Source organism: Stenotrophomonas sp. 115C5, from assembly GCF_056861055.1.
Map to the genome: position 1 here is coordinate 113,537 of NZ_JBSPUQ010000009.1, position 57,391 is coordinate 170,927.

Annotated in this window: 49 protein-coding genes (2 of these 49 cut by a window edge); 22 read left to right on the forward strand and 27 right to left on the reverse strand. The window is 66.7% G+C overall.

Annotation, left to right across the window (positions count from 1 at the left end):
* Positions 1-220, reverse strand: partial view of a chaperonin GroEL gene (gene groL / locus AC13FN_RS12720; RefSeq protein WP_014038666.1) — the start only. It extends 1,430 nt beyond the left edge of the window; 220 of the gene's 1,650 nt are visible here — the first part of the coding sequence; the start codon lies at positions 218-220; its stop codon lies off the left edge, out of view.
* A gap of 83 nt (positions 221-303) precedes the next feature.
* A complete protein-coding gene (locus AC13FN_RS12725) occupies positions 304-591 on the reverse strand; it encodes a co-chaperone GroES (protein ID WP_005411227.1) in 288 nt (95 codons plus the stop codon).
* 351 nt (positions 592-942) lie between these two features.
* On the opposite strand from AC13FN_RS12725, the gene AC13FN_RS12730 reads away from it, so the two are divergent.
* The 5 genes from AC13FN_RS12730 (at position 943) to AC13FN_RS12750 (ending at position 7,772) form a co-directional block, all read left to right on the forward strand.
* On the forward strand, positions 943-2,733 hold the full coding sequence (locus tag AC13FN_RS12730) for an endonuclease (protein ID WP_049436865.1): 1,791 nt from the start codon (positions 943-945) through the stop codon (positions 2,731-2,733).
* A 68-nt stretch (positions 2,734-2,801) separates the two neighbouring features.
* Complete coding sequence (gene cutA, locus AC13FN_RS12735; RefSeq protein WP_010481118.1) at positions 2,802-3,140, forward strand: divalent-cation tolerance protein CutA; 339 nt, start codon at positions 2,802-2,804, stop codon at positions 3,138-3,140.
* Complete coding sequence (locus tag AC13FN_RS12740) at positions 3,137-5,509, forward strand: protein-disulfide reductase DsbD domain-containing protein (protein ID WP_049436864.1); 2,373 nt, start codon at positions 3,137-3,139, stop codon at positions 5,507-5,509. Before cutA ends, AC13FN_RS12740 begins: the two co-directional genes overlap by 4 nt.
* A complete protein-coding gene (locus AC13FN_RS12745) occupies positions 5,506-6,069 on the forward strand; it encodes a TlpA family protein disulfide reductase (protein ID WP_482984897.1) in 564 nt (187 codons plus the stop codon). Before AC13FN_RS12740 ends, AC13FN_RS12745 begins: the two co-directional genes overlap by 4 nt.
* Positions 6,070-6,797: 728 nt before the next feature.
* On the forward strand, positions 6,798-7,772 hold the full coding sequence (locus tag AC13FN_RS12750) for an MBL fold metallo-hydrolase (protein ID WP_482985272.1): 975 nt from the start codon (positions 6,798-6,800) through the stop codon (positions 7,770-7,772).
* Positions 7,773-7,878: 106 nt separating this feature from the next.
* Here the strand turns inward: AC13FN_RS12750 and yihA are convergent, their stop codons facing one another.
* Positions 7,879-8,481 carry a ribosome biogenesis GTP-binding protein YihA/YsxC gene (yihA, locus tag AC13FN_RS12755; RefSeq protein WP_014038472.1) on the reverse strand — a complete coding sequence of 201 codons (603 nt, stop codon included), beginning with the start codon at positions 8,479-8,481 and terminating at the stop codon, positions 7,879-7,881.
* A 156-nt stretch (positions 8,482-8,637) separates the two neighbouring features.
* Here yihA and AC13FN_RS12760 point away from each other — a divergent pair, with 156 nt between their 5' ends.
* The 4 genes from AC13FN_RS12760 (at position 8,638) to AC13FN_RS12775 (ending at position 11,923) form a co-directional block, all read left to right on the forward strand.
* Positions 8,638-9,438 carry a c-type cytochrome gene (locus tag AC13FN_RS12760; protein WP_043401710.1) on the forward strand — a complete coding sequence of 267 codons (801 nt, stop codon included), beginning with the start codon at positions 8,638-8,640 and terminating at the stop codon, positions 9,436-9,438.
* A gap of 106 nt (positions 9,439-9,544) precedes the next feature.
* The gene (locus AC13FN_RS12765) at positions 9,545-10,195 is read left to right on the forward strand and encodes a thiol:disulfide interchange protein DsbA/DsbL (protein ID WP_010480907.1); all 651 of its coding nucleotides are present in this window, start codon (positions 9,545-9,547) and stop codon (positions 10,193-10,195) included.
* Positions 10,196-10,301: 106 nt separating this feature from the next.
* Positions 10,302-11,132, forward strand: a complete 831-nt coding sequence (locus tag AC13FN_RS12770; RefSeq protein WP_054172501.1) for a thiol:disulfide interchange protein DsbA/DsbL — start codon at positions 10,302-10,304, stop codon at positions 11,130-11,132.
* 53 nt (positions 11,133-11,185) lie between these two features.
* Complete coding sequence (locus AC13FN_RS12775; RefSeq protein ID WP_177178893.1) at positions 11,186-11,923, forward strand: endonuclease/exonuclease/phosphatase family protein; 738 nt, start codon at positions 11,186-11,188, stop codon at positions 11,921-11,923.
* Between the two features lie 78 nt (positions 11,924-12,001).
* Here the strand turns inward: AC13FN_RS12775 and AC13FN_RS12780 are convergent, their stop codons facing one another.
* Complete coding sequence (locus tag AC13FN_RS12780; protein ID WP_197580023.1) at positions 12,002-12,877, reverse strand: EamA family transporter; 876 nt, start codon at positions 12,875-12,877, stop codon at positions 12,002-12,004.
* 72 nt (positions 12,878-12,949) lie between these two features.
* Between AC13FN_RS12780 and AC13FN_RS12785 the strand changes: the two genes are divergently transcribed.
* The 3 genes from AC13FN_RS12785 to fhuE all read left to right on the forward strand — a co-directional run bounded on the left by AC13FN_RS12785 (position 12,950) and on the right by fhuE (position 16,378).
* Positions 12,950-13,432 carry an Lrp/AsnC family transcriptional regulator gene (locus AC13FN_RS12785; RefSeq protein ID WP_019336685.1) on the forward strand — a complete coding sequence of 161 codons (483 nt, stop codon included), beginning with the start codon at positions 12,950-12,952 and terminating at the stop codon, positions 13,430-13,432.
* 77 nt (positions 13,433-13,509) lie between these two features.
* Entirely contained in the window at positions 13,510-14,061 is a 552-nt protein-coding gene (locus tag AC13FN_RS12790) for a M23 family metallopeptidase (RefSeq protein ID WP_478412914.1), read from the forward strand.
* Positions 14,062-14,233: 172 nt separating this feature from the next.
* Positions 14,234-16,378 (forward strand): ferric-rhodotorulic acid/ferric-coprogen receptor FhuE, encoded by a 2,145-nt coding sequence (gene fhuE / locus AC13FN_RS12795; protein ID WP_482985273.1) that lies wholly within the window; start codon positions 14,234-14,236, stop codon positions 16,376-16,378.
* A gap of 132 nt (positions 16,379-16,510) precedes the next feature.
* On the opposite strand, the gene AC13FN_RS12800 is transcribed toward fhuE, so the two are convergent.
* Together AC13FN_RS12800 and AC13FN_RS12805 are read right to left on the reverse strand one after the other, a co-directional pair.
* Positions 16,511-19,372, reverse strand: a complete 2,862-nt coding sequence (locus AC13FN_RS12800) for a TonB-dependent receptor (RefSeq protein WP_049434229.1) — start codon at positions 19,370-19,372, stop codon at positions 16,511-16,513.
* A 117-nt stretch (positions 19,373-19,489) separates the two neighbouring features.
* Entirely contained in the window at positions 19,490-19,735 is a 246-nt protein-coding gene (locus tag AC13FN_RS12805; RefSeq protein WP_139042394.1) for a hypothetical protein, read from the reverse strand.
* Positions 19,736-20,002: 267 nt separating this feature from the next.
* Between AC13FN_RS12805 and AC13FN_RS12810 the strand changes: the two genes are divergently transcribed.
* Positions 20,003-20,890 carry a hypothetical protein gene (locus AC13FN_RS12810; protein ID WP_152906195.1) on the forward strand — a complete coding sequence of 296 codons (888 nt, stop codon included), beginning with the start codon at positions 20,003-20,005 and terminating at the stop codon, positions 20,888-20,890.
* A gap of 55 nt (positions 20,891-20,945) precedes the next feature.
* On the opposite strand, the gene AC13FN_RS12815 is transcribed toward AC13FN_RS12810, so the two are convergent.
* On the reverse strand, positions 20,946-21,353 hold the full coding sequence (locus AC13FN_RS12815; protein WP_019338425.1) for an ExbD/TolR family protein: 408 nt from the start codon (positions 21,351-21,353) through the stop codon (positions 20,946-20,948).
* A gap of 151 nt (positions 21,354-21,504) precedes the next feature.
* Here AC13FN_RS12815 and AC13FN_RS12820 point away from each other — a divergent pair, with 151 nt between their 5' ends.
* The 3 genes from AC13FN_RS12820 to AC13FN_RS12830 all read left to right on the forward strand — a co-directional run bounded on the left by AC13FN_RS12820 (position 21,505) and on the right by AC13FN_RS12830 (position 25,122).
* Positions 21,505-23,490: a transglycosylase SLT domain-containing protein gene (locus tag AC13FN_RS12820; RefSeq protein ID WP_482985275.1), complete on the forward strand. Its 1,986-nt coding sequence runs from the start codon at positions 21,505-21,507 to the stop codon at positions 23,488-23,490.
* A 119-nt stretch (positions 23,491-23,609) separates the two neighbouring features.
* Complete coding sequence (locus AC13FN_RS12825; protein WP_482985276.1) at positions 23,610-23,846, forward strand: hypothetical protein; 237 nt, start codon at positions 23,610-23,612, stop codon at positions 23,844-23,846.
* A gap of 55 nt (positions 23,847-23,901) precedes the next feature.
* Positions 23,902-25,122: a multifunctional CCA addition/repair protein gene (locus tag AC13FN_RS12830; protein WP_482985277.1), complete on the forward strand. Its 1,221-nt coding sequence runs from the start codon at positions 23,902-23,904 to the stop codon at positions 25,120-25,122.
* A gap of 48 nt (positions 25,123-25,170) precedes the next feature.
* Here AC13FN_RS12830 and AC13FN_RS12835 read toward each other — a convergent pair whose 3' ends face one another.
* From AC13FN_RS12835 to AC13FN_RS12875, 9 genes are all read right to left on the reverse strand, one after another.
* Positions 25,171-25,605 carry an SseB family protein gene (locus tag AC13FN_RS12835; RefSeq protein ID WP_049434238.1) on the reverse strand — a complete coding sequence of 145 codons (435 nt, stop codon included), beginning with the start codon at positions 25,603-25,605 and terminating at the stop codon, positions 25,171-25,173.
* A gap of 49 nt (positions 25,606-25,654) precedes the next feature.
* Complete coding sequence (locus tag AC13FN_RS12840; protein ID WP_053443515.1) at positions 25,655-25,990, reverse strand: hypothetical protein; 336 nt, start codon at positions 25,988-25,990, stop codon at positions 25,655-25,657.
* Between the two features lie 3 nt (positions 25,991-25,993).
* Positions 25,994-27,031, reverse strand: a complete 1,038-nt coding sequence (locus tag AC13FN_RS12845; protein ID WP_053443516.1) for a S41 family peptidase — start codon at positions 27,029-27,031, stop codon at positions 25,994-25,996.
* 228 nt (positions 27,032-27,259) lie between these two features.
* Positions 27,260-30,286, reverse strand: coding sequence for an autotransporter family protein (locus AC13FN_RS12850; protein ID WP_482985278.1), 3,027 nt, complete (start codon positions 30,284-30,286; stop codon positions 27,260-27,262).
* A gap of 226 nt (positions 30,287-30,512) precedes the next feature.
* Positions 30,513-31,580 carry an acyltransferase family protein gene (locus AC13FN_RS12855; RefSeq protein ID WP_248853974.1) on the reverse strand — a complete coding sequence of 356 codons (1,068 nt, stop codon included), beginning with the start codon at positions 31,578-31,580 and terminating at the stop codon, positions 30,513-30,515.
* Positions 31,580-32,728, reverse strand: coding sequence for an N-acetylglucosamine-6-phosphate deacetylase (gene nagA / locus AC13FN_RS12860; protein ID WP_049434247.1), 1,149 nt, complete (start codon positions 32,726-32,728; stop codon positions 31,580-31,582). Before nagA ends, AC13FN_RS12855 begins: the two co-directional genes overlap by 1 nt.
* Complete coding sequence (locus AC13FN_RS12865; RefSeq protein ID WP_054172515.1) at positions 32,728-33,756, reverse strand: SIS domain-containing protein; 1,029 nt, start codon at positions 33,754-33,756, stop codon at positions 32,728-32,730. The genes nagA and AC13FN_RS12865 overlap by 1 nt, the downstream gene beginning before the upstream one ends.
* A gap of 7 nt (positions 33,757-33,763) precedes the next feature.
* Entirely contained in the window at positions 33,764-34,831 is a 1,068-nt protein-coding gene (locus AC13FN_RS12870) for a LacI family DNA-binding transcriptional regulator (RefSeq protein WP_006391719.1), read from the reverse strand.
* Between the two features lie 39 nt (positions 34,832-34,870).
* Entirely contained in the window at positions 34,871-36,160 is a 1,290-nt protein-coding gene (locus AC13FN_RS12875) for a sugar MFS transporter (protein ID WP_049434251.1), read from the reverse strand.
* A 376-nt stretch (positions 36,161-36,536) separates the two neighbouring features.
* Here AC13FN_RS12875 and AC13FN_RS12880 point away from each other — a divergent pair, with 376 nt between their 5' ends.
* From AC13FN_RS12880 to AC13FN_RS12890, 3 genes are all read left to right on the forward strand, one after another.
* On the forward strand, positions 36,537-37,556 hold the full coding sequence (locus AC13FN_RS12880) for a glucokinase family protein (RefSeq protein ID WP_019338839.1): 1,020 nt from the start codon (positions 36,537-36,539) through the stop codon (positions 37,554-37,556).
* Positions 37,557-37,699: 143 nt separating this feature from the next.
* On the forward strand, positions 37,700-40,408 hold the full coding sequence (locus AC13FN_RS12885) for a TonB-dependent receptor (RefSeq protein WP_482985279.1): 2,709 nt from the start codon (positions 37,700-37,702) through the stop codon (positions 40,406-40,408).
* A gap of 111 nt (positions 40,409-40,519) precedes the next feature.
* Positions 40,520-42,874 (forward strand): beta-N-acetylhexosaminidase, encoded by a 2,355-nt coding sequence (locus tag AC13FN_RS12890; protein WP_482985280.1) that lies wholly within the window; start codon positions 40,520-40,522, stop codon positions 42,872-42,874.
* Positions 42,875-42,999: 125 nt separating this feature from the next.
* Here AC13FN_RS12890 and AC13FN_RS12895 read toward each other — a convergent pair whose 3' ends face one another.
* Together AC13FN_RS12895 and AC13FN_RS12900 are read right to left on the reverse strand one after the other, a co-directional pair.
* Positions 43,000-43,392, reverse strand: coding sequence for a VanZ family protein (locus AC13FN_RS12895; protein WP_049434260.1), 393 nt, complete (start codon positions 43,390-43,392; stop codon positions 43,000-43,002).
* A complete protein-coding gene (locus tag AC13FN_RS12900; RefSeq protein WP_010480950.1) occupies positions 43,389-44,573 on the reverse strand; it encodes a class I SAM-dependent methyltransferase in 1,185 nt (394 codons plus the stop codon). The genes AC13FN_RS12895 and AC13FN_RS12900 overlap by 4 nt, the downstream gene beginning before the upstream one ends.
* 59 nt (positions 44,574-44,632) lie before the next feature.
* Between AC13FN_RS12900 and AC13FN_RS12905 the strand changes: the two genes are divergently transcribed.
* The gene (locus AC13FN_RS12905) at positions 44,633-45,370 is read left to right on the forward strand and encodes a pteridine reductase (protein ID WP_008265570.1); all 738 of its coding nucleotides are present in this window, start codon (positions 44,633-44,635) and stop codon (positions 45,368-45,370) included.
* A 31-nt stretch (positions 45,371-45,401) separates the two neighbouring features.
* On the opposite strand, the gene folK is transcribed toward AC13FN_RS12905, so the two are convergent.
* A complete protein-coding gene (folK, locus tag AC13FN_RS12910) occupies positions 45,402-45,887 on the reverse strand; it encodes a 2-amino-4-hydroxy-6-hydroxymethyldihydropteridine diphosphokinase (RefSeq protein WP_054172517.1) in 486 nt (161 codons plus the stop codon).
* A 93-nt stretch (positions 45,888-45,980) separates the two neighbouring features.
* On the opposite strand from folK, the gene AC13FN_RS12915 reads away from it, so the two are divergent.
* Positions 45,981-46,721, forward strand: coding sequence for a proteasome-type protease (locus tag AC13FN_RS12915; RefSeq protein WP_482985281.1), 741 nt, complete (start codon positions 45,981-45,983; stop codon positions 46,719-46,721).
* Between the two features lie 80 nt (positions 46,722-46,801).
* Here the strand turns inward: AC13FN_RS12915 and AC13FN_RS12920 are convergent, their stop codons facing one another.
* From AC13FN_RS12920 to AC13FN_RS12935, 4 genes are all read right to left on the reverse strand, one after another.
* Positions 46,802-48,313: a hybrid sensor histidine kinase/response regulator gene (locus tag AC13FN_RS12920; RefSeq protein WP_010480961.1), complete on the reverse strand. Its 1,512-nt coding sequence runs from the start codon at positions 48,311-48,313 to the stop codon at positions 46,802-46,804.
* 4 nt (positions 48,314-48,317) lie between these two features.
* Positions 48,318-48,758, reverse strand: a complete 441-nt coding sequence (locus AC13FN_RS12925; RefSeq protein WP_005411057.1) for a response regulator — start codon at positions 48,756-48,758, stop codon at positions 48,318-48,320.
* Positions 48,755-50,572, reverse strand: coding sequence for a sensor histidine kinase (locus AC13FN_RS12930; protein ID WP_109814550.1), 1,818 nt, complete (start codon positions 50,570-50,572; stop codon positions 48,755-48,757). The genes AC13FN_RS12925 and AC13FN_RS12930 overlap by 4 nt, the downstream gene beginning before the upstream one ends.
* A gap of 232 nt (positions 50,573-50,804) precedes the next feature.
* Positions 50,805-51,188, reverse strand: a complete 384-nt coding sequence (locus AC13FN_RS12935) for a BON domain-containing protein (protein WP_049429380.1) — start codon at positions 51,186-51,188, stop codon at positions 50,805-50,807.
* 170 nt (positions 51,189-51,358) lie between these two features.
* On the opposite strand from AC13FN_RS12935, the gene AC13FN_RS12940 reads away from it, so the two are divergent.
* The gene (locus AC13FN_RS12940) at positions 51,359-52,402 is read left to right on the forward strand and encodes an oxidoreductase (protein ID WP_401743639.1); all 1,044 of its coding nucleotides are present in this window, start codon (positions 51,359-51,361) and stop codon (positions 52,400-52,402) included.
* 357 nt (positions 52,403-52,759) lie between these two features.
* Here the strand turns inward: AC13FN_RS12940 and gnd are convergent, their stop codons facing one another.
* The 4 genes from gnd to AC13FN_RS12960 form a co-directional block, all read right to left on the reverse strand.
* On the reverse strand, positions 52,760-53,665 hold the full coding sequence (gene gnd, locus AC13FN_RS12945) for a phosphogluconate dehydrogenase (NAD(+)-dependent, decarboxylating) (RefSeq protein ID WP_019338841.1): 906 nt from the start codon (positions 53,663-53,665) through the stop codon (positions 52,760-52,762).
* 10 nt (positions 53,666-53,675) lie between these two features.
* On the reverse strand, positions 53,676-54,914 hold the full coding sequence (locus AC13FN_RS12950; protein WP_482985283.1) for a hypothetical protein: 1,239 nt from the start codon (positions 54,912-54,914) through the stop codon (positions 53,676-53,678).
* A gap of 17 nt (positions 54,915-54,931) precedes the next feature.
* Positions 54,932-55,522: a DUF2242 domain-containing protein gene (locus tag AC13FN_RS12955; RefSeq protein WP_049434270.1), complete on the reverse strand. Its 591-nt coding sequence runs from the start codon at positions 55,520-55,522 to the stop codon at positions 54,932-54,934.
* Between the two features lie 233 nt (positions 55,523-55,755).
* Positions 55,756-57,391, reverse strand: the 3' portion of a protein-coding gene (locus AC13FN_RS12960) for a carboxy terminal-processing peptidase (RefSeq protein WP_032130309.1). 542 nt of this gene lie beyond the right edge of the window; only the last 1,636 of its 2,178 coding nucleotides appear in the window; its start codon lies beyond the right edge, outside the window; the stop codon is at positions 55,756-55,758.

Here is a 57,391-nt window from a genome sequence, read left to right on the forward strand (position 1 = left end):
CCATCTGCGCGCCCATGTTCTCGAACTTGTCAGCCAGTTCGATTTCCTTGGCGACGGAGACGCCGTCCTTGGTGATGGTCGGCGCGCCGAAGCTCTTTTCCAGCACGACGTTGCGGCCCTTCGGGCCCAGGGTGGCCTTGACGGCATTGGCGAGAACGTTGACGCCGCGCACCATGCGCGAACGGGCGTCTTCACCGAAACGAATATCCTTGGCAGCCATTGCAGTTACCTCATTGGTAGCGCCGGGCCATGCCCGGCGGCTGGGTGTTTGGAATCAGGGGATGAAGCAGGTCGCGCCGAGGCTCAGCCGATGACGGCGAGCACGTCGTCTTCGCGCAGGACCTTGTACTCGACGCCTTCGCTCTTGTACGAGCTGCCGGCGTACTGGCCGTAGATGACCTTGTCGCCAACCTTCAGCGACGGCGCGCGCACGTTGCCGTTGTCCAGCGGCTTGCCCGGGCCGACGGCCACGACTTCACCCTTGGTGGACTTTTCCTTGGCCGAGTCGGGGATGACGATGCCACCGGCGGAGATTTCGTCGGCTTCGATCGGCTTGACCACAACGCGGTCGTGCAGCGGCTTGATGCTCATGAGAGACCTCTTAAGTTATTGATTGGTCTGAAAAAGTCCGGCGATGTTAGCAGTCACACCAGGCGAGTGCCAGCAACGCGCGTGAAAAAGCCCGACAAGTCGGGAGCACGACAGAGATGGAGACCTCCACAGGCCTTTCAAGGGCCGATCCTGAAATTTTTCTCCGGACCCGGAAACCTCATTCCCTGCGTGGACGCCTGTATAGGGATGCAACGCGGCAAGCCAAGGGGGGAACGGGTGACATTTGGTGACCAATGTCCCACTGTCAGATATCTGACGTTCATTTACGACAAAGTGTCACTGGATCGGCCTTAGGCTCGGCCGCGCATTCCCAATCACAAGGAGTTGTCGATGCGATTGCTGTCCCCGCTTGCCGCCGCCTGCCTGCTGGCGCTGGCCGCCGCGCCGGCCCAGGCCGAGGTCTTCATCAACGAACTGCACTACGACGACAGCACCGCCGCCGGCGACGTCGGCGAAGCGATCGAGGTCGTAGCCACCGCCGGTGAGGATCTGTCCGGCTACCGCCTCTACCTCTACAACGGCAGCAACCCTTCTGCCGCCACGGTCTACGCCAACAACCCGGTTCCGGCCGGCACCGCCGCCGGTTGCGGCAGCGCCACCCTGGCCGTGGTCAGCTACCCGACCAACGGCCTCCAGAACGGCCCGAACGACGGCATCGCCCTGGTCGATGCCAGCGGCAAGGTGGTCCAGTTCCTCAGCTACGAGGGCGCCATCACCGCCTCCGGTGGCCCTGCCGCCGGCATGACCAGCCAGAACATTCCGGTGGCCGAGACCAACAGCACAGCGCCGGGCACCTCGCTGCAGCTGACCGGCAGCGGCAGCCAGTACGCCCACTTCACCTGGGCCGAGTCGGCCAGGCAGACCTTCGGCAGCTGCAACAACGGCCAGACCTTCAGCGGCGGCGGCACCCCGGGCCCGAACACACCGCCGTCGGTGTCCACCACCACCCCGGCACAGGGCAGCAGCACCTTCCCAGCCGCGGCCGATCTGGAAGTGGTGTTCAGCGAAACCGTGAACCTGGCCAGTGGCGCCTTCGCGCTGAGCTGCGGCACCTCCGGCAGCGTGCCGCTGACCTTCCCGGCCAGCGGCCGCAGCGTGAAGCTATCCACCAACACCGCGCTGGTGGCCGGTGAGGCCTGCCGCTTCGATATCCGCGCCGCGCGCATCACCGACCTGCAGGGCGCGCATCCGGCGGCCGACAGCCGCATCGCGTTCACCGTGGCCAGCACCGGCGGCAATCCAGACCCGGGCAACCCAGGCGTGCCGGCCGGCTACTACTCCAAGGTGAACACCTCCAGCCCGAGCCAGCTGCGCTGCTCGCTGCACGCCACCATCAAGGGCCACACCGCCTACCCGTACAGCGGCTCGGGCACCAGCACCTGGACCATCCTGGAGATCGCCGACGAGGACCCGAACAACCCGAACCGCATCCTCGACGCGTATCGCAACCGCAGCTACGCCAAGGTGACCGATCGCGCCGGCAGCGGCAGTGGCCTGAAGTACAACCGCGAACACACCTGGCCGAACTCGCTGGGCTTTGCCAGCACCACCGGTGATAAGGGCCTGCCGTACGCGCCGTACACCGACACCCACATGCTGTACCTGACCGATGCACAGTGGAACGCCGACCGTGGCAACAAGCCGTTCGCCAAGTGCGACGCCAACTGCGGCGAGCGCGCCACCGAGGCCAACAACGGCCAGGGCGGCGGCAGCGGCGGTTACCCGGGCAACTCCAACTGGGTACGCACGCCGGACGGCAACACCGGCACCTTCGAGGTGTGGGGCCATCGCAAGGGCGACATGGCACGTGCGGTGATGTACATGGCCATCCGCTATGAAGGGGGCAAGGATGCGGCCACCGGCCAGTCCGAACCGGACCTGGAACTGACCGACGACCGCAGCAAGATCGTCAAGACCAGCAGTTCGCCGGCCTACATGGGGCTGCTGTCCACGCTGATCGACTGGCACCTGTCCGACCCACCGGATGATGCCGAACGTGCACGCAATGACGTGGTCTACAGCTTCCAGGGCAACCGCAACCCGTTCATCGATCACCCCGAGTGGGCGACCCCGGCCCTGTTCACCTCGGCCAAGCCGGCCACCTGCCAGCTGGCCAACTGACCGCGCAACGCAGCGGTCCATCGCCGCCGCCGGGCTCTGACCCGGCGGCGGCCCTATACTCGACGGTCATGTCGACCGTCGATCCCGTCCTGCTGCTGTTGACCACCTGCCCGGACCGGGCCAGTGCCGAGCGCATCGCGCACGCGCTGGTCGGCGAGCGCCTGGCCGCGTGCGTGACCCGCCTCGATGGCGCACAGTCGACCTACCGCTGGCAGGGCGAGGTGACCACCGACGCCGAGCTGCAACTGCTGGTGAAGACCACCGCAAGCCGCGTCGATGACGCGATTGCCCGGATCGTCGAACTGCATCCGTATGAACTCCCGGAGTGCATCGCGGTCGAAACCCGGGCCGGCCTGCCGGCGTATCTGGACTGGATCCGGGCACAGACCCGGGAGGACACTGATTGAAGACTCTGTTTGCGCGTGGCGCCGCCCTGTGCGCCCTGTTGTGGCTCTCGCTGCCAGCGTTCGCGCTGGATGAGAAGGACCTGCTGCCGGTGGACCAGGCGTTCGCGCTGACCGCCACCGCCCCCGAGCGCGGCCAGGTGCAACTGCAGTTCAAGATCGCACCCGGCTACTACCTGTATCGCCACCGCACCAGCGTCAAGGCCGATCCGGCCTTCAATGCCGGCGCGCTGCAGATGCCCAAGGGCGACAAGCACCACGACGATTTCTTCGGCGAAGTCGAAACCTATCGCGAGCGCCTGCAGGCCACCCTGCCTGGCACGCCGACCGACGCCGCCGGCACCATCAGCCTGGAAGTGCGTTACCAGGGCTGCGCCGATGCCGGTGTGTGCTACCCGCCGCAGAAGCGCGTGGTGCAGGTCACCCTGCCCGGTAGCGGCGCACAGGCCGCGGCGCCGGCCACGCGTACCGGCGCCGCCAGCCCGTTCAACAACCCGCTGGCCGGTGCCGGCAACAGCGGCGGCCTGCGCCTGCCGGGTGCCGCCAGCAACAGCCAGGCGCTGCCGCTTCCTTCGGAGCAGGCGTTCGGCTTCGACGCCATCGCCAGTGACGGCAACACCCTGCTGCTGCGCTTCAGCCCGGCGCCGGGCTACTACCTGTATCGCGACCGCACCTCGCTGAAGCTGGAAGGCAGCACCGGCGTGCTGGCCGACAAGCTGCGCTGGCCGGCTGCACAATCGCATCGCGACGAGCATTTCGGCGATGTCTCGGTCTACTTCAACCAGGTGGAAGTGCCGCTGCCGCTGCGCCGCTCCGTCGCCGATGCGGTCGACAGCACACTGGTGGTGACCTTCCAGGGCTGCCAGACCGATGGCATCTGCTACCCGCCGATGACCCGCCGGGTGAAGCTGTCGATCCCGGCCGGCAAGATCAACGCCAGCGCCGAACAGTCGCCGCCGCGCAACGAGGTGATCAGTCCGTTGGTTGCGGCGCCACGCGAAGGCGCCAACGGTGCCCCCCTGCGCCTGCTGCCGACGGTGCCCAATACGGATGCCACCACCCCGGCCGTTGCAGGCGCCGAAAACGGTAATGAGTTCGCTGCCGACGCGCGCGGTGACAACGCGCTGCGCACGCGCCCGCCGGCGACCACGCCGAATCCGGACCGTTCGTTCGTATGGGTGCTGCTGCTGGCCCTGGCCGGTGGCCTGGTACTGAACCTGATGCCGTGCGTGCTGCCGATCCTCTCGCTGAAGGTCCTGAGCCTGGCGCAGAGTGGCGAAAGCCCGCAGCGCGCGCGCAGCCACGCCCTCTGGTACACGTTGGGCGTACTGGTCGCGTTCGCGGTGATCGGTGCGCTGATGGTCGGCCTGCGCGCGATCGGCAACGCCGTCGGCATCGGCTTCCAGCTGCAGCATCCGGGCGTGGTCGCGGTGCTGGCCTACATCATGTTCGCGGTGGGCCTGAGCCTGTCCGGCGTGTTCACCCTGGGCGGCGGCATCGGCAACCTGGGCCAGTCGCTGGCCAGCCGCAGCGGCCCGGCCGGTGACTTCTTCACCGGCGCGCTGGCCTGCGTGGTCGGCAGTGCCTGCGTCGGCCCGTTCATGGGCGGCGCGATCGCCTACGCGTTCATTGCCCCGCCGCTGAAGGCGATGACCGTGTTCCTGTTCCTCGGCCTGGGCCTGGCGCTGCCGTTCCTGCTGATCGGCTTCGTGCCGGCGCTGGCGCGCCGCCTGCCCAAGCCGGGCCCATGGATGGAAACCCTCAAGCACGTGCTGGCCTTCCCGATGTATGCCACCGTGCTGTGGCTGCTGTGGGTGCTCGGCAAGCAGCGTGGCGTGGACGGCATGGCGCTGGTGCTGGGTGGCCTGCTGCTGCTGGCCTTCGGCCTGTGGCTGTTTGAACGCAACCGCTGGACCGGCTCGCGTGCAGTGACCCTGCTCGGCGTGCTGCTGGCGATCGGTGCATTGATACCGGCCTGGGGCGTGACCCAGCTGGCACCGCCGGCACGCGCCGCACAGGCCGCCAGCGACAACGTGGTCGAGTACTCGCCGCAGTTACTCGACCGTCTGCGCGCCGACAACCGCGTGGTGTTCGTCAACATGACCGCCGACTGGTGCGTGAGCTGCAAGGCCAACGAACGCGCCGTGCTGTCGCGGCCAGAGTTCAAGGAACTGCTCAAGCGCACCAACGCGGTGTACATGCGCGGGGACTACACCAACGTCGATCCACAGATCACCACGTTCCTGGAAGAGCACAAGGCCGTGGGCGTGCCGCTGTACGTGGTGTACGGCCCGGGCGCACCGCCGACCGTGCTGCCGACCCTGCTGACCCAGGCGGTGGTCGAGGAAGCGCTGCTGCGCACCGCACGATGAAGTGGCAACGGCCAGCGCTGCTGTGGACAGCGGTGCTGGCCGCCGGCCTTGGACTGTGGGCCGGGCATCGATTGGCACCGGCGCCGGTGACGCCTGAGGCCGTGCCGGCGGAGCCTGCCGTTGCGGCCGCGGCGCCGGTCCTGCAGGTTGGCGACAGCCTGCCCGCATTGTCGCTGCCCGATCTTGAAGGCCGGCCGCTGGACCTGCGCCAGCACGCTGCCGGTCGCCCGCTGTTGATCAATGTCTGGGCCAGCTGGTGCGCCCCGTGCGTGGAAGAAATGCCGGAGCTTGCCCGCTTCGCCCATGCACAGGGCGACAGCGGTGTGCAGGTGCTGGGCTTGGCACTGGATACCCCGGAAGACGTGCGCGGTTTCCTGCAGCGGGTACCGGTGGATTACCCGATCGTGATCGAGACCCCGGGGCCGCGCGATGCCAGCGTGCAGCTGGGCAACACGCAGGGCCTTCTGCCCTACAGCGTGCTGTTCGATGCGCAGGGGCGGATGGTGAAAGCGAAGCTGGGGCCGTTCGAGCACGGCGAGATCGACAGCTGGGTGAAGTGAGGGTGTTTTTTGCAGGGCTTGCAGCCCTGCACCCTGCTCAATGCAACGGCAACAGCCAAAGCCAAAGCGGGCATTCCGTGGGATGGAGGGGCACTGTGGGTGGTCAGGACACGCCGTAAACCCCCCTCCGGGGTCCGGCCCAGCCGCTGGCGGCTGTGCGTTCGGGCGCTTGCGAAGCAGTGCTTCGCAAGCAAAGCGCCCTCACCCATGGGGGCTCGATGGCGCCATCCATGGCGCCAACGGTCCTGACCCCCCACACCGCCCCACCTCAGACAGATCTTCGCGGCTGTTGGTAGGTGTCGACCTTGGTCGACACATCTGTCAGATATCGATATTCAGAACGGAATCAGACCCCGTGCCGACCAACGGTCGGCACCCACCAAAGCAGAACGCCGTTCCGACAGATCGCGGAAAACTGTCGAAGGCGGGGTGGGTCCGGTTGCGGGGGCGTGAGCCGCATGGATGCGGCGACCGAGCTTACATGGACGTACTTGCAGCGTCCCCCGCAACCGGACCCACCCCGCCATCCCACAGATAGCCCGCTGTTGCTGTTGCTTCGGCTGCTGCTATTGCTTCGGCTGTTGCCGTTGCCTCTGCGGGTGCAGGGCGCAGCCCTGCAGACACCCCCCTTCCCTGAGCATTCCGCGCAGTGGTTTGAGCGCCGCGCACACGCCAGCCACGCCACGCTATGCGGCAACGGAACCGTCCGTCGTCCACCGAGAACCGCCATGACCCTGCGTTACCTGCCGCTGCACGGCGCCCTGCTGCTGGCACTGTCGTCCCTGCCGCTGGCCGCGTTGGCCGAAGCCACCTCGCCCGCTCCCACCCAGCAGGTGCCCGGCGTCTACCACCAGCGCGTCGGCGCACTGCAGGTCACCGCCCTGTTCGACGGCGTGGTCGCACTGGGCCGGCAGGAAGTGGTGGACGTGCCGCCCACGCTGGTCAGCCGCCTGCTGGAAGGCCGCTACCTGCCCGAAGACAAGAAAGGCCTGCAGACCGCGATCAACGCCTTCCTGGTGCGCCAGGGCAACCACCTGACCCTGGTCGATACCGGCACCGCGCAGTGCTTTGGCCCCGGCCTGGGCCAGGTGCTGGGCAATCTGCGCGCCTCCGGCGTCGACCCGGCCGAGGTGGACGAGGTGCTGCTGACCCACGCCCATCCGGACCACCTGTGCGGGGTGCTCGACGCGCAGGGCAAGCCCGCCTACCCGAATGCCACGGTGTGGCTGTCCAAGGCTGATGCCGACTACTGGCTCAACCCGGCCAGCGAGGCCACCGCGCCGAAGGGCGTGCGCTTCGCCTTCCCGCTGGCACGCAACGCGGTGGCGCCCTACCAGGCCAGCGGCCACCTGCGCACTTTCAGCCCCGGCGATGCCCTGCCCGGTGGCGCGGTGGCGATGGACACCCATGGCCATACGCCCGGCCATGTCTCCTACCGGTTCGACAGCCAGGGCCAGTCACTGCTGGTGTGGGGCGATGTGCTGCACTTCCATGCGGTGCAGTTCGCGCATCCGGAGGCGGCATTCGAGGCCGATTCGGACCGCAAGGCGGCCATCGCCAGCCGTCGCGGGCTGCTGCAGCAGGCCACCGCCAACGGTTGGTGGGTGGCCGGTGCGCACCTGCCGTTCCCCGGCCTGGGCCATGTGCGTGGCGAGGGCAAGGCCTATGCGTGGATGCCGGCGGAGTATTCGCCGTTGAAATGAGCCGATGAGCCCTTGTAGAGCCGAGCTCATGCTCGGCTACCGGGGCCTGGCCGCGCTGCGCGCGGCAGCCGAGCGTGGGCTCGGCTCTACAGGAAAACCGGAAGCCTTACTCCAGCCCCAGCCAGCCGCCGATCACGCCACGGGCTTCGTCCACACCGGTACGGTCTTCGCCGGAGAACACCTGCACGCTGACGCTGTCACCGTAGGCTGATTGCAGCTCCTTGCGCACCTTCTGCAGGGACTGCATCTGCTGGCTGCGGCTGAGCTTGTCGGCCTTGGTCAGCAGCGCGTGCGCCGGCAGGCCACGCTGCACGGCATAGGACAGCATCTGCCGGTCGTAGTCCTTCAGCGGATGGCGGATATCCATCACCACCACCAGGCCCTTCAGGGCTTCGCGGGTACGGAAATACCGGTCGATGAAGGCCTGCCAGTGCGCCTGCAGGTCCAGCGGCACCTTGGCGTAGCCGTAACCGGGCAGGTCGACCAGGTGCGCTTCAGGCGTGACCTGGAAGAACACCAGCTGCTGGGTGCGGCCGGGGGTCTTGGAGACACGGGCCAGGGCGTTCTGGCGGGTCAGCGCGTTGAGCGCACTGGACTTGCCGGCGTTGGAGCGGCCGGCGAAGGCCACTTCGGCCCCTTCGTCGGGCGGCAGCTGCCGCACGTTGTGGGCCGAAAGGTGGTAACGGGCGCGTTCGATGAGCAATGACATGTGCCTAGGATCGCATGTTGCGGCGCCGCGCGCCCGTGCCGGCGGCCGTTGCGGGCATTTTGCTGCACTGCTGCGTTGACCGTGCGCGGAAACGGCGTTGATAATCCGGGCGATGCCGGCGGCCACCGCCCGGCCCGGTCCATACGGAGCTTTAGCATGCGCCACGCTCGCGTTCTTGCCGTATCCGCCCTTGCCACTGCTGTAGTCGTTGCCGCTGCTGCGTTCGCGCAGACCACGTTGACCCCGCTGCCCGACAACGGGCCGATCCGCACCGCCTCGCTGGAAGTGGATTTCAGCAAGACCACCTGGGGCGACGCCAAGGCCGGCCAGACCAAGGCCTCGGCCTGCGCGGCCTGCCATGGCGCCGACGGCAATTCCACAGTGGAGATGTACCCGTCCATCGCCGGCCAGAGCGAACGCTACGTCGCCCAGCAGATGGCCCTGATCGCCAACGGCCAGCGCAGCTCCGGTGCGGCGGTGGCGATGGTGCCGTTCGTGCAGAACCTCACCCCGCAGGACATGCGCGACATCGGCGCGTTCTTCGCCACCCAGAAGGCCACCGCCGGCATCGCCGATGACACGGCGGTCACCGACGGCCCCTACAAGGGCATGAAGTTCTACGAGATCGGCCAGCAGCTGTACCGCGGCGGCGACGCCAAGCGCGGCCTGCCGGCCTGCATGGCCTGCCACGGCCCCAGCGGCGCCGGTAATCCCGGCCCGGCCTATCCGCACATTGGTGGCCAGCACGCCAGCTATGTCGCGCGCCGCCTGCAGGAATACCAGGCCGGCCAGACCAACGAGACCGACAAGGCGCACTTCCAGATCATGGCTGCGGTTGCGCAGAAGCTGAGCGAACAGGAGGTGCAGGCGCTGTCGAGCTACCTGCAGGGCCTGCACAACAAGGCCGACGACGTGGCCGTTGCCACCACGCCGGCACAACCGGCTGCCGCCCCCTGAGCACCTTTGGTCGGCCGGGGCCGCCACCGCGGCCCTCGCCTGCGGTATGTTTCCTTCACGCCGGCGACCGCGCCGGCGTTGCTTTTTTCAACGGAGATGCGTGTCGATGAGGTTGATTTCCCGCCTGCTGTTGTCTGTGCTGGTGCTGCTGCCGCTGGTAGCCTGCGCCGCAACCCCTGCCAATGCCCCGCTGGTCGAGGGCAAAGACTACGAGCGCATCGCCCAGCCGGGCCCGTTCCAGCCGCTGGCCGGCAAGATCGAGGTGGTCGAAGTCTTCGGCTACACCTGCCCGCACTGCGCCCGTTTCGAACCGCAGCTGGAAGCCTGGGCAGCCAAGCTGCCGGCCGACGTGCGCTTCACCCCGGTTCCGGCGGCCTTCGGCGGCGCCTGGGACGCCTGGGCCCTGGCCTACTACGCCGCCGACGAAGTCGGCGTGGCCAAGCGCAGCCACGGCGCCGTGTTCAAGGCTCTGCACCAGGACGGCTCGCTGCCGATGCAGAACGTTTCGGCCGATGAGCTCGCCACCTTCTACAAGGCCTACGGCGTGACCCCGGACCGTTACCTGCAGGCCCTGCGCGGCGATGCCGTACAGAAGAAGGTCGATGCCGCCCGCGCGTTCGCCCAGCGCACCAGGATCCCGGGGACCCCGGCGCTGATCATCAACGGCCAGTACCTGGTCCGTGGCGACAGCTTCGACGACCAGCTGCGCATCGCCTCGGCGCTGATCGCCCAGGCCCGCGCCGCCCGCGGCCGCTGAACCAACACCCACCACCGACACGGCGCTGTCGCCGCCGCGTGTCATCATTTCCCCCTGGCCGGCGCATGACGCCGGCCCCACCTTTCCAGATGCTGGAGACGTTTCCATGAAGATCCGTTACGCCCTCGCCCTCGCAGCGCTGCTGCCAATCCTGGCTGCCTGCAAGGCCGACGACGGCAGCACCAACACCACCGCGGCCCCGGCCGAACCGGCTGCTGCTCCGGCGACCACCGAACCGGCTGCGCCGGCCGCGGGTACCGAAGGCGTCGCACCGGCCGCTGCCGAAGGCGAGAAGGCCTCAGCTGAAGCCGCACCGGCCACTGCACCGGCCCCGACCACCGCCGCGCTGACCGGCCCGGCCCCGGTGGAAGGCGCCGACTACCAGGTGATCCCGAACGGCCAGCCGTTCCAGCCGGCCGCCGGCAAGATCGAAGTGACCGAGATCTTCGGCTACGTCTGCCCGGCCTGCGCCGCGTTCCAGCCGCTGGTCGGCCCGTGGAAGGCCGGCCTGCCGAGCGATGTGAACTTCGTCTACGTGCCGGCCATGTTCGGCGGCACCTGGGACAACTACGCCCGTGCCTTCTACGCCGCGCAGACCCTGGGCGTGCAGGAGAAGACCCACGAAGCCCTGTACGCTGCCATCCATTCGCAGAAGACCCTGAAGGGCGAGCGCGGCACCGATTCGGTTGACGACATCGCCAAGTTCTACGGTGCCTACGGCGTGGATCCGAAGCAGTTCGCCGCCACCATGGGCAGCTTCGCGGTGAATGCCAAGACCAACTCGGCCAAGCAGTTCGCCCAGCGCAGCCAGATCAGCGGCACCCCGTCGATCATCGTCAACGGCAAGTACCTGGTGAAGGGCAAGAGCTTCCCGGACATGCTGCGCATCGCCGACCACCTGATCGCCCGCGAACGCGGTGCGGCCCAGGCTCACTGATCCAAGAGAAGCGTTTCCCGGCCGTGAATTCCCCCCGTACACGGACCCTGCGCTTGCTGACGGCCAACATCCAGGCCGGCTCAAGTACCCGCCGCTACAGCGACTATGTGACCCGCAGCTGGTCACATGCGCTGCCGGCGGGGCGCAAGCGCAGCAGCCTGGACGCGATCGCCACCCTGGCGCGCGAACATGACATCGTCGGCCTGCAGGAGGCCGACCCGGGCAGCCTGCGCTCGGGCTTCACCAACCAGACCCACTACCTGGCCCAGCGCGCCGGCTTCAACTACTGGAGCCACCAGCCGAACCGGCGCATGGGCGGGGTCGCGTCCAGCGCCAATGGCCTGCTGAGCAAGCTCGAACCGGTGGAAGTGCAGGACCACGCCCTGCCAGGCCGCATCGGTGGGCGTGGCGTGCTGCTGGCCAAGTTCGGCGATGGTGCCGACGGCTTGGCGGTGGCGGTGGCCCATCTGTCATTGGGCGCGGGCTCGCGGATGTCACAGCTGGGCTTCATCGCCGAGCTGTTGTCCGACCACCCGAACGCCGTGTTGATGGGTGACTTCAACTGCCTGGCCGAGCGCCCGGAAATGCAGGTGCTGTACCAGAAGACCCGGCTGCAGCCCCCGGGCTGCATCGTGCCGACCTTCCCCAGCTGGCGGCCTGACCGCGCCATCGACCACATCCTGGTCAGCAGCGGCCTGCAGACCCGCGCCGTGGAGGCCGTTCCGGCCGCCTTCTCCGATCACCTCGCCCTGGCGATGCAGATCGACGTCCCGGCTGACGCCCTGCGCTGAACGCTCCTGGTGGGTGCCAACCTTGGTTGGCACGCCGCTCTGGTGGGTGCGGACCGTTGGTCCGCACGCTCTCCGCCGCTACCCGGCCTGCACCACTGGCAACTTCAACCGCCGCGCGGTCATCGTGCTGCCCACCGAGGCCAGCACCGTGCAGCCGATCGCCAGCCACTGCAGCCCGTGCAGGTGCTCGTGCAGCAGCAACATCGCCCACAGCGCGGCCACCGCCGGTTCCATGCTGATCAGGATGCCGAACGTTTCCTTCGGCAGGCGCTTGAGCGCCATCATCTCAAGCGACATCGGAATCGCGCTGGAGACCAGCGCCACCAGCAGGCCGGCCGCCAGGATCTTCGGGTCGAGCAACGCGGCGCCGGCATGTACCACGCCCACCGGCACCACCACCAGCGACGCGGCCAGCAGCCCCAGCGACACCGAATGCCCAGCGTGCAGGTGGCCGGCACGCTTGCCGAACACGATGTACAGTCCCCAGCACGCCGCTGCGCCCATCGCATACAGCACACCGGCCGGATCCAGCGCCGGGCCGCCGCCCAGCGGCAGCAGCAGCAACAGCCCGACCACAGCACAGCCCACCCAGACGAAATCGATGGGGCGTCGTGACGAGAGCATCGCCACCGTCAGCGGCCCGGTGAACTCGATGGCCACCGCGATGCCGAAGGGAATCGTGCGCAGGGCCATGTAGAACAGCAGGTTCATCAGGCCCAGGGTGAGCCCGTAGCGCAGGATGGTGATCGCATCCACGCGGCTGGTCTTCCAGCGCCATGGCCGCCAGAACAGCAGCAGCAACAGGGCCGAGAAGCCCACGCGCAGCGCGCTGGTGCCCTGGGCGCCGATCAGCGGGAACAGGTGTTTTGCGTAGGAGGTGCCGATGGCCAGCGAGGTGACCGAGCCGAGCACCGCCAGCGCCGGCAACATCGGCGCGAGTCGTGAGGTCTGCATGCGCAAAGTCTATTGCGCCAGCGCCGAGCACTTGGCTCAATTGACAGCCCGTTCGTGCAACTTCTGCTCGCCATGGCCACCGCCCCCGTGCTCGACAGTTTCGACCGCGCCATCCTCGACCTGCTGCAGCGGGACAACACCCTGCCGCAGCGCGAAATCGCCGAGGCCGTGCACCTGTCCACCCCGGCCGTGCAACGCCGGATCAAGCGCCTGCAGGACAGCGGCGTGATCGCGGCCAATGTGGCGGTGGTCGCCGCGGCCAAGGTCGGGCGGCCGCTGACCATCATCGTCGAGGTGCGTGTGGTCAGCGAACAGCGCGAACGCGTGGCGCCGTTCAAGCGCCGCGTGCAGGAGGACCCGGCCGTGCAGCAGTGCTACTCGATCACCGGCGATGGCGATTTCCTGCTGCTGCTTTCGGCGGCGTCGATGGAGGAGTACGAGGCGATCACCGAGCGCTTGTTCGGTGGCGATGACAACATCGAGCGCTTCCGCACCTCGGTGGCACTGGGCACGTTGAAGCGGAGTTTCGAAGTGCCGCTGCTGCCGGTCCTGTAGCGTCGAGCCATGCTCGACGGCCTTTTGACCGCGAAGCTGAAGCAGTCGAGCATGGCTCGACTCTACACTCCGAAACCATGAGAACACCGCCCTCCCCCGCCCACCGCCTGCGTCGCTGGTTGCTGCGCGGCCTGTGGCTGGCCATTGCCGTCGTTGCGATGATGGCGTTGTGGAACAGTCCCTGGGCCGCCGCACCGAAGATGCTGTGGGCACTCTCACGGATGCCGCCAGCCGCCGAGCTGCCGGTACCGGTGGACGGCGTGCGGCCACGCCAGATTGCCGATACCTTCGGTGCGCCGCGAGGCCGTGACCGCTCCCACGCCGGCATCGACATCTTCGCCAGGCGCGGCACGCCAGTGCGCAGCGCCACGGCCGGTGTCGTCGCGGATGTCAGCGAACGTGGGCTCGGCGGGCGCCAGGTGTGGGTGATCGGGCCCGGACGCGAGCGCTACTACTACGCGCACCTGGAAAGCTGGGCCGAGGACCTGGCGCGTGGCCAGGTGGTCCAGGCCGGCGACCTGCTCGGCCATGTGGGCGACAGCGGCAACGCCAAGGGCACGCCGCCGCACCTGCACTGGGGCATCTACGGCGCAGACGGCGCCCGCGACCCGCTGCCACTGCTGCGCTGACCGCCATTGCGCACCCACGCATCGATCTGTTCATGATTTGTAAATAGGAATAGTTCGTATTACCATTTCTTTCGTTTCCGGTGGTGCCAGGACGGCCTGCCCGTCCTCTCCCTACCCGTAGCGCCTCGCCTCCTGGATGCCGGCCGATCGCGCGTGCTCGCCCAGGACCCCCATGAACCGTTCCGCCTTCCGTACCCCGCCGCCGCAGCGGCTGTCCGTTGCCGTGTTTGCCGTTCTCTGCGCCGTGGCCCCGGCCGCCTTCGCCGACACCGCCGCCGACCCGACCACGCTGGACAAGGTCGTCGTCAAGGGTGAACGCGCCGAAGGCTACTCGGTGCGCCGCACCTCGGCCGGTACCCGCTTCGATCTGGCGCCGCGCGAGATCCCGCAGTCGGTCAGCATCATCAGCCACCAGCGCATCGAAGATCAGAAGCTGGACGACATCATCGACGTGCTGGCCAACACCACCGGCGTCACCAGCACCCAGTCCGACAGCGAGCGCACCGAGTTCTACGCGCGCGGCTTCTACATCGATGCCTACCAGTTCGATGGCCTGCCGACGCAGATGGTGCAGAACTGGAGCTACGGCGATTCCGGCCTGGACCTGGCGCTGTATGACCGCGTGGAAGTGGTGCGCGGTGCCACCGGCCTGCTCAGCGGCGCCGGCAATCCGTCGGCGTCGGTGAACCTGATCCGCAAGCATGCCGACAGCGACGAACTGACCGGCAGCGTCTCGGTGAACGTCGGCAGCTGGGGCCGCACCCGCACCACCGTGGACGTGGGCAGCGCGCTCAACGCCAGTGGCACGGTGCGCGGCCGGGTGATCGGCAGCTACCTGGACACCGACGGCCAGATGGACCGCTACAACCAGCGCAAGACGCTGGGCTACGCCGTCATCGACGCCGACCTGACCCCGGACACGCAGCTGAGCGTGGGCTACGACTACCAGCAGAAGCGCGCCAATGGCGCGACCTGGGGCGGCTTCCCGATGTGGTACGCCGATGGCAGCCCGACGAACTATCCGACCTCGTTCAATCCGTCGCCGGACTGGACCTACTGGGATACCACCAGCAAGCGTGCGTTCGCCACCCTGCAGCACGCCTTCAGCAACGGCTGGAAGTTCAAGATCGGCGCCACCCACGACCGCACCAAGGCCGATGACAAGCTGTTCTATCCGGCCTATACCGCATTCAACAAGACCACGGGAGCCGGCATCACGCCGATGGCCGGCTTCTACAACACCGAGCGCAAGGTCGACGGCATCGATGGCTACATCGACGGTCCCTTCCAGCTGTTCGGCCGCGAACACCAGTTCATGGCCGGCCTGAGCTACAACAAGCGCGAATTCGCCAACCATGGTGACTTCCAGCCAGACTTCAGCGATCCGAATGCACAGTACCTGCCGCTGCCCAGCTACTTCGGCTGGACCGGTGATTTCCCGCAGCCGAACTGGCGACCACTGAAGCTTGCCAGCCAGGGCACCATCACCCAGAAGGCCGGCTACGCGGCCGCGCGCCTGTCGCTTGCCGATCCGCTGAAGCTGATCATCGGTGCGCGCTACACCGACTGGAAGAGCGAAGACGAAGGCAACGACCGCTCGCACAAAGTGACCACGCCGTATGCCGGCCTGGTCTACGACATCAACGATACCTACTCCGCCTACGCCAGCTATACCGAGATCTTCCAGCCGCAGACGCTGCGCAACAAGCAGGGCCGCTACCTCGATCCGGTCGATGGCAAGAGCTACGAAGTGGGCGTCAAGGGCGCGTGGTTCGACAACCGACTGAATGCATCCGTGGCCGTGTTCCGCATCGAGCAGGACAACGTCGGCCAGGCGACCATGGACAAGGTCGACGGGCAGTTGAACGAGACCGCCTTCATCGCTGCGCGCGGCACCGTGAGCCGTGGCTTCGAGTTCGAAGTGAACGGCGAACTGGCCCCGGGCTGGAATGCGACCTTCGGTGCTTCGCGCTATGTGGCCAAGGACATCAACGGTGCCGACATCAACACCAACCTGCCGCAGACCGCGCTGAAGCTGTTCACCAGCTACACCCCGCAATCGCTGCAGGAATTGACCGTCGGCGGCGGTGCCAACTGGCAGAACCGCATCTACTACGCCGCACCGGTGGTGGGCCGCTTCGAACAGGAAGGGTATGCGCTGGTCAGTGCCTTCGTGCGCTACCGCATCTCGCCAGAGTTCAGCGTGCAGGCCAACCTCAACAACCTGCTGGACAAGAAGTACTACTCGCAGATCACCGGCTACGGTGCGTACGGCGATGGCCGGAATGGCTCGCTGACGTTCACCTGGGCGTTCTGATCAGGCGCGGGGCACGATCGCCCCGCACCTGTAGAGCCGAGCCCACGCTCGGCTGATTCTCTGAGCCGAGCGTGGGCTCGGCTCTACACCAGCAAGGCAGCGCCGGAACTGACCGGCACTGCCACCGTTACATCAGAAGCGCAGGTCCGCGCGCAGGTACCAGTAGCGGCCACGCGGGATGTCATAGGTCGAAGCGTCGTAACCGTTCAACGAGCACGACAGGCAGATCGGCGGATCCTTGTCGAACACGTTGTTCAGGCCGGCCGTCAGCTGCAGCCCCTTCATCCAGTCGATCTTGTAGCCCACCTGCATGTCATGGAAGGTGGTGGCCGACAGCGTATTGGTGCCCGCAGCCTGGTTGCTGCAGACCGGAAACACGGAAGCGTCACCGCAGTTTTCGGTCAGTTCGGAGATATGACGCACGGTCCAGTTGGCGCTCCAGCGATCCAGCGTCCAGCCGATGCTGGCATTGCTGGTCCATTCCGGAATCGAGCTGTCGGCCACTTCCACGCCCGGCTTCTGCGGCTGCTTCTGGCCCGCCGCACCGGTGGCTTCGTAGCGACCCACGAAGGTGTTCTTCCAGCCCAGCTTGAACTGACCGATCGAGCTCTGCGGCAACGTCCAGAACAGATCCACATCCCAGCCATCGGTCTTGATCGAACCCAGATTGGTCAGGCGGTTGTTGAAGCTGCTGACCGCGCCGGTGCTGGCACGGGTGATGCCGTTGCAGTAGATCGGGTCCAGCGTGTCCACGCACAGGTCCAGCTGGGTCTGCGCGTTGATTGCCTGGATCGCGCCGTCGATGGCATGGCGGTAGAAGGTCACTTCCACATCGAAGCGCTCCGACCACGAACTGTTGCTGCCAAACCATGGGCTCCACACGAAGCCTGCGCTGAAGCTGCGCGAGCGTTCCGGATCCAGCTCGCGGTTGCCGCCAGTGGTCACCGAGATCTGCGAGTTGGCCTGCTGGAACCCGGCCGGTACGCCCAGCGCAGCACAGTTGGCCGCGCTGCCACGCGGCGGCGTACCGCCCAGGCCCACCGAGCACGGATCGAACAGCTGCAGGTCGGCACGCGCGGCCGAGCCGTACAGCTCACCGATCGATGGTGCACGGAAGCCTTCGGCATAGGTCGTGCGCAGCACGAAGTCATCGGTCACCTGCCAGCGCAGGCCGTACTTGGGCGTGAATTCACCACCGAAGGTGGAGTAGTCCGAGTAGCGCCCGGCCAGGCTCAGGTCCAGCTTCTTGCCGAAGGTCGAATCGGCGAAGATCGGCACGCTCAACTCCAGATACGCCTCGTTGACGTCATAGGAGCCCGAGGTCGGCTGCGACGGCACGCCGTTGTAGTGGCCGGCCACCGTCAGCGGATCGGGCTGGTACGAACCCTCGTACTTGCGATACTCGAAGCCGGTAGCGAACGACACCGGGCCGGCCGGCAGCGTGAACAGGTCGCTGGACAGGTTGGCGGTGAACAGGCTCAGTTCGTTCTGGCTGCGGTCACGCACCACCGGCTGGATCCACTTCAGCATGTCCGGGGTGATCGAACCGACACCGCCGAAGATGTTCAGCGGCACGCAGCCCGGCGTCGCCGCACAGACCGACGGATCGCCCAGCGCCATGTTGACGTTGTAGATGTTGTAGCTGCCGTAGTTGGTCTGTTCCGCCTTGTTCTTGCTGTACATGCCGTTGACGTCCCAGTACCAGCTGCGGTCAGCCGCCTGGAAGTTGCCGACGAAACCGGTAGCGAAATACGTGGTGTCCACTTCCTGCTTGAACACGCGCGCGCCGCCTTCCACCGGGCGGCGGCCGATCAGGCTCAGGTTGTCACCCGAGACCAGGTCGAAGCCGAACGGGTTGTACGGATTGCGCGCGGACACGGTGATGTTGTCGGCCAGCGGATTGCCGGTGGCACCATCGGGGCCGAAGAACAGCGGCTCCGGGCCGGCCTGGTTGGTCGACTCACGACGGTTGCCCAGTGCCTTGACGTACCACTGCACGTTGTCGGTGATGTCGAAGCGGAACTGACCGAACAGGCCCTTACGCTCCGAGGGCGTCAGCACCATGTTGTACTCGGCGAAATTGAACCGGTCGGCGCTGGTGAAGCAGTGATAGTCATCGGTGCGCGCGCAGCCGGCGCTGCCGTCGTAGCGCGGGTTGCTCACGCCGGTATTGGGCACGATGTTCTGCACCGCGCCGGTGTTCGGGTCGGTGAACATGAAACGACCCTGCGGAATGCCACCGCTGCCGAACGCCAGCCCGGTGCCGGGAATCGGGAAGCGCGACTGCTCGCGGTCCTTGGCAAACACCGGATCCTGCTTGGTCCAGCTGGCGCCCAGGAACAGGCTGAAGCGGTCGCCGCTCTTGCCCCAGGCCAGGTCCACGCCCTTCTGCGTGCCATCGCCCTTGCTGTACTCGCCGTAGTTCAGGGTCACCTGGCCGCCATCGAAGTCACGGCGGGTGATGATGTTGACCACGCCGGCAATGGCGTCGGAACCGTACAGCGACGACGCGCCATCTTCCAGCACTTCGATGCGCTCGACGATGGCCAGCGGAATGGTATTGAGATCGGTGGCCGAGCCGACGCCGGATGCGGATGACTCATTGACCCAGCGGATGCCGTCGACCAGCACCAGCACGCGCTTGGCGCCCAGGTGGCGCAGGTCCACCTGCGCCGAACCGGCACCTACACCACTGCCATCGGGCGGGAAGCCGAAGTTGCCGGACGAGTTGAACTTGGCGTTGAGCGCCGAACCGGAACCGGTGAGCTGCTGCAGCACTTCGCCGATCGAGGTCAGGCCGGTGCGTTCGATATCGCCGCGCGTCAGCGTCTGGATCGGCACCTGGCCCTCCACCTCAGCGCGCTTGATGCGGGTACCGGTGACTTCCACCGCATCCAGGTTGGTGGTGGATTGTGCAGCGGCACCCAACGGTGCCAGGGTCATCACGCACAGCGCGACGGCAACCGCCAAAGGGCGGTGGTGCAGGTGATTCATTCGCTCTCTCTCCAAAGGAATGTCGGGACATGGGCTGCCGCACTCCCTCCCTGCATGGCGGCGCCGTCCCCTTTGTAAACAAGTGGTAAAAATCGCGGCGTGATGATCGACACTCTTTCACGCGGAATTGACGTAATTGCAGGCCGATTGCGTCAGATAGCTGCAGGTTATGACCGGACGATACTGTTCACCGCAGGCAGCCTTGATGCTGGCTGCGACAGCGGCTTCCCGGCTTTCCCGCAATTGGGCAAGTGCTCTTGCCGATCCGTCCAACGACAATGCGCCGGTGCCATCGGCAGCATGATCATCGCCGTTGCCGTCGGTTGACGGCGTCGAACAGATCGCATTTGAGCTGGAACTCATACCAAGATGGCGAGTAATCCATAGGCAGGAGCCCTTGCAATGACGGACTGCAGATCGCCGGGATCACCGTGCGAACCTGAGGCACTCAATGGCTGCTCTTTTGGCTGCTGCCATCTCGATGACAGAGCCACATGCATCGACCAGCTTGAATCTACGAAGCAAATTCAGACAACGCTTAGGAATAGTTTGAAAACTGCCCGTCAAACGAATTTCCGGGGCCAACCAAGGTGAGACTGAGAGCCCCAGTCATTCTCATGAGGCTCAATTGTGAAAACAATCACCGTCATGATCCATGTCGCGGTTGTCACGGCATTGCTTCTGTTCCCTACAAGCGAATCGAGAGCGGGGGGCCTGATTGAATGCAACAACTGTGCCTCTCCCAAAGATGCAGCCCTGATGTCAGGCTCCGGGTTGGCGGTTGTAATGGACTTCGAAAAAGCCCGACTGAGCGCCTTCGAAGTTGAATATGATCGCGAGATCAGAAAGTGGCGCGCACTTTCGACACCGGTTCCCGCACAGATTCAAATGGCCTTCCTACGGATTCTGGATTCGACGTCAGCCTTTCGAGGGCCACCTGAAGGGGCCCACGCGATGGCAGGAGGCGGATCAGTGGTCGTGCTGCATCCAGACAACCCCGGAAACTCCAATGGAGTGAGGTTCCCCGAGTCTTACAAGTCCTCCAATACCTTTGACATCGTCGCCTCAGCCACACTGCGAACCCGACTTGGCCAGTATCTAGCCACAGAACTGGCAGGAGCCAATACGGGAAGCCCAACCTGGAACAGTATTGCGCTCTCGATTCAACAAGCGGCCCTGAACTGGGCAGGCCTCAAAGGTGGCGGATCCATAACAATAATGATCACATGGCGTGACGGATCGAAGACGCTTTATCGAGTAACACCGGACAACGTTGCCGAAGCGAAGTATCAGAAGGGCGAAAGTCGCGACAGCACAGGCAACAAGGTTCCTGACGAATCCATCGCCGACCCGATCTCCGCCCCTTCGTACGCCGGACAATACTATTTCGGCCAGCATGGCGACCTGGACAACTGGGTCAGATCCGCACAGATGTATGGAGTCCCCGTCCAGCGCGGAAGCAGCAGCCGCATCTCGTGCAGCTGGGATGGTCGCACAGTCTACTGCCAGCAATACTGACACCCTCATCCGCCGCTCATGTCGCAATCTCCCCATGAGCGGCGGTTTAGATACGCTATCGCACGAAAGCAATGCGCTCCATGCCAGTGGCTTCGGCCGCAGCCAATATCCGCGCCATGCCTTCGTACTCGGCCGCCGGATCGGTGGCGATGCGCAGCTCCGGCAGGTTGCCGGCATGTTCACCCGCCTGTGCCTGCAGGCGCGCCTGCAGTTCGCCGATCGCCATCGGCTGGCCATTCCAGCTGAGCTGGTTGGCAGCGTCCAGGCGCAGCTCGATCGGCGGTGGCGGTTCGGGACGGTCGACCACCCGATCGGTGGCCTGCGGCAATTGCACGGCAATCGGCCGGGCCACGATCGGCGCGGTCACGATGAAGATGATCAACAGCACCAGCATCACATCCACCAGTGGCGTGACATTGATGTCCGCCAGCGGGCCGCTTCTTCCTGCGCTACTGAACGCCATGTGCCGCTCCCTGCAGCCGGGCCGTTCGCCCAAGGCCGACGTTACGACGCCTCCCATCCGCTGCGGCAGTGGCCTGCGCGGGGTCATTCAGCTGTCGTTGCCGACGCTCGGCGTGCACGCAATGCGAAACTGAATTCAGCCATCGCCCGCTATGCTGGTCGCCATGACCCGACGCACTTCAACTGCCCTGTCCCTGCTGCCCTTGGCCACCACGCTGCTGATCGGCTGCGCCAACGCCCAGTCCCTCGACGCCCAGAACGCGCAGCTGAAGGCTGCGATCGCTGCCGCCGAACGCGGCCAGTTCGATCCCGGCCAGGCCGCTGCACTCAGCCGCCATCCGGCTTACGGATGGCTGGAGTACGCCAACCTGCGCCGCAACATCGACACCGTCGATACCGCGCAGGCACAGGCCTTCCTCAAGCGCTATGACGGCCAGGCCGTGGCCAACACGTTCCGCAGCGTGTGGCTGCCCTCGGTCGCACGCCGCCAGGACTGGCCGACCCTGCTCGCCAACTGGGTACCCACCGACAACGCCGGCCTGCGCTGTGCGCAGCTGACCGCGCGCCAGGTGACGGGCAAGGTCGATCCGCAGTGGATCAGCGAGGCGCAGGATCTGTGGCGCAAGAACGGCAAGTCGCTGCCGGACGGCTGTGATGCCGTCTTCGCCGTGCTGCAGGCGCAAGGTGGCCTGAGCGACGCCCTGCGCTGGGAACGCATCGATGCCGCCGCCGACGCCCAGCAGCCGGCCGTGATGCGCAGCGCTGCACGTGGCCTGCCTGCCACCGAGTTGGCGCTGGCGAACACCTACGCCGCCTTTGTCGACAGGCCCAATGCCAGCGCCCTGAACTGGCCGCGCAACGAGCGCAGCCGGCGCATCGCCACCGATGGCCTGGCCAAGCTGGCCAAGGCCGACCCGGCCGCCACCGAACAGCAGCTGCCGCAGTATGCCCAGGCGCTGGGCCTGAGTGCCGAGCAGCAGGGCCAGGTGCTGTACCAGATCGCACTGTGGACGGTGGCTTCCTACCTGCCCGATTCGGCGCGCCGCCTCAACGCGGTGCCGGAATCGGCGTATGACGAACGCCTGCACGAATGGCGCGTGCGCGAAGCGATGTCGCGCGGTGACTGGCCGGCGGCGCTGACCGCGATCCGCAAGATGGCCAGCAAGCAGCGCAGTGACCCGCGCTGGCGCTACTTCGAAGGCCGCATGCTGGAGAAGACCGGGCAGGCCCAGCAGGCGCAACCGTTGTTCCGCGATGCGGCGCGTGCCCCCACCTTCCACGGTTTCCTGGCCGCCGACAAGCTGCAGCAGGGCTACACGCTGTGCCCGTGGAAGCCGAATGACAGCGCGCAGGCACAGGCAGTGGTCGCGCGCGATCCGGCCATCCAGCGCGCGATGGCGCTGTACCAGATCGACCGCGCCGGCTGGGCCGTGGCCGAATGGAACAGCGCGCTGTCGCGCTTCGATGACACCCAGCGCCGCCTGGCGGTACGCGTGGCGCAGGACAACGGCTGGTTCGATCGTGCGGTGTTCGCGCTCGGCAAGCAGCCGCAGGAGCAGCGCCTGTACGACCTGCGCTTCCCGCTGCACCACGACGCCACCATCCGCCGCGAGTCGGCACGCAATGCCATCGACCCGGCCTGGGTGGCTGCGGAAATCCGCGCCGAGAGCACCTTCACCCCGCGTGCGCGCTCGCCTGCCAACGCCATGGGCCTGATGCAGGTGCTGCCGGCCACCGGTGCCGGCGTGGCCAAGTCGATCGGCCTGACCGGCTACGGCGGCGCCGACAGCCTGTACGACCCGGACACCAACATTGCCATCGGCACCGCCTACCTGCGCCAGCTGATGAACAAGTACGACGGCCTGCCGTACGTGACCATCGCCGCGTACAACGCCGGCCCGACCCCGACCGCACGTTGGCAGGGCCAGCGCCCGGGCTTTGATCCGGACCTGTGGATCGAGACCATCAGCTACAAGGAAACCCGCGAGTACGTCGCCCGCGTGCTGGCCTTCAGCGTGATCTACGACTGGCGCCTCAATGGCGATGCGCTACCGCTGAGTGACCGCCTGATGGGCCGTCTGGTGGACAAGCGCAAGAGCTTCAGCTGCGCGGCCAACGCCGACCAGGGCGGCGATTGATCGCACTGCATCTGTAGAGCCGAGCCCATGCTCGGCTGCGGTTCGTTCCGGTCGCGTTGCCACATGATGAGCCGAGCATGGGCTCGGCTCTACACGATCGCCCCGGGGAGGGGAACGCAATGAGCCTGCTGGCCTGGATCGGGACATTCGCCGCCTGGAGCCTGTTCGCCACCTGGGTGCTGCGCTGGGGTGGCGCGGCCTGGATGGAAGGCTGGAAGTCGCTGGCCTTCGTCGACAGCTGGGGCAGCCTGTGGGACGAAGCGCAGATCAAGCTGTACGTCCTCTGCCTGTGGATCGTCTACGGCCTGTGGTTCCTGGCCGGCCTGTTCGTGCCGGAGTGGCGCGGCCTGCCGTGAGGCCTCTGCATCGGTCGTGCCGGAACATCTGCGCCGGCCATGCGATCATCCCCCCATGAAGATCTATCTTGTCGGCGGCGCCGTACGCGACCGCCTGCTGCAGCGCCCTGCCGGCGACCGCGACTGGGTGGTGGTCGGCGCCACGCCTGCGCAGATGGAAGCGCAGGGCTACACCGCAGTCGGCCGCGATTTCCCGGTGTTCCTGCATCCGAAGACCGGTGAGGAATACGCGCTGGCGCGCACCGAGCGCAAATCCGGCCGCGGCTATCGCGGCTTCGTGGTCGATGCCGATCCGGCGGTGACGCTGGAAGAAGACCTGCAGCGCCGCGACTTCACCATCAATGCGATTGCCTGCGACGAAGACACCGGCACGCTGGTCGATCCCTATGGCGGTGTCCGCGACCTGGAACAGCGCGTGCTGCGCCATGTCGGGCCGGCCTTCGTCGAGGATCCGCTGCGCGTGCTGCGCGCGGCGCGCTTCATGGCCCGTTTTGCACCGCTGGGCTTCAGCGTCGCCGAAGAGACCATGGCACTGATGCGCGAGGTCGCCGCCAGCGGTGAACTGGACGCGCTGGTGCCGGAACGCGTCTGGCAGGAACTGCGCAAGGCGCTGGTCAGTGAACGGCCCTCCGCCTTCCTGCGCACGCTGCACGATGCGCAGGCACTGGGCCCGATCCTGCCCGAACTGGAAGCGCTGTACGGCGTACCGCAGCGTGCCGAATTCCACCCGGAAGTCGACACCGGCATCCACCAGGAAATGGTCAGCGACATGGCTGCCAGGCTGGCGCCGGGCGATGACCTGGTCGGCTTCGCTGCCCTCACCCACGACCTCGGCAAGGGCCTGACCCCGCCGGAGGAATGGCCGCGCCACATCATGCACGAGCAGCGCGGCATCAAGCCGTTGAAGGCACTGTGTGCGCGGTTGAAGATTCCCACCGAACACCAGCAACTGGCCGAAGCGGTGTGCCGCGAGCACTTGAACGTGCACCGCATCGACGACCTGCGCGATGCCACCGTGCTGGAACTGCTGGGCCGCTGTGATGCGTTGCGTCGGCCGGAGCGCGTGGCGCGTATCGCACTGTGCTGCGAGGCCGACAAGCGCGGCCGGCTCGGCTTCGAGGACGCCGACTACCCGCAGGGCGAAACACTCAAGCGCCTGCACCAGGCGGCGCTGTCTGTGCAGGCACGGGATCTGGATACGACACACCTGAAGGGGCCGGCCATCGGCGAAGCGCTGGCCAAGGCGCGGGTGAAAGCCATCGCCGCCGCCCGCTGAAGACCTGGTAGTGCCGGCCGCTGGCCGGCAACCAGAAAATCCCTGGATTCAGTGCGCCATGCCGCGGGTAATCGCCGCCGCACGCTGCTTCAGCTGGGCCACGGCATCGGGAATCATCTCCATGCCCACGTCCAGGCCCGGGTTCAGCACCAGGCCGACGCCGTCGCCGATACCGGCCAGCAGCGCGTGCACCGCGATCGGCATGGCGTGGGCGAACTGCGGCAGCTGCTCGTGCCACAGGCCGGCGCGCTCGGGCGCGGTGAACACCGCGAACATCGGCTCGCCGCTCTCGCTGGTCAGCACCAGCGGCGAGATGCTCTCGTCCCAGGCGCCATCTTCGCCAATGGCCTTGTCCAGCAGCACGAACGCCGTCGAGGTCAGCAGGCCATCGAGGAACTGCGCTGCGGTCAGCGTGCCATCCTGGGCCTGCAGCAGGCGCTCCTCGAGGTCGTTGAGGGGTTCGAACGGGGTGTCGTGGTCCATGGTCGGTTCCGATACGTGATTGCAGGACAGACTTTAACAGGCCCTGTCCTCAACCGAGGAATCCGTGCCGCCACAGCCAGCCCAACGCCGCCAGACCGGCCACCACCACCAGCATCAGTGGTAGGCCGAAGCGGTGCCGCCACGGGATCGGCACCCCACCCAGCTGCTGGTCCACGGTGTCGGTATCCAGCACCCAGCCGTGCCCGCACCGGGTGCAGGCCAGCTCATAACGGCGCTGATAGGTGAACCCGAACAGCAGGTCGATGCGCGCCATCTTGTAGCGCAGCTGGGGCGCGAACTCGGTTTCCGTCTGGCAGCGCAGACAGTGATGGGCTTCGGTCGGGCCGACGATCAGCACCCGTTCCTGTTGGCCGATCAGGATCATGGATCAGCTGCCCTGGCAGGCGGGCTGGGCCAGCAGCCAGGCTTGGGCGGCGGCAAGGGTGGCCGCATCGCCTGTCGTCAATTCATCCGGAGTAATCCTGGCACCGGCGCCAGCGCCAGTGCGGTCTTTCATCACCGCGGTCGTCACCGCCAACACACTGCCATCCACCAAGGTCCGCGTATCGTTGCTTGTCGAGAAACCCGCTGTCGACTGCCCGAAACTCCGCGTCTGTAGGCGCCCCCTGAATGACAGCATCGTCGCTTCGCCAGAGCTGGCGGTATTCGACCCGACCAGAACGGCGACGGGCGCGCCGGGCTGCTTGAGGGAATACCCCGGTCGACCGAATCCCAGCCTGGGACGACCATCGACCTGCACCATGGTCGGCGTCAGACTCCAGCGCTGCGGCCCGCGGGCAGTAGCAATCGACCCGACCTCTTCCACGCCTGTCGACGACGTGCGCAGCAACGGTGCAACACCCAGCAGCATCGGCCACATGTTGCCCCCACTGTTGCTGCGCAGATCGACAATCCAGCCACAGCGATCGCCGCTGTCCTTGCCACGGATGACATCCTGCCATTGCAGCGCGCGCTGGATGTCCTGATTGAACTCGTCCTGCCGCGTAGCCCCCGGCGTAGCGGCATAGCCTTCGATGACCACCCAGCCGATGCGTGCATCGACGGCACCAGCCACTTTCGCCTTGGCAACGGCCTCAGCGCCGACCTGCTTCGAGCGCTCCGTGGCTTCACGCTTGCGTGCAAGCGTCATCCAGACACCATGCCCCCCGGTGCTCTCCACGATGATCTCACGCAGGGCGGTATGCAACGCACCCGGGTACGCCTGCAACGACGCCAGTCGCTTACGAGCGACAGGCCAGTCCACTTTGTCGCGATACAAGGCTTCATGCTCGAGCAGATCCAGGATCTGTACCTGCGCTTCCGGCGAAGGTATTTCGGTGGCGGACGCAGTGGCCGCCGTTGCGTTGGCTGCCAGAAGGGTCAGCATCAGTGCACCAATCCCACGCACTCCCTTGCACACCTGCATGCGACGTTTCCTTGTCGTTGAGTCAGGTCCACAGCATAACCGTGGCGAATCATGCCCGCCATTGCGCGGATAGCCGTTGTAGAGCCGAGTCCATGCTCGGCTTTGTAAGAACACGACTGAAGCAGCCGAGCATGGCTCGGCTCTACAGAGTCATGACGGCGGCAGGGTTCGTGTCGGCCAAGGTCGACAGCCACCAGAGCGGGTCATGCCGCCGGGCATGGCCCGGCGCTACCAGTCCGCGCGCAGGCCGATGTTGCCTTCGATGATGCGGCGCTTCTCGTCGCGGTCACCGCCCAGTTCGCGCGTGTAGTCGGCCACCGCGTACGCACTGATGGTGCGGTTGAAGCGCCCGACCACACCCACACCGGCTTCGAGCGCGCGTGAGCGCTGCGAATTGATGATCGTGTCGTCGTCGAAGCGGATGCGGTCCTCGCCGGAGCGGCCATGCCAGTAATTGAGCTTGAAATACGGCTGCCAGCCGTTGTCGGCCAGCTGGTAGTCGCCGGCCAGACGCAGGCCGATGCGGCCGGTCCAGGCGTTGTCGTTGTCGAAGCGCACGCTCGATACCTCATCGCGGCGGTCGTCCAGCGACGTGCGTTGCCAGATCACCTGCACCTGCGGCTCCAGCCACCATGCGGACTGACCGAAGTGCAGCAGCGGTTTGCCGGCCTCCACCGACACGCTGGTGCCATCGCCGCTGATTCCGAAGCCGAGCCCACGCGAGGAACGCACGCGGCCGTCGTAGCGGCTCTGCATCGCTACGGCGTCGATATAGCCACCACTGCTGTCGGTGAGCGTCCAGTACAGGCCCACGTGCTTGTCGTCCAGGCGGTTCTGGCCCACCTGTACGTTCTCCCAGCCCAGTGCCAGGCCGGTGGTCTTGCCCTGCGCGCGGGTGCGGCCGACGAACACACCGATCTGGTTGCGATGGTTGTCGGAGGCAGCGGCCCATACGTCGAGACCGGCCTGCAGGCCCATCACATCGCCATCGAAGCCCGGCTGCGCATCACCCTTCCAATGGATCTCGCTGCTCTGACCTACCAAGCGGCCCCAGGCGGTGCGGAATGCGCCCTGGTTGTACAGCAGGCGCTGCTCGCCCTGCCGCTCGTGGAAGGTGCCGAGGCTGGCCAGCGAGGTCTCGCGTAGGAGCGGCGGCACCACGGCATAGGTGGCAGCCTCCACGCGGTACAGCGGCACCACTGCGCCCTCGGCGGGGCGTGCACCCGGCGTCGGCGGCGCACCGGTTCCGGGCAGCGCACCGCCGGCCACTGGCACGTCCGGCACGGCCGGATCGCTGGGTGGCGCCACCGGCGCGGGTTCCGGTGGCGGTGGTGGCGGCGCGGTCTCGCCCGCGGTCAGATCCGGATCGCTGGCGCCTTCGGGCGGCGGCGGCGGTGCCGGGGTGATCGGCGGCGGTGGGGCCACTGGAGGCGTCAGCGGTGGCGGTGTCACGCTGCCGCCACCGTTGGGTGCTGGCGTCGGCCCGGTCACCAGCGTCGAACGCAGGTACCAGTTCTCGCCGGTACCGGCACTGACACCGCCCTTGAACAGGAAATACTCGTAGGCACCGGCCGCGACCGGTGCGAACAGCGAGAACGCGCCCGGCGCGGTGCGGCCACCATTCAAGGCCTGCACCACCAGGATGCCGTCGGCCAGCGTGGCAGCGCCGCTGCCGCCGGCATTGAGCACGCCGATGCCGGTGGTCCCGGTGGCAGTACCGCCGTCGATCACCAGACGGTCGCTGGTGGAGTTGTCCGCGCCCAGCACGGTACGCAGGTACAGGCCACCACCGTCTCCGCGGTAGTTGCCACGCACGGTGAACACGTCGCCAGCGCCGGTACCGGTCAGGTCGATGCGCCCGGCATTGACCATCTCCACCAGTGCACCACTGTTGAATGGGCGGATGGCATGCCCCCCACTGCCCGCGTAGACGGTACTGGTGTCATCCACCGTGAGCGTGCCGGTGCCGCTACCGTTGTCGCCCAGCACCAGATCACCATCGAAGCTCAGCTCGGTGCTGTTGGCCAGGCTGACCGCCTCCCAGTTCTGGAAGCGGCCCACGCCCGTGGTCTTGACGTTGCTCAGGTTGAGCTGGTCGATGCCACCGCCACCGTCGAACAGCGGCACCGCACCGAGGTTGCCCTGGTTGAGGTTGCTGAGGTTGGCCACGTCGTTGTCCGGGCCCATGTCGATCGCGCCGTAGACGATGCCACTACCCTTCCAGTTGAAGGTGTCATTGCCGGTACTGAGCAGTACCTGCCCACGCACGGTGCCGTCGGTGATGGTCACGCTGTCGTTGCCACCGCTGACGCTGATGTTGCCGCCGATGTAGGCCGTACCCGAGATGATGATCGTGTCGGTGTCGAAGCCGGTCACCACGTTGCCATCCACGGTGCCGCCGGACTGGTCCCACAGGTTCTTGTCCAGCTTCATGTTGACGCGGCCGATGCGGCCACCGGTCATCCAGGCCTGGTCGCCATCCTCGAACGCGCCGATGATGCGGCCACCGCTCATGCGGAAGCTATCGATGTTGTCGCCCTGCTGCAGCGCGCCGATCGTGCCGCCACTCATGACGAAATCATCGCGGCCACTGCCCTGCGCTACCAGGCCGGTAACGGTGCCGCCGGTGACGGTCATCTGGTCATCGCCACTGCCCTGGTCGACGCTGTCGATCGTGCCATCGCCCAGCAGCAGCACATCATTGCCATCGCCCTGCTGGACGCCACCGGAGATGCTGCCTGCCTGCATCTCCAGACGGTCGTTGCCCGCACCGAACTGCACACCCGTGCGGCCACTGATCGTTCCGCGGTTGACCAGAGCGCTGTCGCCCGCACCGACGAACTGCAGGGCGGTGTTGTTGCCGGTGCTGATGCTGCCCGCATTTTCGACACGGCTGCCGCCACCGAGCTGGACCGCCACTCCGCCCACCGCACTGATCGTGCCCAGGTTGGACAACAGGTGCCCACCGGCACCAACAAGCGAAATCGCGCTGCTGCCACCGCTCTGCTGCAGTTGTGCCGTGCTGGCGATATTGATGGTGATGCCGGCCGCGCCATTGGCGGTGATGGGAACAGTCTGCGGGTTCGGCGCATTGGCATCGCAGGTGACCGTCTGGCCGGCGATGGGGACGGCGCTGTTACAGCCGGCCCAGGCGACACTGGCACTCAGCAGCATGACGGACGGGACAGCCAGGGCCTGCAGCACGGAAACGGTGAGGCGGCGCGGACGGAAAGCGCGCGGAACGGCACGGGACATACAGCACTCCTGGACAAGGGATCAGGAACTGCGGATATGCGGTACTGCGCAGGCAGTCTGCCGTGTGGTGAACGGTTTCGATAGGTGAAATTGCGTGGCGGCTATCACAGTTCAGTGGCGAACTTGATCGGGCATCACCCCGCCTCTACGTGGCTGAAATTGTTCATCTTTGCGGCGGTCACAGGCCGCGTGGAGAGTATCCACGCATGGCGTGGATGAGGTGCCATCAGATCTTCAGATAGATTTTCCGCCGGTCCAGCCACCAGGCCACGCCCCACCACAGCGCGACAAACACCAGCGCCTGCAGCATCGATGCCAGCTCGAGCGCCTGCGGCATTGCGGTGGCCAGCTGTTGCCAGATCCAGCTCCAGGCACCGCTGGCCATCAGCACCACCGACATCACCGATGCGCCCAGATACGCCGTGATCGCATTGACGCCGAAGCGCCGGCCCAGCGCCGGCCAGCCCTTCTGATCGATCAGCCAGTGTCCCAGCCATAGCGCCAGCGCCGCCAGGCCGCCCGTCCACAGCACGTAACTGGGCGTCCACAACTGCTTGTTCAACGGCAGCACCATCGCCAACAGCAGGCCCAACACCGCAGTCGCCACACCCAGCCCGGCCAGCGCCACGGCACGTCCGCTGCGCAGCAGGCCTCCGGCCAACAGACCGAGCACGGTACTGGCCAGCGCGCCCAGCGTGCTCAGCAACCCTTCCGGGTCATGGCCCAGCCCGGTATCGGCGTGCCATTGGTAGATCCACGGGGCGAACAGCGTGGTATCCAGGCGGCTGGCGGGGTTGGTCCATGGCGCCAGATCACCGATGCCCAGCAGCAGCACGGTGTACCCCACCAGCAGCGCGATCAGAGCGCTCACCTGCACGCGTGGCCGCGCATAGACCGCCAGCACGCCCACCAACGCCGCACACACCGCGATCCGTTGCAGCACGCCCCATATGCGGAAGTGATGGGTATCCAACGCCCACCAGATCAGCAGGTGCAGCAGCGCACCGGCCAGCAGGATGCGCAGCGCGCGTTCCAGCACGCCACGCGCCAGTGCAGGCCGCACCGACGCGTCCAGCGCGCGCGGCGCTACGCTGAACGCCATCGACACGCCCACCAGGAACAGGAAGAACGGGAACACCAGATCGGTGGGCGTGCAGCCATGCCATTCCGAATGGCGCAGTGGTGCGAACACCGCACTCCAGTCGCCCGGATTGTTGACCAGCAGCATCGCCGCCACGGTGATGCCGCGCAGGGCATCGATCGAGCCCAGCCGGCGTGGCGGCGCACTGTTCATCAGGCGGCCTCGTACTGTCCGGCAATCCAGGTACCACGCACCTGCAGGGCATCATCCAGCAGCACCAGGTCGGCCTGGTAGCCCTCGGCGATGTGGCCCAGGCGATCATCGACGTTGAGGAACTGTGCCGGATAGGTCGAGGCCATGCGCGCGGCTTCCGCCAACGGCTGGCCGAGCAGCTGCACGGTGTTGCGCACGGCGGTGGCCATGTCCAGCGCCGAGCCGGCCAGCGAACCGGCAGCATTGCGCACCACGCCGTCGATGGCGGTAATGGTTTCGCCATACAGCACGTAGCTGGGATCGTCGGCGCCGACCGGCGGCATCGCATCGGTCACCAGCAGCAGACGGCCGCGCGGCTTGGCTGCCAGCGCCACGCGCAGGCTGGCCGGATGCACATGCACGCCATCGACAATGATGCCGATCCAGCTGTCGCGGTCTTCCAGCGCAGCGCCCACCGCACCGGGCTCACGGCCCTGCAGCGGCGACATCGCGTTGTACAGATGGGTGAAGCCACGCACGCCAGCATCCAGTCCGGCACGAATCTCTTCGTACGTGCCAGCAGTGTGGCCAGCAGCAACGATCACGCCACGTTCGACCAGCGCACGGATGGTCTCCAGCGGCACGCGTTCCGGTGCCAGTGTCAGCAGCGTCACGCCGTTGTCCAGCGAGGCGGCCAGTGCGATCTCTTCTTCGTCAGGCACGCGGAACTTGCTGGCATCGTGGGTGCCCTTGCGCGCCGGCGCGATGTACGGGCCTTCCAGGTGGATGCCGATCACGCCGGGCACGCCCTGCGCGATCGCCTCGCGCATCGCGGCGATCGCTTCGCGCATCACGCCCACATCGTCGCTGATCAGCGTCGGCAGCATCGCGGTGGTGCCGAAGCGCCGGTGCGCCTGCGCGATGGTTCGCAGCGAGGCGACATCGGGCGTGTTGTTGAACAGCGCACCGCCACCACCATTGACCTGCACATCGATGAAACCGGGCAGCAGCCAGCCGCCGCCCAGATCCACCTGCTCAGCCGCCTGGCCCAGCTGCGGTGCAGCGTCAGGCAGCAGCGCGCTGATGCGACCGTCCTCGATCACCACCGCCAGATCGTCGCGGAAGTCGTCGCCCGCCAGGATGCGGGCATTGCGCAGGACCGTGGCCATCACACCGTCTCCGTAACCTTGTTCAGATGCGGCGGCAGATCCGGGTTGAAGCCACGACGCAGCGCCAGCGCATTGATCGCGCGGTAGAAGCTCTGCACGGTCAGCAGCGGTGCGCACAGCGGATGCGGTGCGGCCGCCACCGGCAGGTTGCCACCGGCACCGGCCATCCACACCTGTGCACCGCGCGCGGTGAATTCTTCGACGACAGCACGGGTACCGGCGCCGGTCTCGTCGGGCTGGGCAAAGGCCAGCACCGGGAAACCACGGTCAACCAGCGCCATCGGGCCATGCTTCACTTCAGCCGAGCTGTAGGCTTCGGCATGCAGGCTGCAGGTTTCCTTGAACTTCAGTGCAGCCTCCTGGGCCGCGCCCAGGCCCAGGCCACGGCCGAGCACGAACAGGTTGGTCGCCTCGACCAGGCCTTCGGTCACCGCACTCCAGTCACACTGCCAGGCCTCGCGCATCGCATCCGGCAGCAGTTCCAGTGCGGCGCGAAGGCTGCTGTCCTGCTTCCAGTACGCAGCCAGCTGCAGCAGTGCGGCCAGCGACGCCAGGTAGCTCTTGGTCGCCGCCACGCTCTTTTCGGCACCGGCATGCAGCGGAATGACCGTATCGGCCAGCTGCGCCAGCGGCGAATCCTCGACGTTGACCAGCGCGATCACCCGGGCGCCGGCCGCCTTGGCGGCCTCGGCGTTGCGCAGCAGGTCGGGGCTCTTGCCCGACTGCGAGATGACGATGAACAGTGCGCCGCGCAGTTGCAGGGGTGCGGCATAGACCGAACCCACCGACGGCGAGGCCGATGCGACCACCAGGCCCAGCTGGGTTTCCAGCAGGTACTTGCCATAGGTGGCAGCGTGGTCGGAGCTGCCGCGTGCGCAGGTGACCACGAACGGGGGTGGCGCAGCACGCAGGCTGGCGGCCAGGGACTCCATGGTGGCGTGGTTGCGCGAGAACTGGCGGGCAACCACGTCAGCCGCTTCAGCGGCCTCGGCGAACATCAGGGTGGAAGTGGGGTCTGACAGCGACATGGCAGGCTCAGGCAGGATCGGAAGGAAGGGGGCGAGCGCCGGCCGGGCGCATCGGCGCGGTCGAACCGCGCACCACCAGCTGCGGCACGAAGCCCTGGTTGTGCAGTGGTGCCGGCGCGTCGTCGTAGGCGTCGCTGCGCAGCTGTGCGATCAGCAGGCGCGCGGCATGGCGGGCAATGTCTTCGGTGGCCTGTTTGGCGGTGGTCAGCGGCGGCCACGACTGGCGCGAGAACGGGCTGTCCTCGAAGCCGGCGATGGACAGATCGTAGGGCACGTTCATGCCGGCCGACTTGGCGGCGGCCAGCACGCCAGCGGCGATTTCGTCGTTGGAACCGAAGATGGCGGTGGGCGGCTCGCGCAGCGCCAGCAGGCGGCGCGCACCGCGGAAACCGTCGTCGAAGGTGTAATCGCCCTGCACCACCAGGTGCTTGTCCACGGTCATGCCGTAGTCCTTCAGCGCGGCTTCGTAACCGGCGTAGCGTTCGCCCGACGAGCGGTGCGAGATGCCACCCCAAAGGAAGCCGATGCGCTGGTGGCCGAGCTGGATAAGGTGCTCGGTGATCTCGTAGGCAGCCTCGCGGTCGTCGACGAACACGCAGGCACCGTCGGCCGGGTCTTCGGTGGCGGCGATGATGCGCACCAGCTTGATGCCGCGCGCAGTCAGCGCCTGGATCAGGTCGCGGCGCTCGGACATCGGCGCGGTCAGCACCAGCCCGGCCAGCCGCGAACGCTGCACCCAGTCGGCCAGCTCATCGGCCAGCAGCGGTGAGCTGGAATCGCAGGGGTGGATCTGGAGGCCGAAACCGGTCTCGCGGCACGCGGCCAGCACGCCGTTCTGCACGCCGATGATGTGGTACGGGTTCGGGTTGTCGTAGACCAGCCCGATCACGAAGGTGGTGCCGCTGCGCAGGTTGCGCGCCGACGGATCGGGCTCGTAGTCCAGCTCGGCGATGGCTCGCAGCACCCGCGCACGGGTGGCCTGCATCACCGAGGGCTCGTTGTTGATCACCCGCGAGACCGTCTTCAGCGAGACCTTGGCCTTCTCCGCAACGTCCTTGATGGTCGCTCTGCGCATGGGTTTTCCCTGGGGTTGGCTGCCGTCCATCATCGCCGATCAGGCCTTGTCCTGCGGCAGGCCGGCACGATGGCCGATCACCGAGTAGAACAGGATGTACAGGTAGCACGGCACCATCAGCAGCACGAACACCAGCTGGAAGTCGATGTGCTGCTTGAGCACGGCGAACAGCTGCGGAATGATCGCGCCGCCGGCAATACCCATCACCAGCAGGGCCGAGCCGGTCTCGGTGAAGCGACCCAGGCCGCGGATCGCCAGCGGGAAGATCGCCGGCCACATCATGGCGTTGGCGAAGCCCAGCAGGGCCACGAAGGCCACCGACACGTAGCCGTGGGTGGCCCAGGCGCCGAGGCAGAACACCACGCCCAGCACCGCCGAAATGGTCAGGTAGCGCGACTGCGAGACCACCTTGGGGATCAGCAGAAGGCCGACCACGTAGCCAACCAGCATCGCGCCAAGGGTGAGCGAGGTGAACATCTTGGTCTGGTCCAGCGGCAGGTCGAAACCATGGCCGTAGGTACCGATCGCATCACCGGCCATCACCTCCACGCCGACGTAGACGAACAGGCACAGCACGCCCAGCCACAGATGCGGGAACTGGAAGATGCTGCGCCGTTCGGCAGCACCGGCCGCAACCGGCGTGGCATTGGCTTCGGACGACTTGATTTCCGGCAGCGGCGAGAACAGCACGGCCACCGCCAGCAGCACCAGCAGGCCCGCCATGGCCAGGTACGGCGCATGGATCTTGGCGGCGAATTCGTTGAGCAGCTGCGCCTTGGTCGCCTCATCGGCAGCGGCCACCGTGGCCGACAGATCACCGATGCCATGCAGCACCACGGTACCGATCAGCACCGGGGCGAGCATGCCGGCGATCTTGTTGCAGATGCCCATCAGCGCGATGCGGCGTGCCGCCGTCTCGATCGGGCCGAGGATGGAGATATAGGGGTTGATCGCGGTCTGCAGCAGGGCCAGGCCGCTGCCGATCACGAACAGGCCGCCGAGCGCGCCCGGGTACCAGCGCTGGGTGGCGAATTCGCCGAACAACGCGGCACCACCGGCCATCACCAGCAGGCTCAGGCTCAGGCCCTTCTTCATGCCGGTGCGGCGCAGGATCCATGACGCCGGCAGGGCCAGGAAGAAGTAGGACAGGTAGAACACCATCAGCACCAGGAAGGCGCCGACCTCGCTGAGTTCGAAGGCCAACTTGACGAAGGTGATCAGCGGGCCATTGAGCCAGGTGAAGAAGCCGATCAGGAAGAACAGCACGCCAACGATGGCGATGGAGGTGGCCACGTTCGGGCGCGCGCTTGCAGCGGGGACGGCGGACATCAGGAGGGCTCCTGCGGCGACGGCCGCAGAACGCGGCGTCGGAGAGTGGCTGGGAACAACGTTGTCACATTCTTTCGATGGACAGCCGCGGTTTGTCAACTTCCACGCGCAGCCCCGTGAACCTCGTGCTGCACTGCGCAACCCGATCGCAACGCATCGTGCTGAATGCGCCGGAGGCCTTGGCCCATGTGCGGCAATGGTTCCAACGTGAAACCCGCACTCACGCCATGTAAACGTTTACTGCATGTCGCATTCGTTGCGATGCAGCAACGAAAGTGTCACGAACTCGTTGACATCGTTGTCAGCGGGGTTACAGACTCCGCCCCAATCGCCGCCCCCGATCCCAGGGCCGGCCCCACTTGCAGCAGGAGCCCGCGTGACCGCCAGCCACCCCGCCCCGGCCCATGTCCTGTCCCGAGTCGCGCCCTCGTTCCTGGCCGCCGACGTCGGTGGCACCCATGTGCGCGTGGCCCGGGTCCAGGCCAGCGGTGATGCCGCCCACCCGGTGCAGGTGCTGGAGTACCGCAAGTACCGCAATGCCGACCATGCCGGCCTCAGCGCGATCCTGTCCGATTTCCTGGGCGAAGGCCCACGGCCCACGCACTGCGTGGTCGCCAGCGCCGGCTACGCCCGCGAGGACGGCACGGTGATCACCGCCAACCTGCCGTGGCCGCTGTCGGCGCGCCAGGTGGAGGCCGACGTCGGCCTGCAGCGGGTCTACATCGTCAACGACTTCGAAGCGGTGGCCTATGCCGCCGCGCAGGTGGACGCCAGCGGCGTGCTGCACCTGTGCGGGCCGGACACCGCCACGCGCGGTCCGACCCTGGTGGTCGGCCCCGGTACCGGCCTCGGTGCAGCACTGTGGATTCCCACTGCGCATGGCCCGGTGGTACTGCCCACCGAAGCCGGCCAGCCGACCCTGGCCGCCAGCACCGAGCTGGAAATGGCCATCGTCCGCCACATGCAGCGCGACCGCGCGCACGTGTCGATCGAACATGCGATCTCCGGCCCGGGCCTGATGAACCTGTACCGTGCGGTGTGCGCACTGCAGGGACAGGCACCGACGCTGGCCAGCCCCGACGCGGTCACCGCCGCCGCCATGGCCGATACCGATGCGCACGCGCGCCAGGCGCTGGATGTGTTCTGCGGCCTGCTCGGCAGCACCATCGGCGACATGGCCCTGTTCTACGGCGCCCACGGTGGCGTCTACCTGGCCGGCGGCATCCTGCCGCAGATCCGCGAATACCTGCACGCCAGCACCTTCGTCGAACGGTACCTGCAGAAGGGACCGATGGGCGAAGCACTGGCACGCATCCCGGTGAAGGTCGTCGAACACGGCCAGCTGGGCGTGGTCGGCGCTGCAAGCTGGTACCTGCAGCAGCAGTCGGCCGCCTGACACCGCAACAGGCTTCAACGCAATCGCAGCACGCAGTACGTGGCACGCCAACGCACGGGACTTCGCCGCCGCCCCGCGCATGTCATCGCAACCGTAACCGAACACCGCCGCCGGCATCCAATCGAGTGATGAGGAGAGACATCATGAACACCCGCAAGACCCTGCTTTCGGCCGCCATCGTCAGCTGCATCGCCTTCAGTGCGCACGCGCAGCAGGCCGCCCAGACCGCCACCGACCTGGATACCGTGCAGGTCACCGGCATCCGTGGTTCGATGGAAAAGTCGCTGGACACCAAGCGCGAAGCCAATGCGCGCGTGGAAGTGGTCACCGCCGAAGACGTGGGCAAGCTGCCCGCGCACAACGTCGCCGATACCCTGCAGCGCCTGCCGGGCGTGAACATCAGCTCGTCCAGCGCTGACGAAGGCGGCTTCGACGAAGCCGACCGTGTCAGCCTGCGCGGCACCAGCCCAAGCCTGACCCAGACCTTGATCAACGGCCACACCGTCGGCTCGGCCGACTGGTTCGTGCTCAGCCAGGGCAACAACGTCGGCCGCAGCGTCAGCTACTCGCTGCTGCCGTCGGAACTGGTCAGCTCGGTGGAAGTGAACAAGTCCTCGCAGGCCAAGCTGCAGGACGGCGGCACCACCGGTACCGTCAACATCATCACCCGCAAGCCGCTGGAATTCTCCAAACAGCTCACTGCGGAAGGCTCCATCGGCATGGTGCGTTCGGACCAGGCCAAGTCCAACGACCCGCAGCTGTCGGCACTGTTCAACTACAAGAACGACGAAGGCAACTTCGGCGTGATGGTGCAGGCCTTCAGCCAGAAGCGCGAGCTGCGCCGCGAAGCGCAGGAAATCCCGGGCGGCTTCTTCCAGATCGATCCGAATGGCACCGTGGCCAAGTCCAACCCGGACCTGGCCGGCGTGTACGCGCCGGGCCTGCTCGGCTCGACCCTGTTTGAACAGACCCGCGAGCGCAAGGGCGGCCTGGTGTCGCTGCAGTTCAAGCCGATGGACAACCTGACCCTGGGCCTGGAAGGCTTCAGCTCGGAACTGAAGGCGAACAACTACAACCGCAACTTCATGCTGTGGGGCGGCCGCATCCTCAACGACCGTACCGTTGAAGATGCCAATGGCAACAAGATCCTGATTCCGGGCCAGGCCCCGAATCCGGGTTACGTCGTCAAGGATGGCGTGCTGTCCAACGCCACCTTCGCCGGCCAGGCCGACCGCGACTACGCGGTGTACGACATGATCTACCGCGAGTCGAAGGCCAAGACCAACTACATCACCTTCGATGCCGACTGGCAGATCAGCGACAACCTGGGCATGAAGTTCCAGGCTGGCAGCACCAAGGGCACCGGTGAAACGCCGCGCCAGTACATCGCCGAAGTCAACCTGGCCCGTGGTGGCGGCGCCACCTGGGCAACCCACGGCAACGGCTCGCCGATCGACTGGAACGTCGGTGGCAACATCGGCCCGAGCGGCGTGACCGACTTCGGCACCTGGGGCAACCAGCAGGTCACCGCGATCGACAAGGAAAAGTGGGCCACGCTCGATTTCAACCAGTACTTCGCCGACGCTGGCGTACTGAACTCGATCGATTTCGGCGCCCGCTTCGGCGACCACAAGCGCGAGGCCAAGTCGCCGGAAGGCGCAACCCCGGGCGCGATCTGGAATGCGCTGAAGAACGGCGCTACCGCCAACTTCCCCGGCGGCTTTGCCAACGGCATCGGTGGCAGCTTCCCGCGTGACCTGTGGTACTTCACCCCGGGTGCGCTGAAGGAAGCGGTGACCAACAACTCCACTTGGCTGTCCGGCAATGACGGCCCGACCGGCCGCCACAACTACGGCGCCGAGTGGAAGGTGTCCGAGAAGAACTTCGCCGCGTACGTACAGGGCAACTTCAGCGGCGACCGCTGGAGCGGCAACGTCGGCCTGCGCTACGTCAACATCAAGCAGGATATCGATACCTACGCCGCCGCCACCGGCTCGACCGTGCCGGACGTGAGCAGCCTGTTCGGCGCGTGGACCCGCGAAGCTTTCGAGAACAAGCACAACCGCGTGCTGCCGAGCGCCAACTTCAAGTACGACCTGCGCGACGACCTGGTGCTGCGCGTGGCCGCCTCGCAGACCCAGACCCTGCCGGACTTCTCGGCACTGGGTGCCTCGTCCTACGGTTCGGACCTGAACCGGACCGGCGGTGGCGGCAATCCGAAGTTGAAGCCGGTGGTGTCGACCAACTTCGATGCCAACCTGGAGTGGTACTTCATGCCGCGCGGCATGTTGTCGATCGGTGCCTACTCGATGCGCCTGAAGGACTACGTGGCCTTCAGCACCGAGAAGGAAATGCTGTTCAGCGAGCTGACCAACCGCCTCGAGGAATACAACATCTCCCGCCCGCGCAATGCCGATGGCAAGGTACGCGGCATCGAAGTGGCCTATGAGCAGCCGATCGGCGAGTACTTTGGCGTCAACGCCAACTACACCTACGCCGATGGCAGCACCGAACACACCTGGGCCGATGGAACCGACAACCTGCTCGGCACGTCGAAGAACACCTACAACGTGGGTGCCTACTTCGAGAACGATACCTTCGGTGCACGCGTCAGCTACACGCGCCGTTCGTCGTTCCTGATCGGCCTGTCCGGCGCCAACCCGTACTACCAGGATGACTTCGGCACCCTGTCGGCATCGCTGAGCTACAAGGCCACCGACTGGCTGAGCATCAGCTTCGATGCGCTCAACCTCAACAACCCGACCTACAAGTACTACCAGACCGCGGCGATCCCGACCTCGTTCTACAGCAACGGTCGCCAGTACTACCTCAACTTCCGCTTCAAGTACTGATCCAGCGGCGACAGCATCGCCGAGTCGTGCACGCACGCCGGGCCTGGGTCATTCCGGGCCCGGCGTTTTTCATGTATAGCGTTCATCGCACCGTTCCAAGGAGTCGTACCGATGGTCAAGCCTTCCCGCGCCCGGATACGCAGCGCAGTGCTGCTGGGCAGCCTGCTCGTCCTGTTGCCAGCACTGCCGGCACTCGCCGCCGATCCCACGCCTGCCGCTGAAGCACCCGGCCCGCAGCTGCGCGCCGGCAGCCTGATGCTGATTCCCGCCCCGGCCAACGTGCAGCGCGGCCAGGGCAGCGGCATCACTGTTCGCGCCGATACCGTGCTGCAGGCCGAAGGCGAAGCCGCGCAGCGCGTCGCCAACCAGTTCGCCGACCTGCTGGCCCGCAGCGGTGGCCCGCGCCTGGCACTGGCCAAGGGCAAAGCCAGCGCCAAGGCCGGCAGCATCCGCTTCCAGATCGTGCCGACGTTCCGCGACAGCGGTGAGGGCTACACGCTGGAAAGCACCGCACAGGGCGTGCTGGTGCAGGCCGGCAACGAAACCGGCCTGTTCTACGGCGCGACCACCCTCGCCCAGCTCGCCACCGGCGGCAGCAACGGCGTGCTGCCCGCGGTACAGATCCAGGACGCACCGCGCTTCAGCTGGCGCGGCTTCATGCTCGATTCCGCGCGCCACTTCCAGAGCCTGGACGAGATCAAGCGCGTGCTCGACGCAATGGCCGCGCACAAGCTCAACACCTTCCATTGGCACCTGACCGATGACCAGGGCTGGCGCATGGAGATCAAGCGCTACCCGAAGCTGACCGAGGTGGGCAGCTGCCGCCTGCCGGCCGGTGACGGCGGCATCGACCCGGTCAGTGGCCAGGAGCATCCCTACTGCGGCTTCTACACGCAGGAGCAGATCCGCGAGGTGATCGCCTATGCGGCCAAGCTGCATATCCAGGTGATTCCGGAAATCGACGTGCCCGGCCATGCCACCGCTGCGATTGCCGCGTATCCAGAACTGGGTTCGATCAGCACGCCGCTGAAGCCGATCAGCGAATGGGGCGTGTTCCCGAACCTGTTCAACGTGGAAGACAGCACCGTCACCTTCCTCGAGAACGTGCTGGAAGAAGTGATCGCGCTGTTCCCGGCCAAGTACGTGCACGTCGGTGGCGACGAGGCGGTGAAGGACCAGTGGGAAGCGTCGAAGCAGGTGCAGCAGCGCATGCGTGCGCTGGGCATCAAGAATGAAATGGCCATGCAGAGCCACATCATCAAGCGCCTGGAAACGTTCCTGGAGGAGCACGACCGGCGCCTGATCGGCTGGGATGAAATCCTCGAAGGCGGCCTGCCGCCGCAGGCCACGGTGATGTCGTGGCAGGGCACCGAAGGCGGCCTGGCTGCGGCCAGCGCCGGCCATGACGTGATCATGTCGCCGGTCGGCTACCTGTACCTGGATTACCTGCAGACGGCCTCGCCGAATGAACCACCGGGCCGCCCGACCCAGGTCAATCTCGGCAAGCTCTACAACTTCGAGCCGGTGCCGGCCGAGCTGGCCGCCGACAAGCGTGGGCACATCCTGGGCCTGCAGGCCAACATGTTCACCGAGCACACGCGCAGCTATGCACGCCTGCAGCACAACCTGTTCCCGCGCCTGGCCGCGGTGGCCGAGACCGGCTGGAGCACGCCGGAGCATCGCGACTTCCGCGATTTCCTCGCGCGCCTGCCGTCCCAGCTGCAGCGCTACCGTGCCTGGGGTCTGGCCTATGCGCAGACCCCGTTCGAGGTGGGCGTGGACTACACCGACAACCGCGCGGCCGACACAGTGACCCTGTCGCTGGCCAATCCGCTGGGTTATGAAGTGCGCTACAGCACCGATGGCCAACCGGTGACCGCGCAGTCGCCGCTGTACCAGCAGCCGCTGACCGGAAAGCTGCCAACCACCGTGCAGGCTGCCGCGTTCTACCAGGGCCAGATGCTGGCCGCGAAGCCGAGCATCGCCGCATTCACCGCGCAGTCGCTGCTCAGCCGCCGCAGCGATGAGCTGCTCAGCTGCGTGGGCAAGAAGGGGCTGGTGCTGCGCCTGGAAGACGATGGCCCGCGTGAGGGAACGCGTGCGGTGTTCAACGTGGACATCTTCCAGCCGTGCTGGCGCTGGCCGCAGGCGCAACTGGACGGCATCGGCAACGTGGAAGTGCGTGCGGGGCGTATTCCGTACTACTTCCAGCTGGCCCACGACGAACCCAAGCGTCGCTTCGAGAAGGCCAAGCGCGCGCATGGCGAAATGCAGGTGCGCCGTGGCGACTGCAGCGGCAAGGTGCTGGCTGAAGTGGCGTTGCCCGCCAAGCCCGATGCGGATGGCTTCGTGACGCTGCGTGCAGCGCTGCCGAAGGGTACACAGGGCACCGATGACCTGTGCATCAACTTCACCGGCGATACGCGCCCGGCGATGTGGGTGCTGGATGAGGTCACGCTCAGGTAGGTGCCAACCTTGGTTGGCGCTTTGCGGCCGGATCCACGCATGGCGTGGATCTACTGTAGAGCCGAGCCCATGCTCGGCTGCTTTTCAACCGGAAAGCCGAGCATGGGCCCGGCTCTACAGGAACCTCACCCGCGCCAGCGCAGCAGCAGGTCGCGCATCGGGGTCAATGCAGTGGCCATACCGGCCAGCACGCCAATCGTGTTGGCGACGGCATCCATCGGGTCGGCCATGCGGTTGCTGGTCAGCGCGCCCTGCGCAAATTCGATGCCGATCCCCATCAGCACCAGGCCCACGCCTACCCACAGCAGCGGACGCCCGCGGCGGAACAGCTGCACCGCGCTGCCGGCCAGGATGAAATAGGCGAGGAAGTGTTCGCCCTTGTCGCTGTTTTCCGGCAGCGGAATCGGCGGCGGCGGGATCAGGCAGACCACGATCACCACCAGCACCGCCAGCGCCCACAGCGCGCCCCACAACCGCGGCCGCCGCAGCGGCTTGATCACCGGCAACACCTCACTCACAGGCGCCAGCTCAGGTCACCCAGCTCGAAGGCCGGCTCGAAGTCGACGCCACGCTGCAGGCCGATGGCCTGGAAGCGCTCGCCCATCTCGGTCGGCAAGGTCAGCTTCTTCACCTGGTCGCGCAGCTGGATGCGGCCGACCTCGTCGGTGCGTTCCTCGGCCAGCAGCAGCACCTGGTCCAGGCCGTTGCCGAGCAGGAAGCTGGCCTGGCTGCAGTAGCCGGCCAGCTCGAAGCCGCCGTGCATGCCGGCCTCGGCCATCGCCGTGAAATCCACCGACGCGGTGATGTCCTGCAGGCCCGGCCAGCGGTGCACGTCGTTGTGCACGTGGTGGCGGTAGAACGCACGCACGGTACCATCGTCACGGTCGTGCTGGTAGAACTCGCCGCGGTTGTAGCCATAGTCGACGAACAGCATCGCGCCGCGCTGCAGGCCGCCCGCCACCGCCTGCAGCCAGTACGGCAGCTGCGGCAGCACCTCGGAACGGTAGCCTTCGGCGAAAGGCTTCTCCAGATAACGTTCGATGTGGCGCACCGCACCGTTGAGCAGGATGTCGGCCGGCTGCGCGCCGCGGATGAAGTTGCCTTCGGCGTCCAGCTCGACGGTTTCCTCGTAGACCTCGCCATCGCGGATCAGGAAGCGCGGTGTCGGCAGCGCGTCGATCACTTCATTGGCAAACACCACGCCTTCCCAGTCCTCCTCGAACGGACGGTCGACCCAGTCCACGCGCGCGGCCAGCTCGGCCGGCAGGTTCTGCTGCAGGCGCTGCTGCTGGCGCTCGCGCAGGTCGGCACTGGGCTCAAGGATGGCGTAGCGCGAGGGCAGTGCGTCCAGCTCGGCCAGGCGCAGCAGCACCGCCTCGGCGAAGGCGCCGGTACCGCCACCCAGTTCCAGCATCCGCGCCTGCGCACCCAGCTGCGCGAACACCGGTGCCAGCGCATTGGCCACGCTGCCGGCAAACAGGCTGCCGAGCTCGGGCGCGGTGGTGAAGTCGCCACTGCCACCGAACTTGCTGGCGCCGGCGCTGTAGTAACCCCAGCCAGGGGTATACAGGCACAGCTCCATGAAGCGCGAGAAGGGCATCGCCCCGCCCTGCGCAAGGATCTCGGCGCGCAGGGCGGCCGCCAGCTGGTCGCTGTGGGCCAGGGCATCGGCTTCGGGCAGGGGGAAGGTGGGCTGCATGGCGTCTTCGAATGCGGTGACAATGGTGCACAGGATAGCCGAGCCTTGGAGGACCCTCGATGAGCGATACCCACCCCGTGGTCCTGATCACCGGCAGCGCGCGCCGGATCGGTGCGGCCATCGCCCGCCAGTTCCACGCCTGTGGCTGGTCGGTGGTGCTGCACGCCAACACCTCCAGCGCCGAGCTGCAGCAGGCCGCGTTCGATTTCGACAACGTGCGCCCGGGCAGCGTGCTGGCCCTGCAGGCCGACCTGCGTGACGCCGACGCCCTGCCTGACCTGGTGGAACAGGCCGTCACCCACTTCGGCCGCCTGGACGCGCTGGTCAACAATGCCTCCAACTTCTTCCCCACCCCGCTCGGTCAGGTCACCGCCGAGGCGATGGACGAGTTGTATGCGGTCAATGCACGCGCGCCGCTGCTGCTGTCACAGGCCGCCGCGCCCTACCTGCGCCGCCAGCAGGGCTGCATCGTCAACCTGACCGACCTGCACGGCACCGACCCGATGCGCGACCACATCGCCTACACCATGGCCAAGGCTGCGCTGGAAATGGCCACCCGCTCGCTGGCGCTGGAGCTGGCGCCGAAGGTGCGGGTCAATGCGGTGGCGCCCGGCGCGATCCTGTGGCCGGAACAGGGCAAGGACGATTTCGCCCGCGAGGCGCTGCTGGCGCGCACGCCGCTGGCGCGGATCGGCACGGTCGAGGAGATTGCCGAAGCGGTGTACTGGCTGGTGGCCGAAGCCAGCTTCGTCACCGGCCACACCCTGCGCGTGGATGGCGGGCGCACGGTAAGTTGAGGTAGTGCCGGCCGCTGGCCGGCAACCTCCCTCATTCCAGGTCCACCACCTCGAACGCCTCGCCAAACTGCGTGTGCGCACGCCACAGCGTGGCCAGGTCCAACCCGCTGACCGGGTCGATGAAGTCCGGCGCGATGTCGGCCAGCGGCTTCAGCACGAAGGCATGCTTCAGCTCCGGGCGTGGAATGCGCAGGTGGCCGGGGCCTTCCACCACCAGGTCGCCGTAGAACACCACGTCGATGTCCAGGGTCCGGTCGGAGAAGCGCGGCCCGCTGCGGTCGCGGCCGTGCGCGTCTTCCAGCGCATGCAGCCAGTCGTCCAGTTCCTGCAGCGGCAGGTCGGTCTCGATCGCCACGGCATTGTTGAGGAAGGCCGGGCCGTCGAAGCCGACCGCGGCAGTACGGTAGGCCGGTGACACCTGCAGCGCACCGAAGCGCTCGCGCAGGGCCGTCACCGCGGCGTGGAGGTAGCGGCGGGGCTGGACGTTGCTGCCCAGGCTCAGGAGCGCGGTGGTCATGCGTTCAGGTGACGGCACTTGGGGGGGGGCGTGGACATGCCGTCGTCACGGCGGCCTGCCTACAATCCGGGACGCACATGATAGGGCACCGACATGACCTATTGCGTTGGAATCGAGGTGGACGAGGGCCTGGTCTTCGCTGCCGACACCCGGACCAATGCCTCGCTGGACGATGTGCGCGTGCACCGCAAGCTGCACGTGTTCGAGTACCCCGGCCAGGCAGCCTACGTGCTGATGGCGGCTGGCAACCTGGCCACCACCCAGTTGCTGGTGTCGCGCCTGGGGCGCGACGCCAGTGAACGACGCACGCCCAACCTGCACGACATGACCCACCTGTTCGAGGCTGCCGAGTATGTCGGCCAGCTGCTGGTGGACAGCCAGGTGCACAGCAGCCACAGCGAGCACGGCCATGACGGGGTCAACACCCAGGCCACGTTGATCTTCGGCGGCCAGATCGCTGGCGAGCGGCCGGGCCTGTACATGGTCTATCCACTGGGCAACGCCATCGCTGCGTCGCCGGAGACGCCCTATCTGCAGATCGGTGAGTCCAAGTACGGCAAGCCGATCCTCGACCGCATCCTCAGCCCGGCCACGCGCCTGGAGGATGCAGCGCGCACGGCGATCGTCTCGCTGGACTCCACCATCCGTTCCAACCTGTCGGTGGGCCTGCCGATCGATCTTGCGCTGCTGCGCGACGGTGAGCTGCGCATCGGCCAGCAGCTACGGCTGGGCGCGGATTCGGCGTTGTATGCCGACATCCATCAGAACTGGTCGCGGCGGCTGGAACAGGCGGTGGACGCCCTGCCGCGGTTCCCCTGGGAAACTGTCCTGTAGAGCCGGGCCCATGCTCGGCTGTCGAGGTCAATGCGAACAGCAGCCGAGCATAGGCTCGGCTCTACAGAACCCCAGCGGCATCAACCCAGCGCTTCGGCCACCGCGCGGAAGACCTGCTGCATCTGCAGCGGCTTGCGCAGCACATGCACCTCCACACCGGCCGGGAATGCATCGGCCGAGACCGGCACCGCAGGGTCTTCCAGCACCAGCGCCGGGCCGCGATAGCCCAGTGCTGCCATCTCGCCCAGCAGCTGGCTGGCCGGCAGCAGCTTGGAGCCGGCGTCGGCGATCACCAGTGCCGGCAACGCCTCCTGCTGCATCCAGCGCAGCGCAGCCGGGCCGTCGGACGCCAGCTGCAGCTGGTAGCCCTGGCTGGACAACGCATTGCCCAGCAGCGACAGGCGCGTGGCTTCGCCATCGACCACCAGGATCGACTGGCCACTGCCCAAGGCCACCAGCTGTTCGATCGGCTCACTGCCATCAATGGCGTCGTGCATCGGCAGACGCAGTTCGAAGCAGGTGCCCTGCCCCGGCTGGCTGCTGACGTGGATGCTGCCGCCGGCGCCTTCAACAATGCGCTTGCAGGAGATCAGGCCCAGGCCGGTGCCATCGGCCTTGGTGGTGAAGAACGGATTGAACAGATGCGACAGCGTGTCCGCATCCATGCCGATGCCTTCGTCGGCGACCCGGATATGCATCCAGTCCACGCCATCGCGCTGGCCGGCATGGCTGGCGGTCAGGCTCAGGCGACCGCCGTTGGGCATCGCCTGGATCGCGTTGAGCGCCAGGTTCAGCATCACCTGCTGAAGTTCGGTGTAGTTGGCATCGACCACCAGGCCTTCGTCCTGCACCTGCAGTTCCAGGCGCACGGCGTCGGGCACGTTGCTGCGCAACAGCAGCGCCACCGCATCGAACAGGCCATCGATCTCGATGCGTTCGCTCGGCTTGCGCGAACCGCGCACGAACGACAGCATCGATTCGGCCATCTCATGGCCACGGCGGCCGCACTCGGCGATGACATCGGCCAGATGGTGCAGCTGCGGATCGTCGGTTCGCGCCTTCAGCAGGTCCGGCATGATCAGCAGCGGCTGCAGGATGTTGCGCAGGTCGTGGCTGAGGCCGGCGGCGAGCAGCGACAGGCTTTCCAGGCGCTGTGCGCGCATCAGTTCGGTTTCCACCCGTGCGCGCTCTATGGCGCTGCGGGCATCGCGGATCGCACGCGCCACCGCCGACGGCAGGCGCGCCGGCAGGTGCTTGATGATGTAATCGTTGGCGCCCTTCTGCAGCGCCGCCACCGCGTTCTCCTCACCCATGGTGCCGGAGACGAAGATGAAGGGCACTTCCGGTGAGGTCTCGCGCACGATGCGCAGCGCATCGTCACCGGAGAACCCCGGCATGCTCAGGTCGGACAGCACGATGTCCGGCTGGAACGCGACCAGTGCCTGGCGCAGTTCGGCCTCGCTTTCGACGCGCTCGAAACGGGCCTCCAGGCCCGCATCGAGCATCTGTTCGGACATCAGCTCGGCATCTTCCGGTGAGTCCTCCACCAGCAGGATGCGCAGCGCCCCGAGGGCGGGACCGGTCAGGGGCATGGGCTCACTCGAGTTCCGGTGCCTGGTTGATCAACGCCCAGAACTTGCCCAGGGTCTGCACCGCGCCGAAGAACTGGTCCACGTCCACCGGCTTGACCACGTAGGCGTTCACGCCCATGTCCCAGCTGCGGGCCAGGTCGCTTTCCTCGCGCGAGGACGACAGGATCACCACCGGCAGGCGCTTGAGCTCTTCGTGCTCGCGGATCTGCCGCAGCACTTCCAGGCCATCCATGCGCGGCATCTTGATGTCCAGCAGCAGCACCGCCGGCAGGCCTTCCTCACGGTTGGCGAAAGCACCACGGCGCAACAGGTAGTCCATCACCTCCACGCCATCCTCGACGTGCACGATGGGGTTGGCCAGACGCGCCTCTTCCAGGGCGTCGATCGCCATTTCAGCATCAGCCGGGCTGTCTTCGGCGAGAAGAATGGTGCGCAGAGTGGTCATGCAGAAGGCCCTTGTTTGTCCGCATCGGTCGCGGGAGGCAGGTAGAAGTGGAAAGTGGCGCCGACGTCCGGTTCAGCCTCGGCCCAGATACGGCCACCATGGCGGGTGAGCACGCGGCGCACGCTGGCCAGGCCGATGCCGGTACCCGGGTAGTCGCTGGCCTTGTGCAGGCGCTGGAAGACACCAAACAGCTTGCCGGCGTAGGCCATGTCAAAGCCTGCACCATTGTCGCTGACCGTGAACTGATGACCGCCGTCAGGCTGCGGCTGGTAGTCCACGCGGATCTTCGCCGGTTCGCGGTTGCCCGAGTACTTCACCGCGTTGCCGAGCAGGTTCAGCCAGACCTGGCGGATCATGTTCTCATCGCCCACCACGATCGGCAGCGGTGCGATGCTCCACTCCACATGGTGCGCATGGCCGCTGTTCTCGGCCTCGGCCTGCAGGTTGGAATCGAGCATGGCACGGGTATCGGCCACCAGCGACTGCATGTCCACCGCCTGCTGGCGCATTGCCGCGCGGCCCAGCCGCGAATAGACCAGCAGGTCGTCGATCAGTGCCGCCATGCGCCGCGCCGAACTGGAGATCACCTCCAGGTAATGGCGGCTCTTGTCATCGGCGGCGTCGCCCAGATGGCGCGACAGCTTGTCGGAGAATCCGGCCACGTGGCGCAGCGGCGCGCGCAGATCGTGCGAGACCGAATAGCTGAAGGCTTCCAGCTCCCTGTTGACCTCGGACACCTGCGCAACCTTGCCTTCCAGCTGGCGGTTCAGTTCCTCCACCCGCAACTGCACGGCACGCTGCACGGTGACGTCGCTGACCGTGAGCAACACCACTTCGTCGTCGGTGTCCGGCAGCGGCATGCGCCGTGCGTTGAGCAGCATGTAGCGCACCATGCCATCGGCAGCGCGCTGTTCATGCTCGAAGTCCCACAGTTCGCGGCCGCGCAACAGCACATCGGACAGTCGCTGGCGCATCACGGGATCCTTCCACGCGCCGTCGCCGACAGTGTCCAGCAACAGGCCATCGGCGCGTTCATCCTGCAGCCCGTACAACTCGGCGAAGGCAGGGTTGTGCAGCTGCACGCGCAGGTCGCGGTCGAGCAGGACGATCGGTTCACGCACGGTCTGCAGCACCGAGGCTGCACGTGCGGCCGAGCGCAGCGACTGCCGTTCGGCATGCAGGCGTCGACCAATCTGCCGCTGCAGCAGCCACAGCACCAGGCCGAGCAGCGACAGCTGGATCACCAGCGAACTCCACGATACCAGCTCGGTCTGCTTGCGCTGGCGGGCAGCCTGCTCGGCACGCTGTGTCAGCAGTTTCTGCTCGCTGGCCTGCAGTTCCTCCACCAGGCCACGGATCGGATAACGCGTGCTCAGATCCTGCACCAGCTCGCGCTGATCACTGTTGGGCTCGGACTTTGCCAGTTCGCGGGCAAGCGCCATGCGCCCTTCCAGCATCGACTCGATGCGGCCGATGCGGATCAGCTGATCAGGATTGTCGCGGGTCATCCGCCCCAGTTCAGCCAGGCGCCCGGGAAGGTCATTGGCTTTGGCCATGCGCTCGCGCAGGCCAGGTGCGTCCACGCCCTTGGACAGGGTCAGCGCAGCCGATTCGACGTCGCGTACATCGGCCTGCAGCTGTTGCAGCGCCACACCGACGGCCTGGGTATGGTTGACCCAGGCCATCGCCTCTTCGCTGTCCTGCTGCAGTTTGCGCAGGGTCAACCACGGCACCACGATGATCGCGGCAGCGGCCAGCGCCAGGGCCGGCAACCGCCAGCGGTCCCAGATGTCGTCACTGAAAACCAGCGCCATAGTTCCTCGTCAGCACAGCCGCAAAGCGTCTGCCGTTACCGGCCCCACTGCGGCGGAACCGGCAATATAGCGCAGGCGGTCACAACTCTGGAATTTCCAGCGCGGTTGGCTGAATGGGTTCGGAATTCGATGCTGTAGAGCCGAGCCCACGCTCGGCTTCCTTGGAGTTCCAGCCGAGCATGTCTCGGCTCTACAGGTCAGTGGGCGCCCCGCATGGGGGCGCCCACCGGGGTCAGCGCTTGGCAGCAGCACTGACCTTCAATGCAGCGGCATCGACGCGGGTCACGCCCTTGATGCCCTTGGCGGTGGTGACCGCCTTGTCCTTCTCTGCCTGGGTGGCCACGGCACCGCTCAGGCTGACCACGCCGTTCACGGTTTCCACCTTGATTTCGGTACCCGGAACGTTGCTGCTGGCAAGCAGGTCGGCCTTCACCTTGGTGGTGATCCAGGTATCGGTCACCGGCTCATTGGAATCGTGGCGATCAGCATGGGTCGCCGGATGCGCACTGGTCGGCGGGCTCTTTGCGGCCGGGTCCTTGGCAAATGCGGCCGAGGAGGACAGCGCCAGGCCCAGCGTCAGGGCGGAGGCAATCAGCGTGCGGGTCGTATTGCTCATCGTGTCGTACTCCTTCGGAATGTGCTGCCAGTCTGGACAAACCGACGTAGAGCAGGCGTGGCGTTGCGGTCATGCCGCCGTGAATCGGGGCATCTGCAACGACAACCGTTCAGCTTTGGCCCGTGGCCCCGCGTCGTTTACCCTGCCCTTCCCACTGCCGGAGCTCTGCCATGCGCCCCGACCTGCATCTGGCCCTGATCGGCTACGGCCTTGCCGGCCGCGTCTTCCATGCACCCCTGATCCAGCACACGCCGGGCCTGGTGCTGCACAGCATCGTGAGCTCACAGCGCGACACGCTGCTGCGCGCGTTCAGCGACGTGCACGTGCGTGCCACGCCGCAGGAGGTGTTCGACGATCCGGCCGTGGATGCCGTAGTGATCGCCACGCCGAATGAACAGCATGCGCCGCTGGCGATCGCGGCACTGGCTGCGGGCAAGCATGTGCTGGTCGACAAGCCGTTCGCGCTGGACGTGGCCGAAGCGGAAACGGTATTGGCTGCGGCACGCGATGCCGGACGCATCGCCACCGTGTTCCAGAACCGGCGCTTCGATGCCGACTTCCTCACGCTGCAGGCGCTGCTTGCGGACGGGACGCTCGGCGACATTGCCGAGTGCCATGCGCACTTCGATCGCTACCGTCCACAGGTACGCGACCGCTGGCGCGAACAGGATGGTCCCGGCAGTGGCCTGTGGTACGACCTGGGCCCGCATCTGCTGGACCAGATGCTGGTGCTGTTCGGCTGGCCCGAGGCGGTCGATGCCGATCTGGCCGTGCAGCGCGAAGGTGGCAGCGGCATCGATTACTTCCACGCGGTACTGCACTACCCGCGGCATCGCGCGATCATCCATTCCGGTTCGCTGGTGGCGGCGCAGACGCCGCACTTCAGCGTGCATGGCAGCAAGGCCAGCTGGATCAAGCACGGCCTGGACGTGCAGGAGGCGCAGCTGCGCCGCGGTGTGGCACCCGGTGCGCCGGGCTGGGGTATCGATCCGCGGCATGGTGAGCTGGTGCGCTGCGATGCCGAAGACAACGTGCAGCGCACGACGGTCGACAACCTGCCCGGTGACTACCGGCGGCTGTATGCACAGTTCGCGGCGGCGATGCATGGCGACGGAGAAGCCACGGTCAGCCCGGTGCAGGCATTGCAGCTGATGCGGCTGCTGCAGGCCGGCATGGACAGTGCGCGCGAAGGGCGGCGAATCGCGTTGGGGTGATCGGCAGGGCTGCGCCCTGCACCCGCAGAAGCGGTAGTGCCGGCCGCTGGCCGGCAACCTCAACAGCAACAGCAAAAGCCGGCTATCCGTGGGATGGCGGGGTGGGTCCGGTTGCGGGGGACGCCGTAAACCCTTCCCTGGGGGCTTGGCCGCGGCATCCATGCCGCGGACACCCCCGCAACCGGACCCACCCCGCCTTCGACAGTTTCCCGCGGCTGTTGGTGGGTGCCGACCGTTGGTCGGCACAGTAGATCCACGCCATGCGTGGATGGCGTGGAAATGATCGGAATGCGCTCGTGTAGCCTCATGGGGTCGGAGCCCTTTCCTGCGGAAAGGGCTTCCACCCCGGCTTCGTGCTTACGACTTCTTGATCGCGTGGCCGCCGAACTCATTGCGCATCGCCGACAACAGGCGGTCGGTGAACGAATTGGATTCACGCGAGCGCAGGCGTTCCAGCAGCGACAAGGTGATCACCGGTGCCGGCACGTCAAGCGCGATCGCTTCGGCCACGGTCCAGCGGCCTTCGCCGGAATCCTCCACGTACGGCGCGATGCCATCCAGCGACGGATTGCGCTTGAGGGCTTCGGTGCTCAGGTCCAGCAGCCACGAGCGCACCACGCTGCCGTGGCGCCACACCTCGGCCACCTGGGCCAGGTCCAGCTCCATCTCCTGCTTGCGCTCCATCAGCGCGAAGCCTTCGGCGTAGGCCTGCATCATTCCGTATTCGATGCCGTTGTGGACCATCTTGGTGAAGTGGCCAGCGCCGGACGGGCCGACACGTGCCCAGCCACGGTCTTCGGCCGGTGCCAGCGTGCGCAGCAGCGGTGCGATCTGCTCCACCACCGAGGCTTCGCCACCGACCATCAGGCTGTAGCCTTCCTGCAGGCCCCACACGCCACCGCTGGTGCCGCAGTCGACGTAGCCCAGGTCATCCTCGGCCAGCGTCTTGGCGCGGCGGATCGAGTCCTGGTAGTTGGAGTTGCCGCCGTCGATCACGATGTCACCTTCGGCCAGGTGCGGGGTCAGCTGGCCCAACGTCTGGTCGACGGTTTCGCCGGCCGGCACCATCAGCCACACCACGCGCGGTACCGGCAGCGCCGCCACGGCAGCTGCCAGCGAATCGACCACTTCCAGGCCGGCCTCGGCGGCGCGCTGGCGGGCGCCTTCGCCCGGGTCGTAGCCAACCACGCGGTGGCCGCCGCGATGCAGGCGCTGGGCCATGTTGGCGCCCATGCGGCCGAGGCCGATCATTGCAATGTCCATTGTTTCACCTTCAGTTGGGGTCTAGGGTCAGGCTGCCTGGCCTGCCGGTAGCCGCGCAGTGGCGCAGCTGCGCCTCGCGCCAACGCCGGTAGAGCGTGGTATGCAGATTGTGCACCGCCAGGTCGATCGAAAACGGCGTTCGTGGGTTGCGATCAAGCAGGCGGGCGACGTGGTAGCCGATGGGACGTATACCGCGTGGGTGCACATAGATCACGAACTGCTGGTAGAACGGATCGTCCAGCAGCTGGTCCATGCGTGCCAGCGTGGCGTGGTAGCGCGGTTCCAGCCGTGCACGAAGGTCCGGATCGCGCTCGAACAGCAGGCGCTCGAAGTAGCGCTGGCCGATACGCGGGATGTCCTGCGCGAGTTTCCATAGTTCGACATTGCGCTGGTCGTACCAGGCCAGGCCGCCGTGCGCAGCCAGGGCCTGCGCGGCCTCTTCGCCCACCGACACCACCACGAAATTTTCGGCCTGGTTGCTCAGGTCGTCCAGCGTGCCCTTGTCGTACACATGTTCGATGAAACCGGGCACGCCGACGAACGCCTGCCGCCCCATCGCCGAGGTACGCACCGCCTTGCCATCAGCGAAGAAGTCGCCGGCATGCGCGCCGAGCAGGATGCTGTCGGTCCCATGCAGAGCGAGGAAGGTGCCGATCGACAGCTCATCCGCAGCGAACTCCGTATCGAACGCGGCATCACCATACAGCTCTCGTTGCGTAGCCAGCTGCGCGACCTGGCGGCCGACCCCGCACTCGGCACGCACGGCACCGCTGTAGAACGCCTGCAGCGCCTGACTGTTGCCTGCACTGGGCACGAAGCCGCGGCCGAAACTGCGCGTGCGCTGCCAGCCTTGCGCGCGCGGCCCCTGCAGGCCGAAGCCGATCCAGCCCAGCTGCGGGCCGGAGAAGCGGAAGGTGGGGTTGGCCTGCAATGCCGAGGCTGCACGTTGCGTGGCTGCGCCCAACTGGAAGGCATAGGCACAGACCGTCGCAGGGTCATCCAGCAGCTCCTGCAGCACTTCCTGGCGGGCCGCAGCGGGCATTCCGGCCGGCCACTGCACGCGCAGATCGCCCGCCGCCTGTGCTTCAGCCAGCGACGCGCGCGCGCATACCGGACCGCCGTACACCTGGGGTGCACTGACCATGGCCTCGTCGAAGCGCCATCCAAGCCGCTGCAGCAGGCCTTGCCTGCAATCCGGCGCCATGGCCGCGCTGCCCAGCGCAGGCGCCAGCAGCAGAACCACGCCGATCAAACTGGCGCGCACCCTCAACTCTGGTCCGTGCTGGCCGGTGCAGGTTCCGGTGGTGCGGCCGGAGGTGGTGCGGGTGTGCCTGCAGTCGCCGGCAGGTACTGCTGCAGGCGCTGGAAGAAGCGCTGATAGAACCCGGCATCGGTGACCGTGCTGCTGGCCACTTTCACCAGCGAGTCGTCATTGCTGCCGAACGGCAGCGACACCGAGCCCAGCGCACCGACGCCGACACTGGCTGACGTTGGGCTCTTCTTCAGCGCATAGCGGTCCTGCACCGCGCTGACGAATACCAACGTCTGGCTGCCACGCGGCGCGCAGGAAATGCGCAGCACCAGCTGCTCGTGGTCGTCTTCGCGCGGCTGGAAGTTCTTGTTGCCCTCCACCTGCGCTTCGTCGGAACGGGCGATGGCGTAGCCCTGGCTGAGCAGGGTGCGCCGCGCCGCTTCGCAGGCGTCGCCCGGGCGACCGTCGACCGTACGCGAGAACGTGTCGCCGGAATCGAAGGATTCGCGCAGCAACGTGCTGTCGGCGGCGCGGCCACCACAGGCCGACAGGATCAGGGCGCTGCCAAGCGCCACAACAGCACTGGAAAGACGGGAGGCCCGCATGGGTACTCCTGCGAGGACGTTACCGCCAAGGGTAGTCCTGCGGCCGTGTGCGGCGGGTCGAAACCGGCATGACCGGGCCACCCCGTTGCTGCCTGTTCATGCACAAAAAAGGGACGGAGGGGATTAAGTCGTTTGTGGCATGTGGCACAAGCGACTTAATCCCCTCCGTCCCCATTTCAAGCAGAAGGGCCGGCAATGCCGGCCCCTCGGGTATCTCACATGCCGCCTCCGGCTCAGTCCGCCCAGCGACCGGCGCCGGTGGACTGCGGCAGCACCTGCGCCGACAGCGGGCGGTCGTTGGCCAGCAGGTTCACCGCATCGGCCAGGATCGAGGCCGACTCGCGCAGCAGCGGGTCAGGACGCTTCTCGGCAGCCTTCTCGCGGGCGGCATCCTTGACGATGTCGCGCTCGTTGCCCGTCAGGCCGTCGTCGTTGCTGTCATCGGCCAGCGGGTCCAGGGCCAGGCCCAGTTCCTTTCGCATCGCCTGGCGCTCCTTGCGCTGGGTGTCCTGGCGCTCACGCTCGGCGCGGCGGGTGGCCTCGTTGAGCGAGATGTACTTCTTCGCGGCCTCGGTGCGGAACTGCTGCACGTCCTCGTTCCACCACTGGAATTCCTTGTCGGCGGCAATGCGCGCGTCATGGCGGGTTTCCAGCTTCGGCAGCAGCGGCGCGAAGTTGCCGTACTGGGTGTGCGGCACGGCGGCGATGCGGGTCCACGGCAGCGCGTTGTCGTAGGTGCTCTCGCCGAACTCGGTGGCATCGACGCTGGCCGGGAAGGCCAGGTCCGGCACCACACCCTTGTGCTGGGTGCTGCTGCCGCTGATGCGGAAGAACTGGGCGATGGTCAGCTTGACCTGACCGAAGCGCTGGGTCTCACCGCTCGGCCAACGGTCGAGGTCGACGATGTTCTGCACCGTGCCCTTGCCGAAGCTGGTCTCACCGATCACAAGGCCACGGCCGTAATCCTGGATGGCACCGGCGAAGATCTCCGAAGCCGAGGCCGAACCGCGGTTGATCAGCACCGCCAGCGGGCCATCCCATGCCACGCCCTGGTTGCGGTCGCTGTTGACGGTGACGCGGCCACCGGACTCGCGCACCTGCACCACCGGGCCCTGCTCGATGAACAGGCCGGTCAGTTCAATGGCTTCGTCCAGCGAACCACCGCCGTTGTTGCGCAGATCCAGCACCACGCCATCCAGCTTGTCGTTCTTGAAGCCGGCCAGCAGCTTGGCCACGTCGCGGGTGGCCGAAGCGTAATCGGCCGCATTGCGGCGACGGCCTTCGAAGTCCTGGTAGAAGGTCGGCAGCTTGATCACACCGACCTTGCGTGCCGGCTCGCCGTTGGCGGCCGGAATGGTCATGGTCTCGCCCTTGGCAGCCTGTTCGGCCAGGCGCACCTTCTGGCGGGTCAGCACCAGGGTGTGGTGCTTGCCGTCGGCACCTTCAGCGGCCGGAATGAACTCCAGCTTGACCTGGGTGTCCTTGGCGCCACGGATCTTGGCCACGACATCGTCGATGCGCCAGCCGATCACGTCCTCGACCAGGCCGGACTTGCCCTGGCCGACGCCGACGATACGGTCACCCGGCTTCAGCGTGCCGTCCACCGCAGCCGGACCACCGGCGATGATCTCGCGGATCACCACCACGTCGTCCTGGCGCTGCAGCTGCGCACCGATGCCTTCCAGCGACAGCGACATCGCCTGGTTGAAGTTCTCGGCGGTGCGCGGGGTGAAGTAATCGGTGTGCGGATCGACCGCGCTGGTGTACGAATTCATGAAGAACTGGAAGACGTCTTCACCCTTCAGTTCATTGACCGACTTCTCCAGCGTCGCGTAGCGCTTGTCCAGCGTCTTGCGGATGTCGTCCGGC

What these genes read in the sequence shown, in the direction of transcription:
- AC13FN_RS12835 (WP_049434238.1), bottom strand. Translation starts at nt 25,605, where the DNA reads ATGGACCACGACACCCCGTTCGAACCCCTCAACGACCTCGAGGAGCGC.
- AC13FN_RS12870 (WP_006391719.1), bottom strand. Translation starts at nt 34,831, where the DNA reads ATGCGCAGAGCGACCATCAAGGACGTTGCGGAGAAGGCCAAGGTCTCG.
- AC13FN_RS12940 (WP_401743639.1), top strand. Translation starts at nt 51,359, where the DNA reads ATGCGCCCCGACCTGCATCTGGCCCTGATCGGCTACGGCCTTGCCGGC.
- AC13FN_RS12890 (WP_482985280.1), top strand. Translation starts at nt 40,520, where the DNA reads ATGGTCAAGCCTTCCCGCGCCCGGATACGCAGCGCAGTGCTGCTGGGC.
- AC13FN_RS12765 (WP_010480907.1), top strand. Translation starts at nt 9,545, where the DNA reads ATGAGGTTGATTTCCCGCCTGCTGTTGTCTGTGCTGGTGCTGCTGCCG.
- AC13FN_RS12830 (WP_482985277.1), top strand. Translation starts at nt 23,902, where the DNA reads ATGAAGATCTATCTTGTCGGCGGCGCCGTACGCGACCGCCTGCTGCAG.
- AC13FN_RS12855 (WP_248853974.1), bottom strand. Translation starts at nt 31,580, where the DNA reads ATGAACAGTGCGCCGCCACGCCGGCTGGGCTCGATCGATGCCCTGCGC.
- AC13FN_RS12935 (WP_049429380.1), bottom strand. Translation starts at nt 51,188, where the DNA reads ATGAGCAATACGACCCGCACGCTGATTGCCTCCGCCCTGACGCTGGGC.
- folK (WP_054172517.1), bottom strand. Translation starts at nt 45,887, where the DNA reads ATGACCACCGCGCTCCTGAGCCTGGGCAGCAACGTCCAGCCCCGCCGC.
- AC13FN_RS12790 (WP_478412914.1), top strand. Translation starts at nt 13,510, where the DNA reads ATGAGAACACCGCCCTCCCCCGCCCACCGCCTGCGTCGCTGGTTGCTG.
- cutA (WP_010481118.1), top strand. Translation starts at nt 2,802, where the DNA reads ATGTCGACCGTCGATCCCGTCCTGCTGCTGTTGACCACCTGCCCGGAC.
- yihA (WP_014038472.1), bottom strand. Translation starts at nt 8,481, where the DNA reads ATGTCATTGCTCATCGAACGCGCCCGTTACCACCTTTCGGCCCACAAC.
- AC13FN_RS12920 (WP_010480961.1), bottom strand. Translation starts at nt 48,313, where the DNA reads ATGCCCCTGACCGGTCCCGCCCTCGGGGCGCTGCGCATCCTGCTGGTG.
- AC13FN_RS12865 (WP_054172515.1), bottom strand. Translation starts at nt 33,756, where the DNA reads ATGTCGCTGTCAGACCCCACTTCCACCCTGATGTTCGCCGAGGCCGCT.
- AC13FN_RS12900 (WP_010480950.1), bottom strand. Translation starts at nt 44,573, where the DNA reads ATGCAGCCCACCTTCCCCCTGCCCGAAGCCGATGCCCTGGCCCACAGC.
- AC13FN_RS12955 (WP_049434270.1), bottom strand. Translation starts at nt 55,522, where the DNA reads ATGCGGGCCTCCCGTCTTTCCAGTGCTGTTGTGGCGCTTGGCAGCGCC.
- AC13FN_RS12770 (WP_054172501.1), top strand. Translation starts at nt 10,302, where the DNA reads ATGAAGATCCGTTACGCCCTCGCCCTCGCAGCGCTGCTGCCAATCCTG.
- AC13FN_RS12850 (WP_482985278.1), bottom strand. Translation starts at nt 30,286, where the DNA reads ATGTCCCGTGCCGTTCCGCGCGCTTTCCGTCCGCGCCGCCTCACCGTT.
- AC13FN_RS12905 (WP_008265570.1), top strand. Translation starts at nt 44,633, where the DNA reads ATGAGCGATACCCACCCCGTGGTCCTGATCACCGGCAGCGCGCGCCGG.
- AC13FN_RS12840 (WP_053443515.1), bottom strand. Translation starts at nt 25,990, where the DNA reads ATGATCCTGATCGGCCAACAGGAACGGGTGCTGATCGTCGGCCCGACC.
- AC13FN_RS12825 (WP_482985276.1), top strand. Translation starts at nt 23,610, where the DNA reads ATGAGCCTGCTGGCCTGGATCGGGACATTCGCCGCCTGGAGCCTGTTC.
- AC13FN_RS12800 (WP_049434229.1), bottom strand. Translation starts at nt 19,372, where the DNA reads ATGAATCACCTGCACCACCGCCCTTTGGCGGTTGCCGTCGCGCTGTGC.
- AC13FN_RS12875 (WP_049434251.1), bottom strand. Translation starts at nt 36,160, where the DNA reads ATGTCCGCCGTCCCCGCTGCAAGCGCGCGCCCGAACGTGGCCACCTCC.
- fhuE (WP_482985273.1), top strand. Translation starts at nt 14,234, where the DNA reads ATGAACCGTTCCGCCTTCCGTACCCCGCCGCCGCAGCGGCTGTCCGTT.
- AC13FN_RS12780 (WP_197580023.1), bottom strand. Translation starts at nt 12,877, where the DNA reads ATGCAGACCTCACGACTCGCGCCGATGTTGCCGGCGCTGGCGGTGCTC.
- AC13FN_RS12750 (WP_482985272.1), top strand. Translation starts at nt 6,798, where the DNA reads ATGACCCTGCGTTACCTGCCGCTGCACGGCGCCCTGCTGCTGGCACTG.
- AC13FN_RS12805 (WP_139042394.1), bottom strand. Translation starts at nt 19,735, where the DNA reads ATGAGTTCCAGCTCAAATGCGATCTGTTCGACGCCGTCAACCGACGGC.
- AC13FN_RS12845 (WP_053443516.1), bottom strand. Translation starts at nt 27,031, where the DNA reads ATGCAGGTGTGCAAGGGAGTGCGTGGGATTGGTGCACTGATGCTGACC.
- AC13FN_RS12915 (WP_482985281.1), top strand. Translation starts at nt 45,981, where the DNA reads ATGACCTATTGCGTTGGAATCGAGGTGGACGAGGGCCTGGTCTTCGCT.
- AC13FN_RS12815 (WP_019338425.1), bottom strand. Translation starts at nt 21,353, where the DNA reads ATGGCGTTCAGTAGCGCAGGAAGAAGCGGCCCGCTGGCGGACATCAAT.
- AC13FN_RS12930 (WP_109814550.1), bottom strand. Translation starts at nt 50,572, where the DNA reads ATGGCGCTGGTTTTCAGTGACGACATCTGGGACCGCTGGCGGTTGCCG.
- AC13FN_RS12730 (WP_049436865.1), top strand. Translation starts at nt 943, where the DNA reads ATGCGATTGCTGTCCCCGCTTGCCGCCGCCTGCCTGCTGGCGCTGGCC.
- AC13FN_RS12725 (WP_005411227.1), bottom strand. Translation starts at nt 591, where the DNA reads ATGAGCATCAAGCCGCTGCACGACCGCGTTGTGGTCAAGCCGATCGAA.
- nagA (WP_049434247.1), bottom strand. Translation starts at nt 32,728, where the DNA reads ATGGCCACGGTCCTGCGCAATGCCCGCATCCTGGCGGGCGACGACTTC.
- AC13FN_RS12785 (WP_019336685.1), top strand. Translation starts at nt 12,950, where the DNA reads ATGGCCACCGCCCCCGTGCTCGACAGTTTCGACCGCGCCATCCTCGAC.
- AC13FN_RS12820 (WP_482985275.1), top strand. Translation starts at nt 21,505, where the DNA reads ATGCTGGTCGCCATGACCCGACGCACTTCAACTGCCCTGTCCCTGCTG.
- AC13FN_RS12925 (WP_005411057.1), bottom strand. Translation starts at nt 48,758, where the DNA reads ATGACCACTCTGCGCACCATTCTTCTCGCCGAAGACAGCCCGGCTGAT.
- AC13FN_RS12745 (WP_482984897.1), top strand. Translation starts at nt 5,506, where the DNA reads ATGAAGTGGCAACGGCCAGCGCTGCTGTGGACAGCGGTGCTGGCCGCC.
- AC13FN_RS12760 (WP_043401710.1), top strand. Translation starts at nt 8,638, where the DNA reads ATGCGCCACGCTCGCGTTCTTGCCGTATCCGCCCTTGCCACTGCTGTA.
- gnd (WP_019338841.1), bottom strand. Translation starts at nt 53,665, where the DNA reads ATGGACATTGCAATGATCGGCCTCGGCCGCATGGGCGCCAACATGGCC.
- AC13FN_RS12885 (WP_482985279.1), top strand. Translation starts at nt 37,700, where the DNA reads ATGAACACCCGCAAGACCCTGCTTTCGGCCGCCATCGTCAGCTGCATC.